We start from the raw sequence: 48,062 nt of genomic DNA on the forward strand, positions 1-48,062 counted from the left end.
GGGGGGGGGGGCGCTGGCGCTTCTTCACCGTCGCGGGTTCAAAGCTGCTGTCACGATCACCCGGCCCGGTCGATATCGACCGGGCCGACCTCGGTGATCACCGATTTCGACCCGGCCCCGTTACGCGAGTTGGCACCATCACATGTTCGAGGTCAAGCGCTTCGCACCAGCAGGCCGCCATGGTGTCGAGGTCGACGCCCACAGTTCGGGCGACGCCTGCTGCCTCGAGGTCAACGTGAGCGATCGCGCAGACCCGGCCAGATCGGCGCTGGGCGCACATCGCACCGGGTGCGCGCCCTCGGCGCATTCGTACGTCTGCTCGCGCTCGTCAGAGTCGCGCAATCGGGATCATTCCGAAACTCTTTCGGCTCCGGACCAACGGCTCCGCCGAGCGCCACTCGGCACCAGACGAAGTGACCGGCCTCAGTCGGCGGGCGGAGACGTCGTGGTCGTGGGAGCCGTCGTCGTCGTGGTGGTGGTGGTCGTCGTCGGCGCCGTGGTGGTGGTCGTCGTATCGACAACTTCGGGCACCGAACTGGACGTCGTCGTGACCTCCGTCGGCTCGGTGGCCGGCGTCGTCTCCGTCGACTGGTCGGACGAGCGGCTCGACGCACCGGTCTTCTCGTCTTCCTTGTCCTTCTTCTCTTCGTCCTTCTTCTCTTCGTCCTCGTCGAGCACGAGGTCGCTCGTCTTGACCGCCGTTGCGAAACATCCTCCGCCGGCCGGCGGGTTGTCCAGCGGCGAGCACCACACGATCATGACGTGGGACTGACCTTCGGTGTTGGCCAGACTTCCGCCCGAGAAAGAAGTGCAGTCGTTCCTCCGCTTCTTGCCCACGACAGCGAGGATCTTGCCAACGGCCGGGTCGATCGACACCGAACCGTTCGTGATGTCGGTCCCGTCGACTTCGAATCCGGAGAACACCGTGCCGCCGCCCGGGACGCGCTCACCGACGCGGAAGCCGGCCGGAACGTTCGCCTTGGCAACGTCGGCGCAGGTGGATCCACCGCTCCGTCCCGAGGCCACGGCGCACACTTGGCCGCCCTGGGCCTCGAGCTTGAAGATCCAGTAGCTCTTGCACTCCTGCTCGACCTCGGTTCCCGAGGCTGCCCGCGCCGTCGATGACAGGATCATCGGGGTCGTCCAGACGACTGCACCGGCAACGGCTGCCTTCTGCACCGCTGCCCGCCGCGAAAAGCGGCGATCTTCATTCTGTTCGTTGTTCACGTCCTACTCCCTCTACGTCCGGGCAACGGGAGACCCGCCCACGTCTTGGCAGTACTCTACAGGTTCGACCCCCTCGATGTCCATGATTTCGCCACTCATCGTGACGGGCGACCACTTTCGACGCCCGAAACTGATCGTGCTTCCCGTCCGACGTCCGGTTTGCCGGGCGGTGACATTCCAACACGCCCGGCCAGAAGGTCTCTGACCTGGTCGTCGAAACGATCGAGTGGTCCGCGATGCCATTCCAGGGTCTGAGCCCCGCGCACGGCCGAGGCCATCAGCTCCAGCAACTCCGTCCCGTACCGGTCAGGGTCGAAACACGCTTCGATGAGCCGCACCACACCATGGGAACGGGGAAGCGGTCGAATCTCGCCGGGAACCGCACCACCGGCGCCGAGAAATATCACCAGTTCAGGTGGTCCAGCTGCCGACACGGTGTTCACGCCCAGCGCCGACGCGGCGCACTGCCTCGTATCCGGGAGAGCGAACGGAGCGGGCGGGATCGGCGCCTCCTCGGAAGCGATGCCGAGAAGCGACCAGCTTCCCGAGCGCACTCCGATGGGCTTCAGCGAGCCGGTGCAGGTCCGATCCGCCGAGACCGCTACGACGTCGTCGGTGAGCAAGCGCCACCCTGCCCGAGCAAGAGCAAGCGTCGTGGTCGACTTTCCGGCACCCGACTCTCCGACGACCCAGATCGACCGCCCAGCACGGTCGGCGACCGCCCCCGCGTGCAGGAGGGGGCCTGTCGAGCGCTCGACGACCGCTCGGTTCACGTGCCAGAACAACATCGACAGAACCCATCCGGGCAGTCCCGATGCAAGCTCGTCGCCGTCCTGGCTGAGTGTCGCGACGCTCGGGTCATCGAGCGTGACGTCGAATCGCACCGGGGAGGTGACCGGCGCGCGCGAGTCGACGAACACCTCCGCAAGGTGTCTGCGGAGGCCGGGATCGGACGCATGGATCTCGTACTCCAGGTCGAGCAATCTGCCGGCGATCGGCTTCGGACGCGACAACGACGTCACGGCTTCGCCGATCGCCGCATTCCGACCTCTCGCCTCACCGTGTGGAGAAAGTGCCGGACGCGGTCGCGACGGCTCGAATGACGTGCCGACACGTATCTCTTGGTCGGCAGCGACAGGTCGCGCAGGTACTCGGTCCGTTCTCGCCATCCAGCGAGCGTGGTCACGCTGAGCGCTGCCCGTACCGCCCATGATGAGTCGGGGTCGCGGTGAGCGGCGATCAGGCCCGCGTCGACGATGCTCGGTGCAACTTGTGTGCTCCACGCTGGATCGAGTGTCTCGGGCCAGACCGTGGCGCGCAACACGGTGTCGACAGCGCTGTCGAGCAGCGCTTCCACCCCCCAGCCGGCTGCTCGTTCACGAACCTCGCCGATGTCGATCGTCGGGAGCAGCCGGACGAGGTCTCCGACCGTGGCCAATCGGGCAGGCGGCGGAGCGAGTTCGGCATGCAGGCAGGCGTGCAGGAAACGGTGTTCCCGGTCGAGTGCATCGATCTCGGTGGACCCGACGAGAAACGGACTCCGCACCGCCCAGAGTTCGTCGACCGGGATGCGATGGCCGACCGGGCCTTCGGCGATCGTGCGGTGGACATCGAACTCGATGTCGCCGACCCACGTGATGCTCTTCCCGTACCGACGGTCGAAGCCCGCCCGCGGCTCGGGATAACGACGCCGAAAACCGTCAGCCCGGAGGATGTCGAACACTTTGGGGAGATCGCTCGACCGGACGAGCACGTCGATGTCACCGAACTCGCGCAATTCCGGTCGCAGATGATCGAGGTGGGCAGACGCCGGCCCCTTCAGACTGCGAAGTTCGATCCCAGCGGTCGCCAATTCGTCGTGGAGCCAGATCAACCGCGATTCCAGGTGGACGCAACGCGCCATGGCGCCACGCCAACGATCCACCAATGGCGCCACCCGCGACTCGTCGACCACGAGCACACCGTCACGCGCCGCCCACGCGAGCGCGGGGATCACCCGTCCTCTCGCCGCCGTGTCGACCAGCGCGAGCCACTGCGAATCCGTCCACGCCGATGTGTCGACGGTCGTCGTCGGGAGGCCGAGTGCATCGGCAGCGATCAGACGTCCGAGCAGAACCCGGTGCGCGAGCACCTCAGTACTCACGAACCAGCAGACCCTCGGCGACCAACTGATCGATCACCCCGCGAGCATCCTCCACCGCGTCGGGCTCGTCGGTGAACATTTTTGCCACGTCGGCGAGGACGTCCGACTCGGGACGTCCGCTTCCGATCAGCCGATAGACGATGCCCGCCGCACCGAGCAGCTCGACCTCGCGAGCCGTCGAGCCGTCGAACAACACGATCCAGTCGTCGAGATCTCGCGACGGGGTCACGGGGCGGACCATGTGACGCTCCCCGCCTTATGCTCGTGCACGAATCGGGCACGCATTCCGATCGCCCAACCACGTGCTCCGACCATCACCGATCCATCATGACATCTCGCCGACGATCCGACTCGTTTCCACGGCTCCGGGACGATCTCGGCGCCGTTGCGGTCGACGGCGACATCGTCGTCTACGACGCTACGGCCGAGACCGCACACGTACTCTCCGGTGGGGCGGTCGCAGTGTGGTTGGCCCTGGAGAACGAAACCGGACCGCGCGATGTCACCGCTCGGGTGGCGGAGATCGTCGGCGAGGATCCCCGCGTCATCGCCGACGAAGTGGATGACGCGGTCCGATCGTTCCGCGAGCGCGGCTTCCTCGTGGCGGACAGCGGGGCATGAGCCGGAAGCCCGACGGCGCCGGAGAGGCCGTTCGGTTTCTCGACGAGCCACCGAATCCTTGAGGCGGCGCTCCCGCCAGCCCCGTGTGGGCCGGTTCGTACGTCTACAGCGATGGCAGGTGGCGGATCGGACTGTGCGCCGACGACCAAGAGCTGATCGACGCCATCGTCCGCTCGGTTCCCGGCTCGGTGACGGAAACCGAGGACCCGCCTCCGGGCTACTCGTTGATCGCCCATCCCGGCCTCCTGCCGCCGGCCGGCGGGCCAGGATCGCCGCGTGAGCTCGCCTCGCTCCGCCGCGGTTCCACGACGCTCCTGCGAAGCCGCGACCCGGTGCGGCTCGCACGGTCGCTGGCGCTCCACCTTCGCTCGCACCCCGCAGCCACCGACCAGCGGGTTCGGCTTCGGTCGGCCGCCGTCGTGCGCGACGATTCCGTCGTCCTCGTCCCCGCAGAGGTGCTGTGGCAGGCGGGCCTCGAGTCGCGCCTCGCCCGTGCGGGCATCGCCCCCGTGGACTCACCCGTCATCGAGATCGACGCCGTCGAGCGCGGCAAAGGATTCGCGTGGATCCCCCGCGCGTGGCCAGGCGGAGGAACGCCACCGGGAGCGGTCGACGTCGACCAACAGCGCCTACCGATTCGCCGTTGGCTTCTCGACCCCGTCGGCTTTGACGCTCACGACATCGGGAGCGCCAGCGGTTTGGTCGCCGCAGCGTGTACCCGGATCGATCCCGGTTCGGGCGCTCATCCACACGATGCCCTCGAAGCGGTCGCTCACCTGCGAACGGTCGTGATGCCGCTCCCGCTGCAACTCACGGCGAGCGACACGATGGCCGTGATCTCTCAGGCGCTCGAGACCTGACGGCGTCCGGAAGGTCGACTCGACCGAACCGAACCGACGTCACCTCCGGCCGTCGTTCGCGTACCATTTGATCATGGCGCCGGGCGGACGATCAGCACGAGGCTTTCTCATCCGGTCATCCCGATGGACCCCATCTCGACGACACGGTACAGCCGTCGCGATGCTCGGGCTCACGGTCGCGGCCTGCGCCGGCAGCGACCCCGACATTGACAGCGCTCGCGCGCCGGAAGTGCCGACATCAGACCAAACTGCACCCGTCGACACCGCAGAGACCGTCGACTCGGAAGGGACCACCGAGGCGGACGACGGCCAAACGACGGAGACCACTTCACTGTGGGATAGGTACCAGAATGGTTCGACGCCCGCCGATCCGCCGCCGTCGCCGATCAGTTCCGCGGCGTCGTGTGAGCCGGGTGGATCGCCGGCACCGTCGAGCGACTTCGAGTCGGTGACGCTCGAGGATCTCGGCGAGACCGACGGCGTCAGAGTCCACGCGGCGGAGTATCCGCTGCCCGATTACGAGGGCAACCCGTGGTCACAGTGGGGAGAGGGCGTCGCACTCCCCGATGGTCGCTACGTCTCCGCCGTCGGAGACCACCTGGGGCAGGACGGCACCACGTGGTTCTACGAATACGACCCCGCCACCGATGAACTCACGCGCACGGTGGAGGTGTCGGAGTTCCTGGATCACGAAGACGGGGACTGGGGGTTTGGCAAGATCCACGCCCCGATGGTCCTGGACGCGGACTGCTCGATCGTGACCGCGACGTACTGGGGATCCCGGCGCGGCATCGAAGACTCGTCGTACGAGGGCGACCACCTCGTCCGTTACGACCCCATCACGCGGGAAGTCCACGATCTCGGGATCCCGGTCGAAGGGTTCGGTATCCCGTCGCTCTCGATCAGCCCCGACCGTCGATACATCTACGGTGAGGCCGTCGACCCCTCGACCGACGCCGCGACCGAAGCCGACACGGGCGTGTTCTTCATCGCAGATGCCGCAACGGGCGAGGTGACACACCTGGACGACCGTGACGAGCACGTCGGTTTCCGCGACGTGCTCGTGACCTCCGACGGAGAAGCCCTGTACGCGATGAACGACGGATCTCTCGGCGCGGTCCGACCCGACGGCGCCGAACGCGTCATCGACGCGGTACTACCGGGCGGGGGCTGGCTGCGCAGCGCCACGCCGACCCGCGGTCAGGGCGCTGTCTACGGCGTCACTCGCGATCCAGATGCCCTGTTCGAATATTCGACCTCGGGGGAGTCGATCGACATGGGTGAACTCGAGGGATACGTCGCATCCATCGCGCTCTCACCCGACGGCGAAACGGTCTTCTACGTTCCGGGAGCCCACGGCAACGGCCCGGAACTCGGCGGGACCCCGCTGATCGCCGTCGACACGGCGTCGGGAGAACGCACGGTCCTCGCCCGTCTGAACGACGTCATCGAACCCGCACTCGGGGTCGTGGCGGGTGGATCGTTCAGCGTGGTCGCCGCTCCGAGCGGCGACCGCATCTACGTCGGCCTCAATGGCGGACGGTCAGGATCCGACGAGGAGTTCGGCACGGTCGTACTCGCGGCGATCGACCTGTCGTGATGAGGTCGACCCGCCGACCCCGCGCGACACAGTTGTGGGTCGCGTCGATCTCGGCTGCGACGTTGACGATCACCGCGTGCGGCGGCAGCGAATCGGGCCAGTCGTCGGTCGACGCAGGGCAATCCGACGCGAATCGCCCGGACGACCCCACGTTGAGTGGCTCGACGCCATCGAAGGTGCTCGTACCACAGTCGACGTCACCGCGCCCGGGCACACCTTCCCTTCCGTGGAGCAACGAACCCGACTCTGCGTCCGCCGCCCTCGGCAACACCAGTGTTTGCTGGTCCACTCCGCCGATGAACGGGACCGACGAGATCTCCTTCGTCAATGCCACCGAGGACTATGGGCTCGTCGAACCGCTCACCGGGATGTACGGACATGCCATCGCGGCAGGTGATCCCAATGGGGACGGCTGGACCGACCTCTTCGTCGGCACCTTCGCCGACCGACCCGTCGAGGACTATCAGGTTCGCGGTGCCGAGGGCCCCTCCCCCGACAAGCTCCTCCTCGGTGGCCCCGACGGCTTCCGCGTCGATGAGTCATTCCCTGGCCAACTCGCTCGATCGAGCGGCGCGACCTTCGCCGACCTCGACCGCGACGGCGACCTCGACCTGATCGTCTCACGCAACCCCCGCGGCGACAGCGAGGTCGGAAGCCGACCCACCACCATCTTTGAGCGCGATCGCGACGGTTGGTCCATCTCGACCGAATTGGCCCACGATGTGGGCGGACGCTCCATTGCGGCCGTCGACTTCGACCGCGATGGGCTTCCCGACCTCGCGATTGCCGGCGACCGCTTCGGCGCTGGACCGACGCGTTTCTACCGCAACCTCGGAGAGATGAAGTTCGAGGACACCACGGCGACGTGGGGCATTCCGAGCGACGTCGAAACTCTCGCGTTGTCGACGATCGATCTCGACGGCGATGGCTGGCTCGACGTCGTGTTCAGCGGCGATCCCCGGGTGCTGATGGGCCGGGGACCAGGAGAGTTCGAGATCGTCGACGCGCCGGCCCTCGAGTGGGAGATCTACGGCGAGGAGGACGACCCCGCCGGGATCGCGGTCGGCGACCTCGACAACGATGGTCGGCCGGACCTCGTGGTCGGCCAGCACTTCAACTCGACCCTCGAGTTCGGCGAGCGGGTTCCGGTCCGGATTTTCCTCAACCGCTCGGAGCCCGGCGAACTCGAGCTGATCGACGTGACCGACGAAGCGGGCTCGCTTCCGCTTCCCACCAAGTCGCCGCATGTCACGATCGTGGACCTCGACAATGACGGCAACCAGGACATCGCCACCTCGGCAGCCTCGCCCGAGGCAACACCGGTCGTGTTGCGCAACGTCGGCTTCGACGACGGCATCCCCGTCTTCGAAGCGTCATCCGAGGTCAGCGACCGCTACTGGGTCACCGGGGTCACGGCGGACTTCGACGGAGACGGACGAGTTGACGTAGTCAACGTCGCGTGGGAGCCGACCAGCCCGACCGTTGCCTCTCGAAGCACCGGACCGTCCGGGGCGTCGCTTGAGCTGGACGTGTCAGCGATCGACGGTCTCGAAGTCGGTGCTGCGATCTCCGTCGGTGCACCAGGTTCCTCGAGTCCGATCGGCCGGGCTTGGGTGGCGAGCACGAGCGGATACGCAGCGGGGCCTGGCCGGGTGATTCATCTCGGTCTCGGGGGGTTCCGTGGCGACATCGATGTCACCGTCGAACACGTCGATGGAACGACCACCACGTTCTCGGCGGAAGAGGGCTCGGTTCGGGCCTGCCCGTAGCCGCGGTTCAGATCGACCGGAAGCTTCGGGGTCCGGCGGCGGCGACGGCCTCGTAGAGCGTCTTCATCCCGCCCGCCGACGACTCGATCCTGAACTCACGCTCGAATCGCCGCCGCCCGCAGCGGCCGAGGCGCTGACGCAACGGTTCATCGTCGATCAGCCTCCTGATAGCCACCGTGAACGAATCGGGCTCACCCGGGCTGCACAACACAGCGCTGACGTCCTCTTCGACCACTTCTCGAACGGGTCCGATGTCACTGGCGACGACCGGGACCCCGATCGCCATCGCTTCGATCACCGAGCCCGGCAGGCCTTCGTAGCGCGATGAGAGCACGAAGACGTCTGACGCATCGAGGACGTCTGCGATGTCCCCGCGATGACCGAGCAACTTGACGTGATCGGGACGATCGAGCGACTCGATCGCCTCTTCGATCGCACTCGTGGCCGTGCCGGCTCGGCCGGCGACGATCAGCCAGATGTCGTCGCGCGCCCGGAGCAACGGCTCGAGTGCGCGGATCAGGGTGACCTGGTCCTTCGACCGCTCCTGTCGCCCGACATTGGCAACGACGATGTCGTCGGCCGGGATTCCGAGCGACGCGCGAACGTTTGCTCCCACGTTCGGATCGAGCAACGGGAGAGGGTCCGGTCGTCCGCGCTTGACCACCGAGATCGCATCCCGCCGGACGCGCAGATGCTCGATCGCATCGTCACGCGCCGCCTCGGACACGGCGTGGTACGCGTCGACCCCCAACTTGCCGGAGATCGCATCGATCAACTGCACCACCCTCAGTTTCGCCGGTGTGACGCCGCTCGTCGCTCGACGCTCGGCGGAGTAGGACGTGCTCACGAGGCTCGTCATGAGCGGCACATGCTTTCCGACGAGAGCGCGACGCGCGAGCAGGTTGGACTCGTACAACATGGAATGAACGACGTCGGGACGGACCTCGTCGACGAGGCGTCGCAAAGCGCGGACTCGCCCGCTCGAGGGGAGCAGCCTGACATCGACCCCTCGGTCTCGAAGCATTGGTGCGAGGCCTTCATCACCACGCGAGCGGAGGATCGCGATGGTGAAGTCGACGCCATTCCCCCGGAGCGCGAGTACGAGATCGGCCAGAGATCGCTCGGTCCCACCTTCGACCAGCGCGTCGATGACCGCGAGCACGCGCAACTCCCGCTCCCCGCCGCGTACGCCCGGCTGGAGCTTCCCGTCGGCGCGCATGGTCGGCACCGTATCCCACGACCGCCGCCGACCGGGACCCAGTCGCGCCGGTGAGACCTCCGGTCGCGCAGCGATGCACGCCGGCCACCGGAGCACTGAACGGTGATGCGCGCCAGGAAGCGGGGATCTGGAAGTATTCGAACGATGGGCCGGATCGTGACCACCCGCTTGTTCGTCGAGGTGACACAGCCGGCGACACTCCGAACGGGCCATCGCTCATGACACCTCGGATCCACTCGATCGTCGTCACATATCGTCGTCCCACCGTGCTGCGAGCCACGCTCGCCGCGATCGACGCTCAGCAGGTCCGACCCGACCACATTGTCGTCGTGGACAACGACTCGGCCGGCGAGGCGACGAGTGACCTCGACGAACCCGAGAACGTGACGTATCTGCGCGCGGCAGAGAATCTCGGACCGGCCGGCGGCATCGCCGTGGGCATGCACCGCGTCCTGGAGAATGCGGATGACGAGGACCTCGTCTTGCTCATCGACGACGACGACCCACCGCCGTCATCCGACTCCATCGCAAGGGTTCTGGCGATCATGGCCGACGCGGGCCCCGATGTCGCCGCCGCCGGCCTCGTCGGAGCCCGGTTCGATCGACGACGAGCGCTGACTCGACGGGTTCCCGACCGAGAACTCGTCGGACGCGTCGACGTGGACTACATCGCCGGCGGCCAGTTCCCGATGTACCGCGTCGGGGCGATCCGCGACGTCGGAGTCTTCGATGCCCAGCTCTTCTTCGGCTTCGAGGAACTCGAATTCGGACTGCGGCTCCGATCGGCCGGCTATCGACTGCTGGTCGATGGTGACGCGATGCTGGCGCTTCGTCGAGCACACGGTAGAACCGGCATCGGCGCCCGGGCACAGGCCACACCACGGCCGCCGTGGCGTCGCTACTACAGCTCGCGGAACATCGTGGAGATCAGCCGACGCTATGGGTTGCGCGGGGCCGTCGTATTGTCCGTCCTGCACGCCGGGCCCATGGCGGCAGTCCGCGGCTTGCTGCGCTTCCGGGACACGCGGTTGGCCGCTGCTGCCCTTCGTGGTACTGCCGACGGAGTCCGGGGTCGGTTGGGCCGCGTGGACGTTCCGTGACTCCGACCCGACCGGAATCCACCACATCCTCGCGTGCGATCCGGGTGACGTTGGTGCTCGCGTCCGCCAACCGCCGGGGAGCGGAGATGCAGGGCGAGGCGCTCAGCAGGGAACTGCGCGCGCTCGGTGTCTCGATCCGCGTCGTGGCGTTGACTGCGTCCGCATCGGCCGACGCGGCGCTCGACGTACGGGTGCTCGGTCGACGCGCGCTCGCGCCCCTCACGCTCCGCCGCCTCGCTCAGGAGACCCGGTCCACCGATCTGGCGATCGGCTACGGATCAACAACGCTGCCGGCGCTTTCACTGGTCAGCGCGGCGACACGCCGACCGTTCATCTATCGCAGCATCGGGAATCCGGCGGACTGGGCCCGCGGCTCTCTGCATCGCGCCAGAACCCGTGCACTCTTCACCCGCCCCGTCCATGTCGCGGCCCTCTTCGACCGGGCTTCCGCTTCACTCGGCTCGCTCTACGGTGTGGCTCCAGAACGACGTTCCGTGATTCCGAACGCACGCAGTTCGCGACACTTCGTCCCGCCCAGCGCGGAGGAGCGCGGCGCAGCTCGGCGGGCCCTCGGTGTGAGCTCTGACGGCCCGGTCATCGCGTTCATCGGAGCACTTGCCGACGAGAAGCGTCCGCAGGTGGCGCTCGACGTGTTCGACCATGTCGAGGGCGCCACGCTCGTCGTCGCCGGCGACGGACCTCAACGGACCGCGCTCGAGGCCGGCGTGGCCCGTCGGGGTCGAGCGAGTCGAGTGCGTCTCCTCGGCGCGATCCCGGATGTCCGTCCGGTTCTCGCCGCGGCCGATGTGCTCCTCATCACGAGTTCGACCGAAGGCATGCCCGGATCGGCCATCGAGGCAGCACTGATGGGCGTCCCCTCGGTGGCACCCGACGTCGGAGCCGTTCGTGAGGTGGTGTCCGAGGGTGGACGCGTCGTTGCCCAGGACGCTGTCGCACAGGAATACGCACACGCTATTGCTGATGTGTCGGCCGAGCGGGATCGGTTAGGCGACGTCGCCCGAGCGCATGTGATGGCCAACTTCACGTGGGACGTCGTCGCGCCGGTTTGGCTCGGCCTGATCGAGCGCATCGCCGAGAGGTCGCCGACCGACTGATCGAACCTCGTGCTGGCGCTCGAGCAAGCTCACCGTAAGCTGCGGCCCGATGATGCGGCGGCTCGTACAGATCTATCGTGGCGAGCGTCGACTGCTCTCGATCATCGCAGCCGCCAGCCTGTGCTCCGCCGTGACCGAGGCGCTCGCATTGGCGTCGATCGCCGCTCTCGTCCAGGCTGCCGCCGAGGGACAGTCGAGCTACACCGGTGACATCGGCGCACTCGACGTCGACATCTCCCTCGGCGAGCTCGCCGCGATTGCCGGAGTCCTGCTCATCCTTGCCCTCGTCACCCAGGTGGTCACCGCCTACCTCTCCTCGCGGCTCGTCACGGGATACCGGCTCCGGACGCGACTGGCCGTCGTCGCCGCGTTCCAGGCGGCCGACTGGAGCGCACAAGCCGGAGAGCGGGAAGGATGGCTCCGCACCTTGACCACGGAGAACGTCGAACAGTCCGCCTCGGGGCTCCGGTACCTGTCCGACTGGCTGAAGGGTTCGATCGGCGCGGGAATCTTCCTCATCGGGGCGATCCTGATCAATCCGTTCGCCGTGCTGGCGATCGTCGGCGTGCTCGGTCTGGTGATGCTGCTGATCCGACCGCTCAACAAGCTGGGCCGTCGCCTCGCCCGGGAGGTCGCGGACTACAACATCCAGGTCGGTGAGGAACTCGCGACCCTGACGATGGCGGCGCGTGAGCTCAAGATGTACGGCGTGGTTTCCGAAGCCGGCGCCAGCTACCGGCGCACTGCGCGCCTCCAGCGCAGCGCCCTCCTCCGCGCCAACCTCGTCGGCAGCCTCGGAGCGCCGATCTTCCGGACCGCCGCGGCACTCCTGATCGTCGGGCTGATCGCATACGCGGCACTGCGCGGCGGAACCGAGGTCGCCGCGATCGGGCTCATCGCGGTGCTCCTCTATCGCAGTTCCAACTATGGAACGGTCCTCGTCGGCGTTCATCAGAAGTTGGTGCAGGTCGTGCCATCCCTCGACCAGCTCCAGGAGGGACTCGAGAAGCTGCGTGCCGGCTCGCGCACGCCGGGCACCCTCGACCCCGGGCGCGTCGAACGCGTGATGGCGCAAGACGTGACGTTCACCTATCCCGGTCAATCGGAATCCGCGCTCTCCAACGTCACGTTCGAGATCCGTCGTGGCGAGGTCGTCGGGATCGTGGGCCCGTCCGGAGCAGGAAAGTCCACGCTGGCCGACATCTTGGTCGGCCTCCGCCAACCGACGGCCGGGACGGTCCTCGTCGGCGAACTGCCGCTGCGTGAGATCGACCCAGCGGCCCTGCCGCGCTGCGTCTGCCTCGTCTCCCAATCAACGCCGCTCATCCACGGTTCGCTCCGCGAGAACGTTCGCTTCTTCCGAGACGTCGACGACGAAACCGTCCTCGGAGCGCTCGCCGACGCCGGTCTCGTCGACCTCGTCGATGATCTCGACCACGGGCTCGACACCCTCGTCGGCCCGGGTGCTCGGGCGCTGTCGGGAGGTCAGGCGCAACGCCTCGGTATCGCCAGGGCGTTGGCCAGCCGCCCGGCGATCGTCGTCTTGGACGAGCCGACGAGTGCTCTCGACGCAGTGTCCGAACAGGTCATCACCGAGACGATCGACGGTCTGCGTGACGAGTACGGTGTCGGGGTGATCGCCCATCGTCTCAGCACCCTGCGCAACTGTGACCGCATCATCGTCGTGGAGGACGGACGCGTCAGCGACACCGGAACCTTCGCCGAGCTCGAGCGCTCGAGTGAGTTCCTCCGCCACGCTATGGCCGTCGGTCGGCTGGAAGACTGACGACAGGGATCCACGATGAGTCCCGACAGCGCCGGTCCGACGATCGACGTCGTCATCCCGATGCACAACGGCGCAGCGACGATCGAGCGCACGCTTTCGGCAGTGCTCGAACAAGGCGTCGATGGTCTCCGTGTGATCGTCGTCGATGACGGCTCGACGGACGACAGCAGCGACCTGGTAGCTGCCATCGACGATCCCCGAGTCCAGTTGGAACATCAGGAACGGAAAGGCGTGTCGGCGGCTCGCAACCGAGGAGCGCAACTCGGCACGGGTGACACGTTGATCTTCCTCGACAGCGACGACGTTCCCTGCCCGGGATGGGCCACGATGCTCGTCCCGTGTCCAGGGCTCGGCCTCGTCCGCTGCGGTGCGACATCAGTCTTTACCGATGGACGCCGAGAGCCGCTCAATGCCATGGGCGGACCGTTTCTCGCGGGCCTCTTCGCTGTCGATCGATCCTTGTTCGAGGAGGTGGGCGGATACGACGAACGGCTGGCGTACTCCGAGAACACCGATCTCGGATTTCGGCTCGAACGGGCGCTCTCCGAGAAGGGACTGGCCCCCTACATCGTGGATGGCTTCTTCGTCGACGTTCGTCGGGATGACGGGCCACGCGAGATCCGGTACGGCAATTCCGTCATTCGTGACGCCGCCGAACGAGTTTTGGACAAGCACGCGGGCCACATCACCGACAATGCCACGGCGCGATTCTCGGCAGTTGCCGGGGTCCAGAACATCGCGCTCGGCGAACGACGTCGGGCGCGGGTTCATCTGCGGCGTGCCGTGCAACTCGCACCACGCAACTGGCGCTACCGGGCGCGGCTGGTTCAGTCATATCTCCCGCAACGTCAGACGATCCGTTCCAGCTGACCGGACCGATTCCGCGCGATTCTGACCCTGCCCCGGCACGCCCGCCGTGCAAATTTCCAGCTCTCCGCGAGCTCACCGCGACGCGCGTACTTGATCGACCACACCAACGCCCGATCCGCGGCGAACACAGCGATGAGACGACGGTGCTCGGTTCCTCGCGGGTCGAAGGGGCCAGCCTCGGCATACCCTCGGAGAAACTCATCGGTCAACTCCCGGAGCGCGCTCTCCCGATTCCGCCACGTAGCGCGACCGCCACTCCGGCCGAAGTGATGTCCCACCTGGCCGAGGAAATGAGCGATGTCGCTGTGTGCACTGGTGTCCTGCGCACGGAGCGGGGGATCGAGAACAACGATGCCGTCTGCCGCCGTGCGAATGTTGTTGGGCGCGAAGTCTTCGGCCGACATGACGGGCTCGACGAGCCCGAGAGAGCGCCTGATCCATCGCTTGGAGAGCACGAGTCGGCGGGCGAGCGGCGCCAACGCGGCCGAAGCTTGATCCGGGTCCGCGGGCGAGGACCGGTGAATCAGGCCAAGTGCGGTACCGCACAACTCCATCGGAGTACGGAGCGAGGACACGTTCTGCGTAGCGCACGACCGAAGCAGATCGTGGAGGTCAGAGCCAGACTCGTACTCCATCACCAGCGCCGGTGGTGTGGTGAGGCAGCCGACCGGTCGGGCTGCCCGAATCGTCTCCATCCCAGCTGCCGCGAAGACTCGCTGGTACCGCTCGAGGCCCTCGTAGGCAGCGAGAATTGTCGGACCGATCGACTCGGCGACGACCTTGATGATCAGATCGCCGTGCGACGAACGGTCGGTGGAGCACCGAACGATGGAGCAATTGCGACGCGCCGTCGAGGACACGACTCGGCAGCGAACGTCCCGGAGGGCAGGAATCTGCTGAACGGCCTTGACGATCTCGGCGGCCTGGCCGAGGCCTGGACTCCCTTGTTCCGCACGCGCTTCGACCGCCACCTGCTGAACACTAGAGGGAACGATGTCTCCGACCTGGCGCTTCGCGCTCAGCGCGCGACCCGGCGCAGGAGGTGCATCAGCAGGGAACCCCACGTGGTGAGCCCGCAGCACGCAGCCGCCACCCCACATCGCAATGCGACCCGACGTGGTCCACCGAGATGTTCGCGTGCGGTGCGCCCGAGCAACTTCAAGTAACGGAGCCGTGGTTCGGCACGCCACCCCACCGGCTCGCGTCGCGCCGAGGCGATCAGGTCTTCCAACGCCGGTATCTCGACGTCGGCCCGCAACCGCTCGCTGGTTTCCGAATGGACCCGCCGCGCTTCGGCAGCTCGAGTCTTGGAGATGCCGCCGGGATGGTTGCGGTAGAGGAGCACGACATCGGTCACCGCGCCGAAACGATGCCCGCTCAGGAGGAGGCGAGAGTACAGGTCGTAGTCCTCCGTCAGTGGCAGGTCTCGATAGCCCTCGACCGATTGCATGGCGCGGCGTCGCACCATGGTCGATCCGTGGAAGAACGACGGTCCATACCTCAGTCCGAGCGTCAGGGCGGCGTGGGTGGTGGCGGGAACGGACACCGGCGAAACGGGATCGGCATCACCGAAGACCTGCGACGCGCCAGCGACGAGGTCGAGGTCCGGTTCCTCATCGAAACGGCCGAGTTGAACCTCGAGCCGTCGGGGCTGCATGAGGTCGTCGGAATCGGCAATCGCGATGTATTGCCCGCCGGCGAGCCCCAGCGCACGGTTCCGGCTGGCCGCCGCTCCGATGTTGGCGTCGTTGCGCACCAAACGAATCCGTTCGTCGTCGAACCGCCTCAGGTCGTCGATGGCCCCGTCGGTCGAGCCGTCGTCGACAACGATCAGCTCGAAGTCCTCGAACGTCTGAGCCAGAACACTGGCAACCGCCTGGCGGAGTGCCCCACCTGCGTTGTAGACCGGCATCACGACACTCACCGTTGGCACCTCCGGAACCTACCCCATGGCCGACACTCGGACGTCGCTCACCCTCTCCGGATACCCGGAGACACAGCCGCACGCTCGAAGTGCGTGGAGAGCGAGCCGGACGGTCGCTGCGGGACAACGATTTCGACTCCGCTCCCTGACTCTCGGCTGGTCGCTCAGGCGCACGCTGTGGAAACCAGCGTCCGATTCCTACCCTGCGAGTTTCCGCACGACGTGACGCTGGAGCTCGCCGACGTTCGCCATGTCTGCCATCTCGGCCTGCGTGAACTCGATGCCGAACTGGTCCTCGATTGCATAGATCAGGTTGATGTGAGCGAGCGAATCCCATCGCTCGACATCGTTCGCCGTGAGTTCGTCCGTGATCACGACCTCGTCGTCGATCACATCCCGGAAGATCGCCTGCAACTCGTCGCGGATTTCGTCACCTGACACTCGAAGCCTCCTGCTTTGCGATGAACGTGTTGGGTCGTGGGCGACCCTGCCCGGTATCGAGAACCCACGTGGTGGATCCGTCGTCTGACTCGCCGGCCGGCGCGAAGCCGAGGTTCGAGAAGACATCGGAAACGACATCGTTTCGACCAGAAGGCACGTACTGGCCACGAATGAGCGTCACTCCGCGCCGCTCAGCCCGCTCAACCAAATCGTCCAACATCGATCTCTCCAACGACCGCCCGATCACACGACAACTCATCAAGAACGTATCGATGTCCACAGCTCCGTTCTCCACCGTGGCAATCAGCACACCCACGATTCCGTGATCAACGAACCGGTCCACCAGTCGGACCGTCAGCGCAATCGTGGACGGTTCCGCAGCGACGGCGGCCAAGTCGCCGGCCGTGCGCCGCCGGGTGGTCAGATTCCATTGATTCGTCTTGCCCACAAGTTGAGCCGCACGTTCGACCGTCAACGAATCGATCGGCCGCACCTCACATCTCATCTCGAGTCCGAGCAGGAACTCATCGAGACTCGCGGCGTCATCGCGCGCTGACGCCGCCGCCGCCCTGGCACGGTATTGATCGGTTCTGACCAAATCCTCCGCGGAGAGAGTCACGGCATCGAATCCGCTGTATGACGCGACCGTGCGAGCGAACCCGGATGGGTCGGCAGGCATGTGGATCACGTCGACCTGCGGGAGCTCGGAACGGACGAAGGCTCGTTCCGCCACGTTGTCGTCGACGAAGACGATCGAGTCCAGTCCAATCGACAGCTCGTCGGCGATCGCTCGAATTCCCTCTGGCTTCGGCTTCCAACTCGCCGAGAACGCCACGAAGTCCGAGAGACGCAGGCGCATGTCGTCGCGCTGCTCGAACGGAGCCCGAGCCGTCGCATCATCGTTCTTCGAACACACGGCGAGGAGAATCCCTCGTCGACGTAGATCCACGAGATGATCCTGAAGCGCCAAGTGCGCCTCCCCGACCGCTGTGCCGGCCAACTTCAGGCCCTCGACCCCGTCATCGCCGACCACACCGCCCCAGAGCGTATTGTCGAGGTCGACGACGAGACACTTCCGAGCGCGCCCCCGAGCCGACCGGATCGTCGACGCAATCTCCTGCGCAAGTCTCGGAATCGCCGAAGGCGACATCGCTTGCTTCCCGTGGAACCAGTACCGGTCGTCGTGCCACTGGCGAAGGCCGAACTCGCACGCGAGCGTGTCGACATCGACAAGGTGCTCGTCGTGCCCCAGCGCATCCGCGAGACCGAGGTTGAGGTCGCGAATCAACCGACGCCGACCCGACGGATGGGCGCTGTCGAGAGCACCCAGCACGCGACCGACGGGCGGCACGAAGTTCAGATGCAACACTGTTGCGTCCGTGTGCCGACGGACGGCCGAGAGCAGAGACGTCCACCGGCTGATCTCAGAATGAACCTCGTCCGTTCCGTCTTCGGGAAGCATGCTCAGCGAGGTGGCACGAAGGTCGGGCGCAAGGACGATGACCTCCGGATCCGACGTGTACAGCTTTGACCCGGGGTCAAGCGCTTCGGTCTCGTACTGGCCGATGCCCCCGACGTGAACGACCCGGAGATCCAGGTCGGCGCCGTGACCCGCCAGCGGCAGCAGCGCGGCCAGAGGGTCCAGCGTGGACGTTCCGATCACCGCCACACGAGTCGGCGGTCGCTGAACACTCCCGGCCGTGCGGATCCGTTCGAGCAGTCGACTTGCCGCCGTCCACGAGCGAAACGACGGATCCGTGAGAGCGATTTCGCGCAACTCCATGAGCGCTGCTCGGTCGTCACCGACGCCTTCGGCGCGCCGCGCACGATCCATCAACGTGGCTGGCGCCGTTGCCGATTCCCCGTGACCCGCCATCGCTTCACGCTACCGTCCATCCGGGGTACTGTTTGGACTCGCGCGTCGAGCGGTTCGTGCGGACTGACAGCGGGGTGCGGCAGCGAGTGAACGAGCGGCGGAGCGGCAGAGTGGAGCAAGTCGATGACGGTGATGACCATGGGCGGCTTGTCACCGTCTCGTGCATCATGATCTTCCTCGACGAGGATCGATACCTGGACGAAGCGATTCGTAGCGTGGTCGAGCAGCACTTCGAGGACTGGGAACTGCTTCTCGTCGACGACGGGTCGACCGATCGATCGACCCAGATCGCGCGTCGCTGGAGCGCCCTCGATACGCGGATTCGCTACCTCGAGCATCCCGGTCACGCAAACCGAGGAATGTCCGCGTCGCGCAACCTCGGCGTGCGACACTCCCGAGGTGCGATCATCGGTTTCCTCGACGGAGACGACGTCTGGCTGGCCGGCGCTCTCTCCCATGTGGTGCGTCGCTTCGAACGCCATCCCGAAGCGGACGCCCTGTACTGCCAGACTTGGTTCTGGAACAGCTGGCGGGCCGACCAGGAGTCGTATCATTCCGACTACGTGCAACGATGTACGCCAACACTCGAACGTGGCGTAGTTCTCGCGCCTCCGACGGTCTACAACGCGACGTACCGCGCGTGGCCGTGGGGAATGCCGGCGATCTGTGCCGTCTTCCTTCGGCGTGCCGGCCTCGAGCAGATCGGCGGGTCCGTCGACACGTTCAGGGGCATGTACGAAGACCATGTGTTGTATGCCAAGATCGGCCTGCACCTAAGGGTGCTCATCGACGACCGCGTTGTGGCCTTGTACCGAAAGCGCCCAGACTCGGTATCGGTTGTCGACCCGCCGGGCGTCCAGTCGGAGTTTCTGGCATGGCTGAATCGATACATCGAAGCGGCGTTCGAATCCGAGAACGGAACCAGCGCACGTGCGATCGCAGAAGCGGAGCCGCGACCACGACCCAGCCCCGCGACGACACGAGATCTCGCGCGCTCGACAGCCATACGGGCCTGGAGGACCCTCGCACCTACGAGGCTCCGTCGCGCAATACGTGAGCGCAGGCACGTCGCAGTCAACACGAGGGTGTTGCAGCACTTGGGAGCTGTGAAGGTGCGCGCCGAGGACGACATCGTCGCTGTCTGGCTTCGACAGTTCCTCGGTTGGTGGCGTCATGACCTCGGAGGCTCAGTGCTCGTCCGCACCGATTCCCTCCCGACCGATCGAATACGAGAGGATGTCGTCGACATCTTGGGACACTCACTTGTCACCGTCACCGCCCTCGACACACCTCCGACCGGACCGCACGATCACGTCGTCATCATTGCTCCCTCGACGTGTGTCGGTGCGGCCGCGGTCTTTCTGAGTGACGCAACCGACAACGTGACCGATGCCGGAACATGCATTGCGCTGTTCGCAGCGCCGGGTTCACCCCTCGCGGTCCACGACGACCACGACGACCAACACGTCAGCACAGCAGGGTGGCACGGCGTCGAGGATTTCGGAAGTGCAAAGACGTCGAGGGCGATCCAAGCGGGGTCGCAGGTCCGCGACTTGAGTGGGGCCGACATCGATCGTCACGAGGGCGCACACTCGTTGCTCGTCGGCCTCGCCTTCACCGTGACCACACGCTCCACGGAGACCCACGTTCCAGTCGTATGATTGATGACGACCGCACCGGTGCCGACGGGCCAAACGAAGAGAACGAACAACCTGACATGACTCCTTCACCGACTCGTACCCGTGCATCGACGCGACGAGGCGTCGCGCGTACGGCGTTGGCGTGCAAGAGAGCAGCGCGCCGCCGACTCCGGGCTGCGGAATCACGAATCGACGCAGGATTCGGAGTGCTTGCATATCACCGAGTGGGCGCGCCCCGCTTCGATCCGTGGCGCATCGCTCTCACCGAGGGCGAGTTCGATGGCCAGCTCGCTGCGCTCGCACATGTAGGCCGGTTCGTACGAGTCTCCGACGAGCTGGACAGGACCAGCGTCGCGCGACTCGCTGATCGATCCCGACGCTTCGGAATCACCTTTGACGACGGCTACTCCGACAATCTTCATCAGGCGCTCCCGATCCTCGAGCGTCACGGAGCTCCCGCAACGATCTTTGTTGCGAGCGGGTATCTCGATCAACCGAGCTTCTGGTGGGATCGGCTCGCGGCCGACGTCCTCGGATCCTCAGATTCGGATGTCCAGACCAGCGCCGCCGTCGACGAAATCATCGGCGGCCAGCCCGAGTCATCGTCAGCCCGCTCCGCCGTGCTCGCTCGAGCCTGGGACCACATGTCCGTCTTGGAACACGAAGAGATCGAACCGTTGCTGACTCGCCTCGAGGAGCGAATCGGACGATTTCCTCTCGATCGAGAGGAGCGCCCATTGTCGAGCCGGGAACTCCTCGAGCTCGCGGAACACCCGCTCATCAGCATCGGTGTGCACACGAGCCACCACCGACGCCTGGTTGAGCTGCCCGAAGCCGACCAGCAATCCGAGATGGCCGGGTGTCTCGACGACCTGAATGGTCGGATCGGCGCATCGGACCGCTTGCTCGCGTACCCGTATGGCTCACAAAATGCGCAGACTGCACTCGTTGCAAAGCGTTCGGGTTTTCGATTCGGCTTCTCAGTCGAGCCCGGCTGGATCTCAGTCTTCGACAAACCACTTCGTCTCCCCCGCTTCGACCCGCGATCCGAGCAGCAGATCAACACGGTGCTCACTGTCGCATGAGCGAGTCGATCGGTGCAACGCCGCCCTCGACCGTGCCCGTGAACAGTCTGCGCGCACTGACAGCGGCGATCCGAGATGATCGGCGGGCGCACGACAATCGTTGGTCTGCGCCCGGCTTCCAGGCCCTCGTCGCGGTCCGCGTCGGCAACTACGCTCTCGGCCTGAAGCCGGTGCCACGCAAGTTCGCAGCCGGTGTGTACCGATTTCTTCGTCGGCGCACGCGCTTGCGTTTCGGAATCGAGATCTTCGCCACGACCACCGTTGGCCGAAACGTGCGGATCGCGCACCACGGCACCATCGTCATCCACCCGCGAGCGGTACTCGGAGACCGTTGCCTGATCCGACAGGGCGTCACGATCGGCGGCCTCAACGACGAGTCATTTCGACGTGCGCCAACCATCGGCGCCGACGTGGAGGTCGGCGCAGGGGCCATGATCGTCGGCGATGTCGTCATCGGCGATCGAGCGCGGATCGGTCCCAATGCCGTCGTCACCACCAGCGTTCCTGAGGGAGCGATCGTCAGCTCACCGCGCCCGCGCATCATGCTCATGCCATGACGCCGGAGCAGCGAGCGAGGGACGACGCGAAAGCCCAACAGGGTCGGCCGCTGGTCAGCGTAGGGCTTCCTGTGTACAACGGTGAGCGCTACCTCGCTCAGGCCATCGACTGCGTTCTGGATCAGACCTACCAGAATCTGGAGTTGATCATTTCCGACAACGCATCGACGGACTCGACCGCAGAGATCTGTCAGCGGTATGCGGCGAGGGATGCTCGGGTCAGCTATTACCGGGCGCCGACGAACGGCGGGGTCGCATGGAATTTCAATCGCGTGGTCGAGCTGGCAAACGGGCCGTACTTCAAGTGGATGGCGTGCGACGACCTCATCGAGGCAGAGTTCGTGGAACGAGGAGTCGATGGACTCGAAGACCATCCGGAAGCTGTGCTCAGCCACTCGGCGACTCGCGTGATCGGCCCTGACGGCGAACACCTCCGCCACGACCGGACGAAGATCACCGTCGCGGGTCCAGATCCGGTCCGCCGATTCCGGGACGTGATGATCGAACCACACACGTGCATGTGGCAGTTCGGCGTGATTCGATTGGATGCGCTCCGATCGCTGCCGAATGACCCGATGGGCGGATACTCGCATGCCGACGGAGTGCTGCTCGAACGACTTGCGCTGCTCGGCACGTTTCACGAGTCATCCGAGACGCTCTTCTCCTATCGACGGCATCCCGGCCAATCGATGGCGCAGTTCGAGAACGCCGCCGGCGGACTCGATCGACACGCCTTCGCCGTGTTCTTCGACCATGACCTCGAAGGCAAGATCGTGTTCCCGACGTGGCGTCTCCTCCGGGAGAACGCTGCGTCGGCCTGGCTCAATCCTCTACCGGTACGCCGACGCGCCGCTGCCACCGCGATGGTGCTCCGTTGGGTCGTGCGGAAGCGACGCGACCTTTTCACCGAGATCGGTACGGGCATCGGCACTGTCATCGGCCGTATCCGATCACGGATCAGCGAACTGGCGACCCGTCGCTGATCACACGGGGCCGGCCGGATCTCCGGCTTTGGTCGCGCGCACGCAATGCACCATCGAGAACCTGGTATCGACATGCGCGAGCTCCTCCGTGTCAGGTTCTCGGCGCCAGTCCGTGGAGGAAGCAGTCGCGGACAACGCGTTGCCACACGCGACACGTTGGATGTAGGCGTCGGCGAACTCGTGAGGCACAGCGCGCTCGAGGCCCAGACCTGTGTACAGCGAGTTCCAGTCACTGCCGTCATCCTCGAACTCGACCTTCGAGATCCGGCGCAGTCAGGAGGAGCGTGCCGCCCGATTTAAGTGCTCGCTCGACGGACCTCAGAGCTGCTTGGGCGTCACCGAGGAACTGCATCGTCTCAGTCAAGATGATGCAATCGGAATTCACCTCGGGAAGTAGGGCCGCGTTGGAGATCCCCAAGAAATCCACGTCCGCATTGCCCGCATCGATGTCGACGATGTACCACCCAGTGACCCAGGAGCCTCCGAATCTGGCCGTGTAGGCACGGTCGCCAACCTCGAGCACCGAGCCTCGAATACGACAAGCATTCTCCTCGAGAAATCACTCGAGAGACACCATCGATCGATCGGAGACCCCGGTCGAACCGAAGTCGGACGAGACCGGACGACCTGAACGGAGGTCACCGAAGCGCGCTTTCCCCACCGCCAGAACGTAGCGTGCGCCTCTCGCGTTCGCGAGAACACGCAGCAGTGCGGCTGGGACGACGAGCGCGAGCCGTCGCCCGGCGCTCTGTTTCCAGGTCGCTCGGCCGCCCCCATTCGAAAACGCAGTGGAGGCTTTCGTGGCAAATGCCTCAGGTCACCGAGTCGATTGCCGACATCAGCCTGGGACCGACCGCCGGGACTGCGGCGGGGCTGAGGTGGTTCCAGTCCCAGTACACGAAGGTGTCATCGACTTCCGGACGACAGCGTTCCGAACTGCAGAACACTCCACCGAGACCGACCATCGCGACATGTTCGTACTGTGCCGCGACCACGCGCTCGGCAGCGGTCACCGCGCCGATTCGCTCGTCGATCTCGTCGACCGAGCGATCGGGAACCTCAAACGGGCGGGCGATCGACGGCGGCTCGAAACCGACGTACTCAGGAACGTTCTCCAGGTATACGACGGGAATTCCCTGCTGCTCGAACCATCCAAAGAGATCATCGATCTCGTCTGCCCAGCGATCGATCGATTGCATCTCGCTGAGTTCCTCGTACCAGATCTCGTCGAGGCTGTACTGTTCGTCCCGCGTATAGATCGCCGACCGGTGGGAGATGACGACCGCATCGTAGAACTGGGCGTTGATGCGGTTCTGAACATCCAGCCGCCAGTCCGCACACCCGGCCCGCGGTAGGGACCCTAACGTCATCGGACATCCCGGGACCGTCCAGATCTCCACGTCATAACCCAGCGCGTTTCCCGCGTCCACGACGGAGTCACTCACCGCCGATCCATGCGAATCCCCAACCAGCAGAATGCGTCCCAGTGACCGATCGACCTCGAAGGTGCAGGCTTCCGGTCCCGCGTATCCGCTCCCCTCTTGATCGCATCCATTGGCACGAGCGATCGAATCGTCATTGCCGACGTGCTCAGGGATCGTCAACCACCAACCCGAGCCCGCCCCTGCGAGCACGCCGTAGCCGACCGCGACGGGGATGGCCACACATGCTGCGCCGAACGCAAGTGCGCGCCGACCGGAGATGTCGGTCCGACGTCGATACCGCTGCTCGATTGCCGAGTACGACCACCACGAGAGCGGGATCGTGGCGACAGCTCCGATCCACAGAAGTTCGGTCGTCTCCGGCCACATCGCCCGGATGAAGACGATCGCCGGCCAGTGCCAGAGGTACCAGCTGTAGGAGATCTCACCGAAGAACACCAGTGGGCGGACCGACAGCGAACGTCGCGCCGCACCCGACAGATGTCCGGCGACGATGAGCGCCACGGTTCCCGCCACCGGGACGACGGCGATGATCCCGGGGAACGGTGTGGTGTCGGTGAGAACGAGCGCCGCCCACAGCACCGCGGCGAGCCCACCGACGCCGAAGCCAATCCCGGTGCGCGGACGGTCGCGAGGGAGTCGCTCGACGGCGAGTGCGACGAGGACCCCGGCACAGAACTCCCACACGCGCGTCGGCGAAGCGTAGAACGAGATCCGCTGGGCGGCTTCGCCGGAAATCGGACCGACGTCTCCCGTGAACTGCCAGCTCATGAGCAGCGAGACGCTGGAGATGAGCACAACTCCGCCGACGAGACTTCGCTCGCGCGAGCGCTGCCCACGGGCCCTGCCGACCGCGTAGAACACGATGAGCATCGCCGGCATCACCAAGTAGAACTGCTCCTCGACGGAGAGCGACCAATAGTGGGTGAATGGGTTCAGCTCGTCGCTGGCCGCAAAGTAGCCGTCGCCCGTGAACGCGAGGAAGAAGTTCGCGACGAACAGCGACGCCGCGATCCCCGTCTCAGCTGCACGTTGCTGCGCGCCGGTCGGGCTCAGGAAGATCATGGAGCCGATGAGGGTGCACACGGTGACGACCGCGGCCACGGGCACGATCCGGCGTACCCGGCGAGCGTAGAACGAGCGCAGCTCGATCGTGCCCCGCGCACGGAGCTCGGCGAACAGTAGGCGTGAGATCACGAAGCCAGAGATGACGAAGAACACGTCGACACCGACGAACCCTCCGGGGAAGACCAGCTCGGCGTGGAACAGCACCACCAGGAGGACGGCGATGCCACGTAGGCCTTGGACGTCCTCGCGGAACTCCGGCCGCGGGATCGCCGTCTCGGAGGGGTGATCGACGAACGCGTGCTGATCGACCGACGACATCAGCCGACTACCAATCCACTCGCTCGCGATCGCGAAAGAACCCGCCCGTCGGCCCGTCGTCGGGCAACGTGGCCGCCCACACGATCCCGGAAGCGCCGATGTCCGGCGACCGACCGTCGAAGCCGACCATCGCAGTCGCGCTCCGGCCAGGACACACACTGTTGACGAGCACGCCGTCGAGGCGCAGCTCGTCGGACATCATCCGCGTGAGGGCATTGAGGGCCGTTTTGCTGACTCGATAGCTGGGCGCGCCGCCTTCCATGCCGGACAATGAGCCGGCGCGACTCGAAACATTGACGACTCGGGGGTGATCGCTGCGCCGGAGCAGTGGGAGCATCGTCTGGACGACGCACCACGCCCCGAACAGGTTGATCTCGAGCGTTGAGCGCACCTCGGCGAGGTCCACGTCCATCGCACGGCGGTCGTTGTCGAAATTGGTGCCCGCGTTGTTCACCAAGATGTCGAGCCGGCCGTGGACTCGATCGATCTCGGCCGCGGCGTGCTGAACCGACGATGCGTCGGCCACGTCGAGTTCGATCGAGGACGCCTTCCAGCCGCGGTCGCGTAGCTGTCGCTCGGCCTCGGTACCGGCATCGACGCCACGGCAGCCCAGCAGCACATGGTGATCGAGTCCGGCCAACTGCCGAGCCACCTCGAACCCGATCCCCCGGTTGGCGCCGGTGACCAGGGCAACGGGCGGCGTCACGCGATCTCCAGCAGGTCGGCCTCCACGAGACGGCGCACGGCTTCCGAAATGACCGCCGGGCGCAATCCGCTCTGGTGGGCGATGTCGCACAGATCGGTCGTTCCGTCCGACGCATTCAGTACCCAGAGGTACGCCATCTCCACCGCCTGGGAGTCGATCGCACCGCCCGTCGAACGATAGAGCCCGCGTCGACCCAGTTGGACCTCGCCGTAGGGCGAAGTGTTGCGATAGGTGCGATTGGCTTCGACGGCGTCGACCACGTCGACCAGCAGGTCGACCGCCGTGTCGAGTTGGTGACCCGAGAAGAAATCGAAGTCATCGGCGGAGGTGTGGTACTCGGGATACTCACCGTGCACGCCTCGGGTCAGGCGCCCGACCGGCAGATCGAAGCCCGGTGAGCAGAACTGGCGCTCGTCGTAGCCGTACGGGCTGAAGTCGACCACACGCGAGCCTTCGACGTGACGGAGCACCTCAGCGGCGATCCGATCGATGTCGCGGTGGCCGCGTCGGCTGCGCTTGTAGGTGAAGCCCGATGGGTCACCGAGACCGGTGATGACGAGCCCGTGATCGATCCGTTGGATCGACGTGGCCTGGGCCAGCCAGCTGATCGAGCCGATCGTGCCCGGCAGGAACAGGAGGCGGTAGCTGTACCGGCGATTGACCGAGGCCAGCCAACGCCCGACCTCCACCAGCGCGGCGATCCCGGACAGATTGTCGTTGACGAGGGACGGATGGCAGATGTGTGTCGTGATCAACATCTCGCGGTCGATCTCGCCGGGGATGAGCAGCTCCCCCCACTCGAGCCGTCCCGGCGCAAGCGTGGAGTCGATCACGACGTGGTAGTCCCCGGCCGGAAGCGCCGCGCGCTGGTCGTGGCTGACGCAGAATCCCCACGTCGGCGAGTAGTACGAAGTGCGGTAGGGCACAGCGTCGGGCCGATCGGGCAGGGAATGGAGATGCTCATCGAGCTCGTCGCGATCGACGACGGCATCGACCGCAACGCTGTGACTCACGACGTGCAGGTTGCTCGCGCGGAAGTCGACCAGCCTCTCATCGGAACCCTCCCGGGCAATGTAGGCGTCGCGAACCTCCCATTCGTCCGGCACGATCCAGTCCAGGACCTGCGTGCCCGACGCGACTCCCTCGCGCGTGATCGGGATCTCGGAGGCGATCCGATCGAGCGTCGATCGTGTGCCAGGGCCCATGATGCTGCGACAGATCGGGTACAGGTCCTCGATCAGCGAAATCATTCGCTCGGAACGAGCGGAACTAGGATCGCTCACTGGTGCTCCACGATGGTCTTTGATGATCTTTTCCTCCGACGATGATGGTCACCGAGACATCGATCGTCAACGTGCACCTGATCACACCGGTTGTCCACGACGACGCACGCGGCTGGTTCGCACGGACCTTCGACGAGGCGACGTGTGCCGGGGCCGGAATCGAAACGCGCTACGTGCAACAGAACCAATCGCGCTCGACTCGAGGCGTCTTGCGTGGAATGCACGTCCGCGGCGGCGCTGGCGAATGGAAGATCGTACGGTGCGCCTCCGGCAGGATCGTCGACCAGGTGGTCGACCTCCGACCCGATTCGCCGACGTTCATGCGCAGCCTGCGTGTCGACCTCGACGATCGGGCCCAGCAGCAGCTCGTCCTCCCGCCCCACGTCGCACACGGCTTCCAGGTCGTCTCCGACACTGCTGACATCGCCTACCTGCATTCGCGTGCGTACGTGCCGGGCGACGATCTCGCGTTCGCGTGGAATGATCCCGACCTCGATCTCGATTGGCCGCTCGCCGACCCGGTCGTCTCCGAGCGTGACGCAGCCGCGCCGCGCATCTCCGAAGTCGATCTGGCCACGGCGTTCGAACGCTGAACGCCTCGGATCGAATCCGATCACTCGGGCGTGATCTCGCGAGGTACAGGCACGGGTACGTAGAAGCGCCCGCCGCGGGCAGCGAACTCGCTCTGTTGCGCCACGATCTCGGACGCAAAGTTCCACGCCAGCAATAGCAGGTCATCGGGCTTCTCGTCGAGTAGAGCTTCGACCGGTCGAATTGGGAGATTGCACCCTGGCATTAACTTGCCCTGCTTGTGAACATTGCGATCGACGACGAACGCGATGTCGTCGGCACCGAGACCGGTGCTGTTCAGCAGCGTCGCTCCTTTTGCGGCCGCGCCGTACGCGGCCACGGTCCGACCTTGGTCGCGGAGATCGGCGATCAGAGTTCGCAGTTGGCGCTGGCAGGCGGCGACCCGGTCGGCGAACTCCGCGTAGTACTGATGAGTGGTAAGACCATCGCTGAGTTCACCTGCAAGGAACTCGCGACAGCGCTCGGTGCGCTCTTCTCGATGACCGATCGACCAGCGCAGCGTCCCTCCGTGCAACTGTGGGAAGTATTCGACGTCATTGAGGTGCAGCCCGTGGCGGCGCATCAGTGTCTCCACCGAACTGCAGGAGAAGTAGCAGAAGTGTTCGTGGTAGATCGTGTCGAACTCCACATGTTCAACGAGGTCTCGGACCCACGGGTTCTCCACCGTGAGCACTCCGTCGTCTGCGAGGAGCGCTGCAAACCCGCTGACGAGGTCGTTCAGGTCCGGTACGTGAGCCATCACGTTGTTGGCCACGATCACGTCGGCCGGACCGTGCTCACTGCGGACGCGGCGAGCGACGTTCAGACCGAAGAAGTCGACGAGCGTGGGGACACCGATCTCCTCAGCAGACCTCGCTGGCCCTGGCGATGGGTCGATCCCCAGCACCGGCACACCGGCCTCCACGAAGTTGCGCAGGAGATATCCATCGTTGCTCGCCACCTCGACGGCAAGGCTCGATGAATCGAGGGAACGTTCCTCGAGCAGCGATGCGACATGAGCGGCCGCATGCGTACACAGAGCGTCGGAGAACGACGAGTAGTACGGGTACTCGGAGTCGAAGATCACTTCGGCGGGGAGCGCGTAGCCGAGCTGCACGAGCGCACACTCCTTGCAGAACGAGATCCCGAGAGGATAGGTCGCACTGGGTATGTCCGCGTCGAGCAGCGCATTGGCGATCGGCGTCGACCCGAGATCCAGCACCTCGACCAACCGGTCTGAGCCACACGATCGGCAGGCTGAGACGACAGAACCGCTCATGATTCCCAGACGCGCCACGGAGGCGAGCCCGAATCCCACAGCGACTCGAGCAGCAGCTTGTCCCGCAGCATGTCCATGCACTGCCAGAAACCCTCGTGCCGGTTCGCCACGAGTTGGCCGTCGGACGCCAGCTTCTCCAGCGGTTCGCGCGCCCAGTCGACGTCACCGGGGATGTACTCGAAAATCTTCGGTTCGAGGACGAAGTATCCGCCGTTGATCCAACCTTCGTCCATTTGCGGCTTCTCATCGAAGCGTTCGACCACGTTGCCGTCCAATCGAAGCTGGCCGAAGCGCGCACGAGGATGAACCGCGGTCACCGTCGCCAGCTTCCCGTGGTCGCGATGGAAATCGGCGAGCGAGCGGAGGTCGACATTGGCGACACCGTCCCCGTACGTCATCATGAAGGGCTCGTCCCCGAGATGGTCCCGTACCTTCATGAGTCGACCGGCGGTCTGGCTGTCCAACCCGGTGTCGACCACCGTGACTCGCCACGGCGGAACGTTCGACCGGTGATGTTCGATGGCCCCGGTCGCGAAGTCGACAGTGAAGTCGTTGACCGTCGATGCAGCCTCGGTGAAGTAGCGCTTGATCTGTTCGCCCTTGTAGCCGACGCAGATCACGAAGTCGTCGAAGCCGTAGTAGCTGTAGTGCTTCATGATGTGCCAGAGGATCGGGCGGTGTCCGATCTCAACCATCGGTTTCGGCCGGACATCGGTCTCCTCGCTCAGTCGAGTGCCCACACCGCCCGCCAGAATGACCACCTTCATGGCCGGGATCGTAGTGCCCCCACGCGTGCTACTGCGGATTCTCGGGACCCCGACCAGACAGGTCCGTTGCACCGCCGTCACGCTACGTTGCAGGAACGCGGTCGGCGGACGAGCGCGTCGAAACGATCAGGAGTGTCGAGATGCGAGTGTTGATGACAGGAGCGGACGGGTACATCGGGACCCGAATGGGTGGGGTGCTGATCGACGCCGGTCACGACGTGACCGGGCTCGACACGGGTTTCCATCGCAGCGGTTGGCTGTACCACAGCCCCGAACCAAGACCGTCCGTGACGACGGGCGACACGCGCGACATCACACCCGACGATCTGCATGGCTACGACGCCGTCGTGCACCTCGGCGAGCTCTCCAACGACCCCGTCGGCGAACTCAACCGCGATCTCACCTACCAGATCAACCACCGAGCGACGGTGCGTCTGGCGACGCTGGCCAAGGCCGCGGGAGTCCAGCGCTTCGTTCACATGTCCAGCTGCAGCGTGTACGGCGCCTCCGGCGACAGGCCGAGCTCCGAACTCGACACCCCTGCCCCCCTCACGGCGTACGCCGAGTCGAAGGTCCTGGTCGAACGGGATGTCGGCTCACTCGCGGACGATGACTTCTCGCCGACGTTCCTCCGCAATGCAACGGCATTCGGTGCGTCACCGCGTCAGCGATTCGATCTCGTCGTCAACGATCTCGCGGCGACCGGATACCTGTACAAGGAGATTCGGATGACGAGCGACGGCTCCCCTTGGCGTCCGTTCGTCCACATTCTCGACATCGCCGGAGCAGTCGCCGGCGTTCTCACCGCTTCTCGTGACGCAGTACACGGCCAGATCTTCAATGTGGGGTCCGACGAGCAGAACTATCAGGTACGCACCATCGCGGAAACCGTCGCCGACGTCATCCCCGGATGCTCACTGACATTCGGAGAACCGTCGCCGGATCGACGCAACTACCGCGCCAGCTTCGAGAAGATCCGTGCTCTCCTTCCGAACTTCTCGTGCCAATGGGACGTCAGGCGGGGCGTCGAGGAGCTGGTCCGGACATTTGAGGCGATCTCATTCGGCGAAGTCGACTACCGTTCCCCTCGCTACTCCCGGGTGCTGCAGGTCAAGCACCTGTTGTCGACCGGACAGATCGACGACGACCTGCGTTGGACCTACCCGGCCGATTGAGCAGCGGTTGTCGCGGTAGCGTTGCCGCGACGGCGAAACAATGACCGGAAGTACTCCCCACAGCCGACACGAGCCACAGACGATGACCAATCAGGGTGCCAAGAGCGAGGAAATGCAATGAGTGACGCGGGCCAATCATCGGCGGTTTCGGGGGTTCTCCGCCGCTGGTGGATCGTCGTGCTCTTCGCTGTTCTGGGAGGAATCGTCGGCGCATACCCACAACCTGCCGAGGTTGCGGAAACCGCAACGAGCTTCGTCGCAACCAATACATCGCTCTCCACCGAGGGTTCGGAGAACTCCGGGATCTCACCCGACCAGATCAATCTCCTGTCGACCGTCGGCGAGGTGCCCGAGCGAGTCGGCGACCAACTCGGCCTCACCGAGAACCCGGCGGAGATTGCGGCACAGGTCCAGGTGAACTACGACTTCGCCACCGGGGCGTTGACCGTGTCGACCGAACAGAGTTCCGCCGGGCAAGCAGAACTCCTCGCCGACACGTACGCCCAGACGATCAACTCATACCTCGTGGAGAGACAGACGAATCTCTACCAGGAGCAGCTCGCCGCCTCGCGCCAGCTTCTCGACGAGTTGCAAGAGGAACTCGACGTCGCAAGTGCCGAGGCGGCGGCGGACCCAGGCAACGTGACGGCACAGGCCGAGCGCGACGCAATCTCTCGTGAATACGGCGTGGCGTTCGAGCAGAACCGTCAGCTCGAGGGCCAGCAGACAACCCCGCTCTCGTTCACGACGCTCCAGTCCGCGCAAGCCGTACCCGTCGAGGACAGCGGTCTCGGAACACCGACCTCACGGACGGTGCGCGGAATCATGGGGTTCATCGTCGGCGGAGTCCTGGGGCTCGCTATCGCGTTTCTGCTGAGCCTGCTCGATCGTAAAGCGCGTTCCCGCGATCAGATCGAGGAGATGATGGGAATGCGCGCCCGCGTCGCAATCCCCCTCGTGCGCAAAACCGAGGGCGGCGTCGTCGTGACCGAAGGACGCCATGACGCTCTCTCCGACGCCTACCGCACGGTCCGAAACGTCGTCGGCTTCGTCCAGAGCACGCTCCCTCCCGTCGACCGGGCCCGGGTCACCCTCGTCGTCTCGCCCGGCCCTGGCGATGGCAAGACATCGCTGTCCGCGAACCTTGCCGCAGCGTTCATCGAGACCGGGGAGCGAACGGTCGCGATCAACACCGATTTCCGTCGCCCGCGGATGTCACAGGCGATCACTGGGATGGACCCCGCGCCGCTTCCGTTCGACTATCTCGACCTCCGAGCGATCGACACGACGACACTGCTCCATCCGACAAGACGCGACAACCTCAAGATCCTCGACCTCGCATCGATCGACGCCGCTCCCGGCGAACTCGTGCGTGCGACGATCCCACACCTGCAGGCCCTCGCCGAGGTGTCCGACGAGATCGTCGTCGACACGTCTCCGGTCGGCGCAACAGCCGAAGTGCTTGACCTCATCCCCTATGCCGACGTCATCGTGATCACCGCGAGGGTGGGCCATACCAACATCCGCTCGATCGAGCGGACGATCGCGATCCTGCGCGACATCGCCACGGCACCGCTGATCCTCGTCGTCGGAGGCGTCAGGCAGGAGCGCAATCCGTACTCCGGCTACACCTCACGCGAGGTCAACTCGACGTCCAAGTCGTTGGCGTGGTTCGACCGTTTCCGCGGGCGGGGCGAGTCGTCACCGAAGGACGTCGAATCGGTGCCCGAGACTGCCCACGACGACACGTCCGAGGTCGAACTGCAGAGCACGGACTAGCGATGCAGCAGCGGGCGATCGTCGCCGCCGGGGTGGCGTACGTGCTTTTTCTCGGCTGGTCGATGACCAACGCCACGTACGACGTGTGGGGGCTCCTCGTGGCAATCCCCCCGTACATGCTCCTGGGGATCCTGTTCGTCCGGCGCGTCTTCCGTGGCGAACTCGCGTTTCTCAGAACGATCATCTATGTCGGCTTGGTGGTGAAACTCCTCGGGTCTGCAGCCAGGTATTGGATCGGCTTCGACGTCTACGGCGGATTCGACGCATTGCGCTACCACGACTATGCCGTGAAGGCGTCGACCGACGTCTGGGCGGGCACGATCAATCCGCTCGAAGTGTTCCCGGCCGGGCTCACTGCGATCGGCACGCAGTTCACCGAGGGAGCGACCGGGTTCATCTACCTCTTCATCGGCACCAGCCTGATGAGCGGGTTCGTCGCGTTTTCCTTCTTGTCGTTCATCGGAACATGCTTCTTCATCAAAGCTGGTTGCACCGCCGTTCCCGGCCTGGCACAACGCAAGTACGCCTGGCTCTGTGTGCTCGCGCCGAGCATGATGTACTGGCCGTCGTCCATCGGCAAAGAGGCGCTGATGATGTTCGCGCTCGGCACCGCGACCTACGGCCTCGCACTCCTCTTCACCAAGCCCGCGGCCGTCGCACCCGCCGTGGTCGTGATCGGGGGGCTGATCCTGGCCGCCATGATCAGGCCACACTTCGTCGGGATGTGGCTGGCGGGAATCTTCCCCGCTCTGCTCGTCGCCTTTGCACGCGGCCGGCCGAACGCGGACGGAGGGCCGCCGAGAAAGGTCGACCGTTTGGTGATGGTGCCGATCATCGTCGTCGCCGCGATCGGACTCATCGTCGTGGCACAGATCGCCGTGAGATACCTGCAACCGTCTGACCATCTCTTGGAGGATGGACAGACCGCCGGAATCACCGACATCATCGAGGAAACAGGACGTCGCACGGAGCAGGCCGGCTCGGCGTTCGAACCACCGTCGATCAGCAACCCCACGATGTGGCCCTACGCATCGGTTCGCACGCTCACGCGTCCACTCCCGTTCGAAGTGCGCGGCGCCGCGCAACTGATGGCCGGTGGCGAGATGGCGATCTTCTTGTTGATGTGCGCGTACTCCTGGCGTCGACTGCTCAACGTGCCCAAACTGATCCTGCAATATCCGTACGTCGCATTTGCGATGACCACCCTTTTTCTCGGTGGCCTCGCATACACCAGCTTTGCCAATTACGCAGTGCTCGCGCGACAACGATCGCTGGTGTTCCCGTTCATGCTCCTCATCCTGTGCGTCCCGCCGATCCGGTCCTTGCGACGCCAGCCTGTCCTCCCCGAGCGTCACCGCTCGGGTGATGTGTGGGCTGCTCGCGCTGACGAGGCGATCTTCGCGGGCTCGAACGAATCCGACGATCAGAACAGCTCGATGTCGCCGAGCGACACGGCCCAGTTCGACAGGGGCGGCATGCCGCGGTCGGTGACCGCCCGCCACGTGAGTACCGGTCCCCCGCCCGGGAGGAAGTTGAAGCCCGAGGACATCTGGGGCTGACCGAGGCGGATCGCATAGTCGGCGCCGGCCTCCTTGGCCGCTCGGCCCGCGAGCCGGTCGGTCGCCCGGGCCGGTCCGAACGTCGAGACGACCGCGAGTTCGGTCGCCGAGCCGCGTCGGCGGGCACGGACGATGACGGCGGCGTCGCCATCGTCGACGACGCGATAGCCGAGCAGTTCGGTTCCGAACCTCCATGCCAGATACCGATCGTCGACGTTGGTGCGAAACTCGCGCACGTCGACCGGCTCGGGCGACCGACCGTCGGGGCCGCGGCGGTCGAGCCAGTCGAGCGGTGACTCACCGATTCCGAGCGGGAGCGACCATCGGTCGGCCGGCACCCGTGACCGCAGGGCGGCGATCGCTCCGCCTGGTCCGACGAAACGCACCGCGGCCGGCAACCGACCGACCTCACGCCACCCCATCTTGAGGTATCCCGGTCGGCTCTGATCGTTCGGAGTGTTGAACACGAAATCGACGCCCTCGGCACGAACCGCTTCGAGGCCGTGCATGGTCAACGCGCGGAACAATCCTCGACCCTGGTAGTCCGGGTCCGTCGCGGTGTCCACCGCCCGAACGGCTCGGAGCACCGTGCCACCGCGCACGAACTCCCAGCGCATCAGGGCCCGGATGGCGACGATCCGCTCGCCGTCCACTGCCACCCACATGGGCGACGGACCGAATCGATTCTCGTCGTGCTTCCACGCGAACAACGCGGGATAGCGCGGGTCGCCGTCGCTGCCGAGCGAGCGCTGGAGCAGAGCGATGATCTCACCGCGATCATCAGGCGTGGCCGTGCGAATGTCGAGTTCTGGACCTCGTCGCCTCGGAGCGTGACTCGCCGTCGCTGTCGGCGGCTCGTGCTGGTCGCCGTCCGAGTCGGCCGCTCCGTGGCGGGCGATCCGACGATAGGCCGCCTCGAGCTCCGCGACCGTGCGGTCGATCGAGAAGTCAGCGGAACGGCGCCGAGACGCCAGAGCCAGACGCTCGCGAAGATCGGAATCGGTCACCAGCTTCCCGATCGCGTCGGCCAACGCGGTCGAATCGCGCGGTGGGACGAGCAGCGCATCCACACCGTCGCTGAACTCCTCGGCCAGTCCCCCGACCTCGGTGGCAACCAGCGGCAATCCGAGGGCGACAGCCTCCATGACCGCGACCGGCAGCCCTTCCCACTGCGAGGCCAACATGAAGGCGTCACAGGCGCCCATCACCCGTGTGGCATCGGGCCGGAACCCGGTGAGGATCACCCGATCTCCGAGCCCGTACCGTTCGTGGATCGCCCGCACCTCCGCTTCCTGCGGTCCCTGTCCGACCGCCACGATACGAACGGGAACCTCCCACTCAGCCAGCAGGCGCGCCGCGGCGAGGAGGTTCGGGTAGTCCTTCTGCGGGCGGAAGTTGGCGACCGTCCCCACCACGAATTCGTCAGCGCCGATGCCGAGCTCGTCACGAACCTCGGCGCGATGCACCGTTTCAGCGGCGACAGCGTCGACGTCGATGCCATGCCGGAGCGTGACCGCCAGATCGGCATCGGGCCCCTTCATCGACTCACGAACCTCGTCGGTGACGGCGAATGCCGCGTCGTCGAGGCGACTGGTCAGGCGATTCGCCGTCCTCGTCGGCGACCGATGGGTCTCCCACCGGTTGTGCTCCGTGCTCACGAGTCCCGGCCGGATTTCCGCTGGCATGGATCTCACTGCCAGACGAGCAACGCTGCCTGGAAGTGGAGAGTGAACGTGGACGACGTCGTAGTTTCCGTTGCGCACCAGGCGGGCCAGATTGAGCGGCCACTGCGGGTCGGAACGCCGCTTACTGACACAACGAGTTCGCACACCTGCCTCCTCCAAACGGCCGACGAGGTGATCCTTCCACGGCAACACGAACGCGCACTCGATCTCGAAATCGCTGTCGTGCGCACGGGCGGCAGCCTCGAGGAGGGTCTCCGCTCCACCCGGGCCGAGCCCCTTCACCACCCACAGAACCCGCGTTGCCACGGCATGGACCGTAGCGGTTCCCAAGCGACGCGCGGGTCTCGTCGACGGCGCCACCAGCGATGCGCTCCATGCGAGCTCAGTAGGGTGCTACGAGTGAGCTATGACACGTCGTCGACGACCGGTGATCCGGCGCCGCAGTCGGTCTCGTACTCGGTCATCGTCCCGACCTTCAACCGTGCTGCCACGATTGGTCGCGCGATCGAGAGCGTTCTCTCACAGGATTTCGAGAACTGGGAGTTAGTCATCGTCGACGACGGTTCCACCGACGACACGGCTGCGGTCGTCAGACCGCTCCTGAGCGACCGCCGGATCCGGTACGTCGCTCAATCGAACGCTGGCGTCGCGGCCGCTCGCAACACAGGAGCGTCGACCGCAACAGGATCCATGCTGACGTTTCTCGACAGTGACGACGAAGTGACCGCGAGTTGGCTCGCCGACTTCCATCGGCAGGTTGACCTCACCGGTGAACGAGTCGGCTTCGTGAGCTGCGGATTTCGAATCGCCGGCCGCGACTGTCCGCCGAGGTGGCGGGACGAGCTCTCCGCGTCGCCCTACAACTCGCTGTCGGGCACCTTCGCCGTGAGTAAACGGGTGTTCGACATTATCGGAGGATACGACGCCCAACTCAGACAAAGCGAGAACTGGGAGATGGTTCTGCGAGCGCTCGACTCCTGTCAGCGTGCGAGCCTGAAGATTGCAGCGACTCCGAGGTGCAACCTCATCGTGCACAGGGCGAAGAATCGCACACAACAGCGTTCTCGGGACCTCGACCGGGCCAACGCCTACCTACATCTCCATGACAAATACGTGACCGATGGGATTCTTCACGCCCGTCGTGAGCGCTTCCTCGTCGGCGCAGCGGTCAACTTCGCTCGGAGTGGGCAACTCGCGGACAGCCGGCGATGGTTCTATCGCAACTTCCGTCGGTATCCCTCCACAAGCAATCTGGCCCGCATCGTCTGCTTCGAGATTCCCTACGTGAGAAACCGGCTCTGGAACAGCCGGAATCTCGCGATTGAGATCACCGACAACTGAACCGCGCTTCAGCGCGTGGCTCGCACGGAGCGGTCAATCCTGCCACCTCGTATCGTCCGCCGATGAGCAGCGATTTGAGCCCGTCTGGCGTCGGCGATGCGCGGCGAGTCCGGAGCAGGTCGGCGCCGATGATCCTCGAGCTCGTCAGGTGCCGATGAGCCCGGCAATTGCCGGTGCGATCTCGGAACTGAACGGCGGACCCCATGGCACGGTCACGTTGTGGACGGCGACCCCATTCACGATCGATCCGAGCGTCTCGAAATCACGTCCGAGGACCTGTGGATCACGCCACCCGTACACCCGCGGAAAGCGGAGCATGGCGAAGACCGCGTCCGCCGGAGCGATGGTGGAAACCGAGATCGTCGTCGAGTCATGGTCAGGCGATGGAATGACGATCGCGCCGAGTCGAAAACTCCTCAGCGGCGCCGTCCGCGGCGCTACCGCGAGTCGGTCGTCGGCAGTTCGCCGACTGGACGCACCGCTCATGGCATCGGCGAGCCCAAACGCTTTCGTACGCAATCGCAGCTCGGGAGCACCCCCGGTGCACATCACGGGATTGCCGGACTCGACCACGAGAACGTCGTCCGTCACGAGTTCGGCACCGCTTGCACACATCAATGCTGCGATCGTGGACTTTCCACGGCCCGACTGGCCGACGAACGCGATCGCCGTGTCGCCAATTGACACGGCGCTCGCATGGAGGACTGTCAGGCCACGGAGAGCGAGCACAAACGAGCTGACGGTTCCGGCCAACAACACGGGGAGCAGTTCATGGCGCCCGGAGCGGTCAGGACGGACAACGATCTGGGCCAGATCGCCAGAGATCTCACACTGGCCGCAGTTCCGGAATCGAAGGATGTAACCCCCGTCGGTACGGGTACCGGTATACCAGCGCGCGCCGGACGGATCATCGAGCCTGACAAGTTCATCTCCAGGGGGAAGATCCTGGGTGCTGCTCATATCCGAACCAAGACAGATGTCGACATCTGTCCGTCCGGCGGCAATCGTGGGAAGGGCGAGCTCCACCTCCGAACGAACGTGCAGGCCGCATTGAAAATAGTGGAAACGGGAGGGTGTAGTCATCGTTCTGCGCCGACCGGAGGCGGGCCGAAGGTTCTGTACGAAGTGATGTCTTCGAGCGGCCGTCCGTCGATCTCGAGCCAGGCATGAGCGGTGAACTGCTGCGTCTCCCCACCGATCACGCCGAGCCGGAGTGCGGGATGGAAATGCCGCAGCAGATGCCCCGCGATGAGGGAACGACGCAAGCACGGACCCCTGCTGAACGGCCAGGCGTCGGTGACCCGGCGCGTGCAGAGCATCTGCCGTTTGGTCGTCGCAGGGAGATCGTCGAGCGGCAGCGGACATGCGGTCGAATCGACAGGTGACAGGTCGAGGTGAACACCGAGGAGCGCTGCCAAGCGCCGAAGTTTCATCGTACGGATGAGCACCTCAACGACCACGATCATGCCAAAGACATGGACCGTCGTGAGTAGGTCGCGTGGGGGTTGCCCCACGGCTCGGCGTGCCTTGCGCGCCAAATCGGTCAGGCCATTGTGCGGCGGGTGCCGACGATTTGCAGTCACTCATCCTCGATGAGGTTGCGTTGCCGAAGACTGTCGAGGAATCGACCCACATCCGTCGCCGCGAGTTCTGGAGCGATCGCGTACCGGTCCGTGAGAGCAGTCACGAGCTCCGTCTCGGTCGCGCCCTGGCTGAGCAGCTCCCAGAGCGCTCGACCGCTTCCGTTCAGCTTGAGATACACGGAGCCATCGAGATCGAGGATGACCACCTCATCTCCCGCTGCGTGCCACGTCAGCTCATCTTTCCTGAGTTGCATACCCACCCACTCTTTTCAGTGACCGTTGACGGGGCCGCTTCGCGACCATCCTAGGCTCCACGCATGTTCGTTCGTGCGCCCGAGAACCCGTACGTCATGACTGAGTTCGACACTGTAGTCGGAGTTCTGCTCGGTCTCGAGGAATCCGAGCGGAATGAGTCGGGTGGCATTGACCCACGGGCCACGCTCGAGCGAGTCGTGTTCGAACTCATGGTGTCGTCCCGACCGCCGTATGTCGTGGCCTTCTCGGGAGGGCGCGATTCATCGCTGATTCTCGCGATCGCAACGGCGATCGCGCGGCGAGAGGGACTTGACCTGCCGACACCGGTCACCAAGGTCTTTCCACACGTGACCGAATCGAACGAGGAGAAGTGGCAGACGGCATTCCTCAAACACCTCCGGCTCCCGGATTGGGAGCGACTGGAGCTCGCCGACGAGCTCGATATCGTGGGTCCTCTCGCTACTCAGCGGTTGCTCGAGTTCGGGGTACTGTTTCCGGCGACTATTGTGGGCGATGTACCGATGCTGGAGGTTGCCCGGGGCGGCCTGATCTTGGACGGTGAGGGCGGAGACGACATTCTTGGCTCGGAAGCACACCGCATCGGCTCGTTGGAGCGCCTGCGACGCGGATCGCTGCATGGACGGGTGCGCAAGCTGCCGAGTGTCGCGGAACGCCTCCTACCCAATCGGATACGAGCACCGCGACAAGTTGCCGGGATGAAGCCAACGCCCTGGCTCACTCCTGCTGCAGCGGCGGCGCGGAAGCAGGCGCTGGTAGATGCCGAAAAGCTGCGTCCGCTGTCGTTTGCGCGGAGCGTTCGACAGGCACGGCGCAGGCGTTCCGTCGTGATCGGCTCAGCCAATCGCGCGTATTTCGCCGATCGTTTCGATGTGCACCTTGCGAGCCCGATCCTGCACCCGGACTTCGTGGAATCGATGGCCCGATTGGGAGGGATTCTGGGCCCCGGCCAGCGCAGCGACGTTCTCCGGATGATTGCTCCCGACCTCCTTCCCGACGAAGTGGTCAGCCGCCGAAGCAAAGCAATCTTCAATCGGGCCATCATGGGTCAGCACAGCAGAGCGTTCGCTGAGAATTGGGACGGTTCGGGAGTCGATCGCTCCCTTGTGGACGTCGACGGACTCCGAAACGAACTCTTGTCCGAACGACCCAACGCAGCGGTGGCGGCTCTCGCACAGTCCGCGTGGCTTGGATCTCAGCCGGCGAACGGGGTCAAAGAATAAACCCTTGCCACGGTGGGGGATGAACCACTACCCTCAGTGAGGACCCGGCGGGGCGATTTGCCTGAAGTCGTCGGGCGGACAACAAAGGAGCCACAACGTGGAAAAGTATGAGACACCGGAAATCATCGAGCTCGGTTCGGTCGCAGACGTGACCCAGGGCGAGGGCCTCGAAGGCAACGCAGACAACGTGTGGATCTTCAGCTGGGGTAGCTGAACTTCACTGAAGGTTCTGCAATTCACAAGGCATCTGGTCTGCGCACATGCGGGCCAGATGCCTTGTCTGCGTTTTCGCCCAGGGTGGTTACTCACGAGCGAGCCGCTCGAGAATCCCGTCTCAGCTCCTGAGTCCGTATCGGTCTGCTTGGAGGTTGAAGAGATCGTGATACAGACCACCCGACCTCATCAGGTCGACGTGACTCCCCATCTCGACCACGTCACCGTGGTCCATGACGACGACCGCATCGGCCGACCGGACTGTCGCGAAGCGATGTGAGACGAACAGTACGATCCGATCGAAACAGAGTTCGTGGAGGAGATCGAACAGATCCGCCTCGGCTTGCGGGTCCAGTGATGCCGAAGGTTCGTCAAGAATCACGATCGGAGCGTCACGGAAGAGCGCCCGAGCGATCGCGAGACGCTGCCATTGGCCGATCGACGCGTCGGTCCCTCCGGCGAAGACCTTGCCGAGACGCGTGTCGATTCCCGCAGAATTCGAGCGGATGAGGTCGTCGACGCCCGCCTCGATCGCGGCCCGCTCGATTCCTTCCTCGTCGTCGATTCGATTGATATCCCCGAGCGCAATCGAACTTCGGATCGTCAGCATGAACTTTGCGAAGTCCTGGAAAACCGGAGCCATTTGGGCGCGTACCAACGCCGGGTCACAGACCGCGATGTCAACTCCGTCCCAGCAGACTTTTCCCCGAGTAGGCGGGAGGAGATTTCCGATCACCTTGGACAATGTTGTCTTGCCTGACCCGTTTGCCCCCACGATCGCCATCACCTGACCGCGCCGGAGTTCGAAGCTCACCGAACGAACGGCATCCTCTTGAGCGCCTGGGTACCGATATCCAAGGCCCTCAACGGTGAGCGTCGTCGGTGGAGTCGGAGGGATCGCCGTCGGTCGACGCTTTCGGATGTTCGGGAGTTCCGCTCGAAAGCTCTCGAAGTCTCGGAGGAATGTGATTCCCTGGTGAACGTTCGTGAAGGCCGTCCCCGTCGAGCGGAGACGGCTGCTGAGCTGCTGGAGCCCGACGATCGCGACCGCGGCGTCACCGATCGAGATGACGTTTCGCCCAGCCAAGATCAATGCGAACGAGAGAGTTGCGATCATCGCCGCCGTATTCACGACGGCACCAAACGTCGTTAGCACCAACCGCTTTCGTACAAGATCACGCAGACGACCGAGTCGAATGTCCCACAGGTCGGAGTGCCACCGGCGGAATGTACCGGCGATGTCATACGCACGGACTTCCTTTGCCATCTCCCGCGACGTGAGAACCACCTCGAGGTACACGCGCTCTCGCTGCAACTCGGTGAGATCCCGCTCCATCTGGTACTGCGCCCGGTTGTTCCTGACATTGACGAACGCGATGGGGAAGTAGCTGATGACTGCGATCGGGACGAGAACTGGTGCCACCGTGAAGAGCACCCCGATCACTCCGACCGCAACAACCAACGTCGACATCATGGTGACGAGGCCGAAGACCACCGCCGACGACTGGCCTCCGGCCGCGGCGCGGGCCCGCTCGAGCCGATCGTGAAAGTCGGAGCCTTCGTAGAACTCGAGTTCGACTTCCGTCGCAACATCAAGAACATCGTCCATGGTCCGCCGCTGTACCTTCTCACCGAGCGGGATGCGCAGTTCCGTCGTTGCCGCTTGGCTCAGCGCACTGGCCATCAGCAAACCGCCGAGGAGGATCAGGTACGGAACGAGTTCACCCGTCGCTACTCCCGTCGTACCTGCGAGAAGGTCGAGGAGCGAACGGCCGACGAGGAGTTGGCCTGCTACGGCGAGTGAGGTGATCACGGTCGCCGCGAGGATGAGTAGGAGCGTTCCCCGTCCTGCTGCCCAGACCAACGTGAACGCCAGCCTCACCGTGCCGATCGAGTTGGTCGTGTTGTCCGCTGCCATGTCCGCCAAAGGCTACGCCGTTCGGTGCTCTCGGGCCTCAGGAGAGGCCGTACCCGGGTTTCGTGATCATTGCTCTTCCGACGAGTTGCCCGCCTCGTTGTGGGTAGCGCTCTCGCCGCCCCACCGTCGGCGGGTGACTCGCCACAACCGGTCCCACCGAGAAGAGTAGCCACCCCGGGCGAGAAACTCATCCGATGGTGATGCCCAGTTCCGGAGCACCCGTAGCCGGTCGCGCGGAGGCATGCCGAGCGTCTTGGCAAGCTTCAGGTCGAACTTGTCGAGATCCGGGCGGTCATATGCCCGCCGCAACGCGAAGTCCAGCGGATGCCTACCCCGCACGCCGACCACGACCCGGTCGGCGCCGCACAACACCGCAGCGCGCTCCGTGATACGTCGCACCACGTCCGCGACATTTGTCGCCTGCAAGAGCTCGGTGGCCGTACGTCGTTCCAAATTGTCGGCCGCTCGAGCGATGAGCAGGAGGTCAAGCAGCGATGACATGATTCGATGATTGGGATACGAGATAGCCAAGTGACTCGCCGCATGCGCCATCCGTCCGCCGCGATCGAACGCGCGGAACTCGTGACCGCCGATCGTGAAGCTCTCCCACTTGTCCCAATAGTCCTCTGGGATCGGCCGGCCAACCGTGTGGAGTCGTCGGTGGAGATCGATCGAGTAGTGGTCGTTAAGCCGCCAAGTCTCACCTTTATCCATCAACCGGATATCGAGATCTGCTCCGACGAAACCCGAATCAGCGAGAATTTGACTGGCTTGACGGAAACCGCTGTCGCCTCGGACCAGGAGATCGACGTCGGCGGATTGGCGGAGCCCAGGTTGGACGTGATCGAGATGGCCGGTCGCCGTCCCCTTCAGCACACGGAACTCGACGCCGGCGTCGTTGAAGCGCGCCCCTACGTCGACGAGCATCGATTCGAGCTGGAGGCCGTGCACGACCTGGCGCATAGAGGCGCTCTCCAGATTGCGCTGGAGACGATCCGTCTCCGCGACAATCCGTCCGGACTCGACAGCGGCGCGGAGCTGCGGCACGAGGCGGTGATAGTTGAGACGAGCGAACAACACATCCTCAGCGTCGGGAGCGACGACGACGGGTGCGCACTCGTACTCCATATCGAGGAGGACGCGGACGAGGTCCACCCCGCGTTCGTGGAGCGCCAACTCAGGGTCGAAGAAACGCAGGGCATCGCCAGGCGTCATCGAGTCGGTCGCGAGCGCTGTGGATGATCGGCGTCGTCGCATGAAACGATCCTCTCAGCCGGTGACGATCGATTTGAAGATGAGCAACACCCCGTGATCATGGCAGACACGCCGCAACGGAATGACCAGCACTTGCGGGTCGGGGGACTCGGAGGGGTGCCCGCAGTGCAGCGGACCATCATCCGATGATCACCGAACCGCTGGCACCGCCGCACGCCGCCATCGCGCGGAAGGCATCCAATTGGAGGAGTCCTCCAACAAACTGGCAGAAGCTCAGACGACACCTGTTTGTCCACTCAATGCGCACTTGCCGTATGACCACGACCGAGCGAAGCCTCAGACGCTGCCCTAACCTGCTCACTTATGCGTGTGGCGGTCACCGGCGGTGCCGGATTCATCGGTTCGAACCTCTGTGAGCACCTGCTCGCGACAGACGGCGTTCAGTCCATTGCGATCATCGACGACCTGTCCAACAGCCAGATCGAGAACCTCGACGGGCTGAACGTCGAGTTCGTCGAAGGAACCATTCTCGATCACGATGCGCTCGATCGGACGTTCGACGGTGCCGACGCCGTCGTCCACCTCGCCGCGCTCGGGTCCGTGCCGCGCAGCGTGGCGAATCCGATCGCCTCCCATGCCGTCAACGCCACCGGCACCGTCATGGTTCTCGAGGCCGCGCGCCGCCACGGCAACCTCCACACGATCGTTGCGGGAAGTTCCAGCGTCTACGGGGCGAATCCGACGCTGCCGAAGCACGAGGACCTCGCCACGCGTCCGCTCTCCCCCTACGGCGGCAGCAAGCTTGCCACCGAGGCATACGCCTTGGCATGGGGTGCCAGCTACGGGCTACCAGTCCTGCCCTTCCGCTTCTTCAACGTGTTCGGGCCCAAGCAGCCCGCCGGCCATGTCTACGCCGCGGTGATTCCAGCGTTCGTCGACTCAGCGCTGCGCAGCGAACCGGTCACAGTGCACGGCGACGGCATGCAGAGCCGCGACTTCACCTATGTGGGCACCGTGACCGCAGCGATCACGCAAGCAATCCTCGACCGCACCGTCAGCGACGCGCCGGTCAACCTCGCCTTCGGGTCACGCATCACCCTCCTCGACGCGCTCGAAGAGCTCGAGGGAGTGCTCGGGCATCCGGTCGAACGGAATCACATCGAACCTCGCGCGGGCGACGTGCGCCACAGCCAGGCCGACAACTCGCGGCTGCTCGAACTCCTTCCGAACGTCGAAGCGGTGTCATTCATCGATGGTCTTACGACCACCGTCGACTGGATGCGTACGACGCACGCGTGACGCGATCTGATGTAGATACGGCTGCCGGAGCAAGACTCTCGATCAACGACCGCCCGCCGCTTTCGTGATGGTCACGATGATGATCGAGCACACCAACGACGCCAACGCCACGAGCGCCAGTTCGACTAGCGACTCGCCGGTGGACTTGGCGATTCCTCCCGTGCGCACCCCGACGAGTGCGGCGAACGCGCCGACGCCAGCGACGAGCAGCGAGGTCCGAGAGCCGGGCTCGATCGGGCGGATGAGACTCACAAGCGGCAGATTGACGAAACCCCACCAGGCGAACAGCATTCCCGCCATGGCGCTGAATCGACCCGACATGCCATACATCCCGGCCAGGAAGATCGGGATCGCAGCGGCGGCATACCACGACAGATGCAGCGGCTGACGCACCGCCAGTTCGAGTAGCAGCACCCCAATCGGCAGAAACAGCATGTTCGGGAATTGGCTGGTCTCTGGCACGCAAAGATACGTACCGGCCAACGCGAGAGCGATCGCTCCGCCGCCCACCCCGGCGACCGGCACCAACCGTCGGAACGCAGGCATGGCCGCGCCCACCAACGCGCCGGTCACGATCGCTGACACGACGAACCACCGGTTTGCGCCGCCGCTGAAATCACCGAATTGTTGAAAGAGAGCGACGATTCCTCCAGCGATCGCTGCGCCGACCGCACCGCTCGGCCCAATGAAGTCCATGGACCGCCACCGCTCGAATTCAGTGGCCATCTCAGGCCGCCCCGCCCGACGTGATGACGTCGCAGACACGATCCACGTCGTCATCGGTGAGCCGCGATCCCGAAGGAAGGCTCAGGCTGCGATCGAACAGATCTTCAGCGACCGTTCCGCCGACGACCGGGTGGTCGGCATACACGGGCTGGAGGTGCATCGGCTTGAACGCGTGACGCGCCTCCACACCGGCGTCACGCAAACGTTCCAGGACCGGCGTCGGCACGAGTCCACTCTCGGGAGCGAACGCGACCGTCGTCAGCCAATGGTTCGGTGCGACGTCCGCGGGAATCGCCTGGAAGGTCGTTCCGTCGACCACTGACAGCCCGCTTTCGTACCGGGCCCGAACACTGCGCCGCGCCGCGATCCGGTCGGGCAACGTTCGCAACTGGCCACGCCCGACCGCAGCGTTGAGGTTGCCCATCCGATAGTTGAACCCGATGTCCTCGTGCTCGTACCACGGCACGGGCTGACGTGCCTGCGTGCTCAGATAGCGCGCACGAGACACGATCTCGACGTCGTCGCTGAAGATCGCTCCCCCACCGCCCGTCGTGACCATCTTGTTGCCGTTGAACGACAGGATCCCGACACGACCGTGACGCCCCGCGTGGATCCCGTTCCGGAAGGCACCGATCGCTTCGGCGGCGTCGCACACCATCGGCACGTCGTAGTCGGCGCAGATCGCGGCGTATCGGGCGCCGTCCGCGACGGAGCCGTAGAGGTCGACGGACACCACCGCTGCAGGAAGCGACCCCGCGCCCGCACGGCGCTCGAGTTCCTCGGCGAGCAGGTTCGGATCCATGTGCCACGTGTCGGGTTCGCAGTCGACGAAACACGGACGTGCGCCGAGATGCGACGCGGCAAACGCGCTGGCCGCGAACGTCAGCGTGCCCATGAGCACGTCGTCGCCCGCCTCGACACCGACGGCCATCAACGCCAGCTCCAGCGCAGCCGTGCCGCTCGACAACGCGGCGACCGCGGGAGCTCCGGTCAACACGGCGAGCTCCTCCTCGAACGCGTCGATGTCCGGCCCTGCCGGGGCAACCCAGTTGGAGTCGAACGCGGCGATGAGCAGCTCACGCTCGTCGGGGCCGACCTCGGGAGGTGAGAGGAGGAGTTTCCAGTCGGATCCGTCGGCCACCCGGACATTCTGACAGCTCGGCGAACACATGCGGGACACGCGTTTGTACGCCGAGCGCAGGTGGGGAAGACTGTGCGCCCATGGCGGGTCCCGCACACGACATCCAGATCCTGTGCGTGTGCACCCACAACCGGACTCGGTCGGTGATGATGGCCGCGCTCCTCGGGGGACATCTCGAAGCGGTGGGGATCAACGCCTCGGTGACGTCAGCGGGACTTCACCGTGACGCAAACCCCGCCACCGACGGCGCAATTCGTCAGATGGCCTTGCGCGGCTACGACGTCCGGTGGCACGTCGGGCACCGGATCAACCGCGACGACGTCGAAGATACCGACCTCATCCTCACCGCCGAGGTTCTCCACGTGGCCGAAATCGCCGGCATCTGGCACGACACCTTCGAGCGAGCGTTCACGCTCCCCGAGTTCGTCGCCAACACGGACGAGTCACCCCAGGGCCTGACGTTGCCCGGCCTTCTGGAGCGCATCAACGTCGGACGCCCCACGGCCCTCGACTACCTGGATGCCCGAATCGGCGAACTCCACGATCCAACCGGCGAAGGCCCCGCGCAATGGGAGGCCAGCGTGGAGCGGATCGACGATCTGACCGGGCGCGTCGCCGCGAAGCTCGCAACGCTCGATCTCGTCGGCACCGACCGCGCCATCGGGTGTCAGACACAGGATGGC

43 protein-coding genes are annotated in these 48,062 nt (G+C 65.1%); 20 read left to right on the top strand and 23 right to left on the bottom strand.

Going from position 1 to position 48,062, the window contains the following annotated elements:
- Positions 1-423: 423 nt before the first annotated feature.
- The 4 genes from ON45_RS23505 to ON45_RS01685 form a co-directional block, all read right to left on the bottom strand.
- Positions 424-1,227, bottom strand: coding sequence for a hypothetical protein (locus tag ON45_RS23505; protein ID WP_040491373.1), 804 nt, complete (start codon positions 1,225-1,227; stop codon positions 424-426).
- Positions 1,228-1,322: 95 nt separating this feature from the next.
- The gene (locus ON45_RS01675; RefSeq protein WP_040491374.1) at positions 1,323-2,249 is read right to left on the bottom strand and encodes a hypothetical protein; all 927 of its coding nucleotides are present in this window, start codon (positions 2,247-2,249) and stop codon (positions 1,323-1,325) included.
- Positions 2,246-3,370 (bottom strand): nucleotidyltransferase family protein, encoded by a 1,125-nt coding sequence (locus ON45_RS01680; protein ID WP_158412125.1) that lies wholly within the window; start codon positions 3,368-3,370, stop codon positions 2,246-2,248. Before ON45_RS01680 ends, ON45_RS01675 begins: the two co-directional genes overlap by 4 nt.
- Entirely contained in the window at positions 3,360-3,599 is a 240-nt protein-coding gene (locus ON45_RS01685; protein ID WP_148288474.1) for a hypothetical protein, read from the bottom strand. Before ON45_RS01685 ends, ON45_RS01680 begins: the two co-directional genes overlap by 11 nt.
- A 98-nt stretch (positions 3,600-3,697) precedes the next feature.
- Between ON45_RS01685 and ON45_RS01690 the strand changes: the two genes are divergently transcribed.
- The 4 genes from ON45_RS01690 to ON45_RS01705 all read left to right on the top strand — a co-directional run bounded on the left by ON45_RS01690 (position 3,698) and on the right by ON45_RS01705 (position 8,220).
- Positions 3,698-3,991: a PqqD family peptide modification chaperone gene (locus tag ON45_RS01690; RefSeq protein WP_148288475.1), complete on the top strand. Its 294-nt coding sequence runs from the start codon at positions 3,698-3,700 to the stop codon at positions 3,989-3,991.
- Positions 3,992-4,074: 83 nt separating this feature from the next.
- Positions 4,075-4,851: a hypothetical protein gene (locus tag ON45_RS01695; RefSeq protein WP_040491381.1), complete on the top strand. Its 777-nt coding sequence runs from the start codon at positions 4,075-4,077 to the stop codon at positions 4,849-4,851.
- 448 nt (positions 4,852-5,299) lie between these two features.
- Entirely contained in the window at positions 5,300-6,451 is a 1,152-nt protein-coding gene (locus ON45_RS01700) for a hypothetical protein (RefSeq protein WP_148288476.1), read from the top strand.
- 296 nt (positions 6,452-6,747) lie between these two features.
- Positions 6,748-8,220, top strand: a complete 1,473-nt coding sequence (locus ON45_RS01705; protein WP_158412127.1) for an FG-GAP repeat domain-containing protein — start codon at positions 6,748-6,750, stop codon at positions 8,218-8,220.
- A 7-nt stretch (positions 8,221-8,227) separates the two neighbouring features.
- On the opposite strand, the gene ON45_RS22025 is transcribed toward ON45_RS01705, so the two are convergent.
- Positions 8,228-9,439: a glycosyltransferase gene (locus ON45_RS22025; RefSeq protein ID WP_158412129.1), complete on the bottom strand. Its 1,212-nt coding sequence runs from the start codon at positions 9,437-9,439 to the stop codon at positions 8,228-8,230.
- A gap of 218 nt (positions 9,440-9,657) precedes the next feature.
- Between ON45_RS22025 and ON45_RS01720 the strand changes: the two genes are divergently transcribed.
- From ON45_RS01720 to ON45_RS20840, 4 genes are read left to right on the top strand one after another with little or no spacing between them, the layout of a single operon-like run.
- Complete coding sequence (locus ON45_RS01720) at positions 9,658-10,539, top strand: glycosyltransferase (RefSeq protein WP_083914069.1); 882 nt, start codon at positions 9,658-9,660, stop codon at positions 10,537-10,539.
- Complete coding sequence (locus ON45_RS20835; protein WP_051062258.1) at positions 10,536-11,654, top strand: glycosyltransferase family 4 protein; 1,119 nt, start codon at positions 10,536-10,538, stop codon at positions 11,652-11,654. Before ON45_RS01720 ends, ON45_RS20835 begins: the two co-directional genes overlap by 4 nt.
- A 49-nt stretch (positions 11,655-11,703) precedes the next feature.
- Positions 11,704-13,440 (top strand): ABC transporter ATP-binding protein, encoded by a 1,737-nt coding sequence (locus tag ON45_RS01730; protein WP_040491401.1) that lies wholly within the window; start codon positions 11,704-11,706, stop codon positions 13,438-13,440.
- Between the two features lie 15 nt (positions 13,441-13,455).
- Positions 13,456-14,310 carry a glycosyltransferase family 2 protein gene (locus tag ON45_RS20840; RefSeq protein WP_051062259.1) on the top strand — a complete coding sequence of 285 codons (855 nt, stop codon included), beginning with the start codon at positions 13,456-13,458 and terminating at the stop codon, positions 14,308-14,310.
- 1,018 nt (positions 14,311-15,328) lie between these two features.
- Here the strand turns inward: ON45_RS20840 and ON45_RS01745 are convergent.
- The 3 genes from ON45_RS01745 to ON45_RS23575 form a co-directional block, all read right to left on the bottom strand.
- Positions 15,329-16,243, bottom strand: a complete 915-nt coding sequence (locus tag ON45_RS01745; protein WP_148288477.1) for a glycosyltransferase family 2 protein — start codon at positions 16,241-16,243, stop codon at positions 15,329-15,331.
- Between the two features lie 189 nt (positions 16,244-16,432).
- Positions 16,433-16,675 carry an acyl carrier protein gene (locus ON45_RS01750; RefSeq protein ID WP_040491406.1) on the bottom strand — a complete coding sequence of 81 codons (243 nt, stop codon included), beginning with the start codon at positions 16,673-16,675 and terminating at the stop codon, positions 16,433-16,435.
- Entirely contained in the window at positions 16,665-18,551 is a 1,887-nt protein-coding gene (locus tag ON45_RS23575) for an HAD-IIIC family phosphatase (protein WP_083914071.1), read from the bottom strand. Before ON45_RS23575 ends, ON45_RS01750 begins: the two co-directional genes overlap by 11 nt.
- 167 nt (positions 18,552-18,718) lie before the next feature.
- On the opposite strand from ON45_RS23575, the gene ON45_RS20845 reads away from it, so the two are divergent.
- A complete protein-coding gene (locus tag ON45_RS20845) occupies positions 18,719-20,212 on the top strand; it encodes a glycosyltransferase family 2 protein (RefSeq protein ID WP_148288479.1) in 1,494 nt (497 codons plus the stop codon).
- Positions 20,213-20,373: 161 nt separating this feature from the next.
- On the opposite strand, the gene ON45_RS23720 is transcribed toward ON45_RS20845, so the two are convergent.
- Complete coding sequence (locus ON45_RS23720; protein ID WP_241432134.1) at positions 20,374-20,613, bottom strand: hypothetical protein; 240 nt, start codon at positions 20,611-20,613, stop codon at positions 20,374-20,376.
- Between ON45_RS23720 and ON45_RS24135 the strand changes: the two genes are divergently transcribed.
- Genes ON45_RS24135 through ON45_RS01775 form a run of 3 tightly spaced genes read left to right on the top strand, consistent with a single transcriptional unit; the run spans position 20,578 to position 22,816 of the window.
- Positions 20,578-21,276 carry a polysaccharide deacetylase family protein gene (locus tag ON45_RS24135; protein WP_505697473.1) on the top strand — a complete coding sequence of 233 codons (699 nt, stop codon included), beginning with the start codon at positions 20,578-20,580 and terminating at the stop codon, positions 21,274-21,276. The genes ON45_RS23720 and ON45_RS24135 overlap by 36 nt on opposite strands.
- A complete protein-coding gene (locus tag ON45_RS01770) occupies positions 21,273-21,833 on the top strand; it encodes a serine O-acetyltransferase (protein WP_051062264.1) in 561 nt (186 codons plus the stop codon). Before ON45_RS24135 ends, ON45_RS01770 begins: the two co-directional genes overlap by 4 nt.
- A complete protein-coding gene (locus ON45_RS01775; protein ID WP_083914073.1) occupies positions 21,830-22,816 on the top strand; it encodes a glycosyltransferase family 2 protein in 987 nt (328 codons plus the stop codon). Before ON45_RS01770 ends, ON45_RS01775 begins: the two co-directional genes overlap by 4 nt.
- 238 nt (positions 22,817-23,054) lie before the next feature.
- Here ON45_RS01775 and ON45_RS24000 read toward each other — a convergent pair whose 3' ends face one another.
- From ON45_RS24000 to ON45_RS01800, 4 genes are all read right to left on the bottom strand, one after another.
- Positions 23,055-23,339 (bottom strand): methyltransferase domain-containing protein, encoded by a 285-nt coding sequence (locus ON45_RS24000; protein WP_040491411.1) that lies wholly within the window; start codon positions 23,337-23,339, stop codon positions 23,055-23,057.
- 289 nt (positions 23,340-23,628) lie between these two features.
- Positions 23,629-25,644 carry an acyltransferase family protein gene (locus tag ON45_RS20850; RefSeq protein ID WP_051062268.1) on the bottom strand — a complete coding sequence of 672 codons (2,016 nt, stop codon included), beginning with the start codon at positions 25,642-25,644 and terminating at the stop codon, positions 23,629-23,631.
- Between the two features lie 7 nt (positions 25,645-25,651).
- Positions 25,652-26,350, bottom strand: a complete 699-nt coding sequence (locus ON45_RS01795) for an SDR family oxidoreductase (RefSeq protein WP_040491413.1) — start codon at positions 26,348-26,350, stop codon at positions 25,652-25,654.
- Positions 26,347-27,600, bottom strand: a complete 1,254-nt coding sequence (locus tag ON45_RS01800) for a DUF4910 domain-containing protein (RefSeq protein ID WP_040491416.1) — start codon at positions 27,598-27,600, stop codon at positions 26,347-26,349. Before ON45_RS01800 ends, ON45_RS01795 begins: the two co-directional genes overlap by 4 nt.
- A 74-nt stretch (positions 27,601-27,674) precedes the next feature.
- Here ON45_RS01800 and rfbC point away from each other — a divergent pair, with 74 nt between their 5' ends.
- Positions 27,675-28,226, top strand: a complete 552-nt coding sequence (rfbC, locus tag ON45_RS01805; RefSeq protein WP_040491418.1) for a dTDP-4-dehydrorhamnose 3,5-epimerase — start codon at positions 27,675-27,677, stop codon at positions 28,224-28,226.
- Positions 28,227-28,246: 20 nt separating this feature from the next.
- On the opposite strand, the gene ON45_RS01810 is transcribed toward rfbC, so the two are convergent.
- Complete coding sequence (locus ON45_RS01810) at positions 28,247-29,482, bottom strand: class I SAM-dependent methyltransferase (protein WP_051062278.1); 1,236 nt, start codon at positions 29,480-29,482, stop codon at positions 28,247-28,249.
- Entirely contained in the window at positions 29,479-30,249 is a 771-nt protein-coding gene (gene rfbF / locus ON45_RS01815) for a glucose-1-phosphate cytidylyltransferase (RefSeq protein WP_040491419.1), read from the bottom strand. The genes ON45_RS01810 and rfbF overlap by 4 nt, the downstream gene beginning before the upstream one ends.
- Positions 30,250-30,389: 140 nt before the next feature.
- Here rfbF and ON45_RS01820 point away from each other — a divergent pair, with 140 nt between their 5' ends.
- Together ON45_RS01820 and ON45_RS01825 are read left to right on the top strand one after the other, a co-directional pair.
- The gene (locus tag ON45_RS01820) at positions 30,390-31,424 is read left to right on the top strand and encodes an NAD-dependent epimerase/dehydratase family protein (RefSeq protein WP_040491421.1); all 1,035 of its coding nucleotides are present in this window, start codon (positions 30,390-30,392) and stop codon (positions 31,422-31,424) included.
- Between the two features lie 117 nt (positions 31,425-31,541).
- On the top strand, positions 31,542-33,203 hold the full coding sequence (locus ON45_RS01825) for a hypothetical protein (protein ID WP_040491423.1): 1,662 nt from the start codon (positions 31,542-31,544) through the stop codon (positions 33,201-33,203).
- A gap of 1,423 nt (positions 33,204-34,626) precedes the next feature.
- Here the strand turns inward: ON45_RS01825 and ON45_RS20865 are convergent.
- Positions 34,627-36,753, bottom strand: coding sequence for a GNAT family N-acetyltransferase (locus ON45_RS20865; RefSeq protein ID WP_148288480.1), 2,127 nt, complete (start codon positions 36,751-36,753; stop codon positions 34,627-34,629).
- 93 nt (positions 36,754-36,846) lie between these two features.
- Between ON45_RS20865 and ON45_RS20870 the strand changes: the two genes are divergently transcribed.
- Positions 36,847-37,788, top strand: coding sequence for a glycosyltransferase family 2 protein (locus ON45_RS20870; RefSeq protein ID WP_051062272.1), 942 nt, complete (start codon positions 36,847-36,849; stop codon positions 37,786-37,788).
- A 144-nt stretch (positions 37,789-37,932) separates the two neighbouring features.
- On the opposite strand, the gene ON45_RS01845 is transcribed toward ON45_RS20870, so the two are convergent.
- The 3 genes from ON45_RS01845 to ON45_RS01855 form a co-directional block, all read right to left on the bottom strand.
- Complete coding sequence (locus ON45_RS01845; protein ID WP_148288481.1) at positions 37,933-38,475, bottom strand: hypothetical protein; 543 nt, start codon at positions 38,473-38,475, stop codon at positions 37,933-37,935.
- Positions 38,476-38,867: 392 nt separating this feature from the next.
- Positions 38,868-39,254 (bottom strand): lasso peptide biosynthesis B2 protein, encoded by a 387-nt coding sequence (locus tag ON45_RS01850; RefSeq protein WP_040491426.1) that lies wholly within the window; start codon positions 39,252-39,254, stop codon positions 38,868-38,870.
- A 113-nt stretch (positions 39,255-39,367) separates the two neighbouring features.
- On the bottom strand, positions 39,368-39,625 hold the full coding sequence (locus tag ON45_RS01855; protein WP_040491428.1) for a PqqD family protein: 258 nt from the start codon (positions 39,623-39,625) through the stop codon (positions 39,368-39,370).
- 63 nt (positions 39,626-39,688) lie between these two features.
- Between ON45_RS01855 and ON45_RS01860 the strand changes: the two genes are divergently transcribed.
- Together ON45_RS01860 and ON45_RS22500 are read left to right on the top strand one after the other, a co-directional pair.
- Positions 39,689-40,867, top strand: a complete 1,179-nt coding sequence (locus ON45_RS01860; RefSeq protein WP_040491430.1) for an asparagine synthase-related protein — start codon at positions 39,689-39,691, stop codon at positions 40,865-40,867.
- A 97-nt stretch (positions 40,868-40,964) separates the two neighbouring features.
- Complete coding sequence (locus tag ON45_RS22500; protein WP_158412135.1) at positions 40,965-41,081, top strand: lasso RiPP family leader peptide-containing protein; 117 nt, start codon at positions 40,965-40,967, stop codon at positions 41,079-41,081.
- 120 nt (positions 41,082-41,201) lie between these two features.
- On the opposite strand, the gene ON45_RS01865 is transcribed toward ON45_RS22500, so the two are convergent.
- Positions 41,202-42,998, bottom strand: a complete 1,797-nt coding sequence (locus tag ON45_RS01865) for an ABC transporter ATP-binding protein (protein WP_040491432.1) — start codon at positions 42,996-42,998, stop codon at positions 41,202-41,204.
- A 66-nt stretch (positions 42,999-43,064) separates the two neighbouring features.
- Complete coding sequence (locus ON45_RS01870) at positions 43,065-44,255, bottom strand: nucleotidyltransferase family protein (RefSeq protein ID WP_083914079.1); 1,191 nt, start codon at positions 44,253-44,255, stop codon at positions 43,065-43,067.
- 321 nt (positions 44,256-44,576) lie between these two features.
- On the opposite strand from ON45_RS01870, the gene ON45_RS01875 reads away from it, so the two are divergent.
- On the top strand, positions 44,577-45,512 hold the full coding sequence (locus tag ON45_RS01875; protein WP_040491437.1) for an NAD-dependent epimerase/dehydratase family protein: 936 nt from the start codon (positions 44,577-44,579) through the stop codon (positions 45,510-45,512).
- A gap of 42 nt (positions 45,513-45,554) precedes the next feature.
- On the opposite strand, the gene ON45_RS01880 is transcribed toward ON45_RS01875, so the two are convergent.
- Positions 45,555-46,238, bottom strand: coding sequence for a hypothetical protein (locus tag ON45_RS01880; RefSeq protein ID WP_148288483.1), 684 nt, complete (start codon positions 46,236-46,238; stop codon positions 45,555-45,557).
- Between the two features lies 1 nt (position 46,239).
- Positions 46,240-47,379, bottom strand: coding sequence for an aminotransferase class I/II-fold pyridoxal phosphate-dependent enzyme (locus ON45_RS01885; protein ID WP_040491441.1), 1,140 nt, complete (start codon positions 47,377-47,379; stop codon positions 46,240-46,242).
- An 80-nt stretch (positions 47,380-47,459) separates the two neighbouring features.
- On the opposite strand from ON45_RS01885, the gene ON45_RS01890 reads away from it, so the two are divergent.
- Positions 47,460-48,062 (top strand): arsenate reductase/protein-tyrosine-phosphatase family protein (locus tag ON45_RS01890; RefSeq protein ID WP_040491444.1); only part of this gene is annotated, 603 nt, incomplete at its 3' end.

Origin of the sequence: Ilumatobacter nonamiensis YM16-303 (assembly GCF_000350145.1) — a bacterium.
GTDB lineage: Bacteria > Actinomycetota > Acidimicrobiia > Acidimicrobiales > Ilumatobacteraceae > Ilumatobacter_A > Ilumatobacter_A nonamiensis.

Coding starts and splice junctions, on each gene's coding strand:
- ON45_RS01825 (WP_040491423.1), top strand. CDS start 31,542: ATGAGTGACGCGGGCCAATCATCGGCGGTTTCGGGGGTTCTCCGCCGC.
- ON45_RS01850 (WP_040491426.1), bottom strand. CDS start 39,254: ATGATCGTGGTCGTTGAGGTGCTCATCCGTACGATGAAACTTCGGCGC.
- ON45_RS23720 (WP_241432134.1), bottom strand. CDS start 20,613: ATGAAGATTGTCGGAGTAGCCGTCGTCAAAGGTGATTCCGAAGCGTCG.
- ON45_RS22025 (WP_158412129.1), bottom strand. CDS start 9,439: ATGCGCGCCGACGGGAAGCTCCAGCCGGGCGTACGCGGCGGGGAGCGG.
- ON45_RS23575 (WP_083914071.1), bottom strand. CDS start 18,551: ATGGCGGGTCACGGGGAATCGGCAACGGCGCCAGCCACGTTGATGGAT.
- ON45_RS01865 (WP_040491432.1), bottom strand. CDS start 42,998: ATGGCAGCGGACAACACGACCAACTCGATCGGCACGGTGAGGCTGGCG.
- ON45_RS01820 (WP_040491421.1), top strand. CDS start 30,390: ATGCGAGTGTTGATGACAGGAGCGGACGGGTACATCGGGACCCGAATG.
- ON45_RS01860 (WP_040491430.1), top strand. CDS start 39,689: ATGTTCGTTCGTGCGCCCGAGAACCCGTACGTCATGACTGAGTTCGAC.
- ON45_RS01730 (WP_040491401.1), top strand. CDS start 11,704: ATGATGCGGCGGCTCGTACAGATCTATCGTGGCGAGCGTCGACTGCTC.
- ON45_RS01855 (WP_040491428.1), bottom strand. CDS start 39,625: ATGCAACTCAGGAAAGATGAGCTGACGTGGCACGCAGCGGGAGATGAG.
- rfbF (WP_040491419.1), bottom strand. CDS start 30,249: ATGAAGGTGGTCATTCTGGCGGGCGGTGTGGGCACTCGACTGAGCGAG.
- ON45_RS01810 (WP_051062278.1), bottom strand. CDS start 29,482: ATGAGCGGTTCTGTCGTCTCAGCCTGCCGATCGTGTGGCTCAGACCGG.
- ON45_RS01705 (WP_158412127.1), top strand. CDS start 6,748: ATGAACGGGACCGACGAGATCTCCTTCGTCAATGCCACCGAGGACTAT.
- ON45_RS01720 (WP_083914069.1), top strand. CDS start 9,658: ATGACACCTCGGATCCACTCGATCGTCGTCACATATCGTCGTCCCACC.
- ON45_RS01875 (WP_040491437.1), top strand. CDS start 44,577: ATGCGTGTGGCGGTCACCGGCGGTGCCGGATTCATCGGTTCGAACCTC.
- ON45_RS01800 (WP_040491416.1), bottom strand. CDS start 27,600: ATGATTTCGCTGATCGAGGACCTGTACCCGATCTGTCGCAGCATCATG.
- ON45_RS20840 (WP_051062259.1), top strand. CDS start 13,456: ATGAGTCCCGACAGCGCCGGTCCGACGATCGACGTCGTCATCCCGATG.
- ON45_RS01870 (WP_083914079.1), bottom strand. CDS start 44,255: ATGCGACGACGCCGATCATCCACAGCGCTCGCGACCGACTCGATGACG.
- ON45_RS20845 (WP_148288479.1), top strand. CDS start 18,719: ATGATCTTCCTCGACGAGGATCGATACCTGGACGAAGCGATTCGTAGC.
- ON45_RS01775 (WP_083914073.1), top strand. CDS start 21,830: ATGACGCCGGAGCAGCGAGCGAGGGACGACGCGAAAGCCCAACAGGGT.
- ON45_RS20850 (WP_051062268.1), bottom strand. CDS start 25,644: ATGTCGTCGGTCGATCAGCACGCGTTCGTCGATCACCCCTCCGAGACG.
- ON45_RS01880 (WP_148288483.1), bottom strand. CDS start 46,238: ATGGCCACTGAATTCGAGCGGTGGCGGTCCATGGACTTCATTGGGCCG.
- ON45_RS01770 (WP_051062264.1), top strand. CDS start 21,273: ATGAGCGAGTCGATCGGTGCAACGCCGCCCTCGACCGTGCCCGTGAAC.
- ON45_RS01690 (WP_148288475.1), top strand. CDS start 3,698: ATGACATCTCGCCGACGATCCGACTCGTTTCCACGGCTCCGGGACGAT.
- rfbC (WP_040491418.1), top strand. CDS start 27,675: ATGATGGTCACCGAGACATCGATCGTCAACGTGCACCTGATCACACCG.